Annotated in this window: 52 protein-coding genes (2 of these 52 cut by a window edge); 30 read left to right on the plus strand and 22 right to left on the minus strand. The window is 58.3% G+C overall.

All coding sequences use genetic code 11. The annotated features are described in order from the left end of the window. The 8 genes from RYC18_RS03175 to pdxJ form a co-directional block, all read left to right on the plus strand. Positions 1–1,278, plus strand: partial view of a DegQ family serine endoprotease gene (locus RYC18_RS03175; RefSeq protein ID WP_223216152.1) — the 3' portion only. It extends 147 nt beyond the left edge of the window; the window shows 1,278 of its 1,425 coding nt (coding positions 148–1,425); its start codon lies beyond the left edge, outside the window; the stop codon is at positions 1,276–1,278. Between the two features lie 171 nt (positions 1,279–1,449). Further along, positions 1,450–3,246: a translation elongation factor 4 gene (gene lepA / locus RYC18_RS03180; protein WP_010200891.1), complete on the plus strand. Its 1,797-nt coding sequence runs from the start codon at positions 1,450–1,452 to the stop codon at positions 3,244–3,246. A 9-nt stretch (positions 3,247–3,255) separates the two neighbouring features. Next, on the plus strand, positions 3,256–4,110 hold the full coding sequence (lepB, locus tag RYC18_RS03185) for a signal peptidase I (RefSeq protein WP_002554908.1): 855 nt from the start codon (positions 3,256–3,258) through the stop codon (positions 4,108–4,110). A 116-nt stretch (positions 4,111–4,226) separates the two neighbouring features. Then, positions 4,227–4,604 (plus strand): DUF4845 domain-containing protein, encoded by a 378-nt coding sequence (locus RYC18_RS03190; protein ID WP_002554907.1) that lies wholly within the window; start codon positions 4,227–4,229, stop codon positions 4,602–4,604. Continuing rightward, a complete protein-coding gene (gene rnc / locus RYC18_RS03195) occupies positions 4,601–5,290 on the plus strand; it encodes a ribonuclease III (protein WP_002554906.1) in 690 nt (229 codons plus the stop codon). The genes RYC18_RS03190 and rnc overlap by 4 nt, the downstream gene beginning before the upstream one ends. After that, positions 5,283–6,185 carry a GTPase Era gene (gene era, locus RYC18_RS03200; protein ID WP_003363707.1) on the plus strand — a complete coding sequence of 301 codons (903 nt, stop codon included), beginning with the start codon at positions 5,283–5,285 and terminating at the stop codon, positions 6,183–6,185. The genes rnc and era overlap by 8 nt, the downstream gene beginning before the upstream one ends. Before the next feature lie 59 nt (positions 6,186–6,244). Next, the gene (recO, locus tag RYC18_RS03205) at positions 6,245–6,928 is read left to right on the plus strand and encodes a DNA repair protein RecO (RefSeq protein ID WP_316883116.1); all 684 of its coding nucleotides are present in this window, start codon (positions 6,245–6,247) and stop codon (positions 6,926–6,928) included. 59 nt (positions 6,929–6,987) lie between these two features. Further along, complete coding sequence (gene pdxJ, locus RYC18_RS03210; protein WP_316883117.1) at positions 6,988–7,728, plus strand: pyridoxine 5'-phosphate synthase; 741 nt, start codon at positions 6,988–6,990, stop codon at positions 7,726–7,728. A 9-nt stretch (positions 7,729–7,737) separates the two neighbouring features. Here the strand turns inward: pdxJ and cmoB are convergent, their stop codons facing one another. The 4 genes from cmoB to lon form a co-directional block, all read right to left on the minus strand. After that, a complete protein-coding gene (gene cmoB / locus RYC18_RS03215) occupies positions 7,738–8,697 on the minus strand; it encodes a tRNA 5-methoxyuridine(34)/uridine 5-oxyacetic acid(34) synthase CmoB (protein ID WP_002554902.1) in 960 nt (319 codons plus the stop codon). After that, positions 8,694–9,437 carry a carboxy-S-adenosyl-L-methionine synthase CmoA gene (gene cmoA, locus RYC18_RS03220; RefSeq protein ID WP_005735111.1) on the minus strand — a complete coding sequence of 248 codons (744 nt, stop codon included), beginning with the start codon at positions 9,435–9,437 and terminating at the stop codon, positions 8,694–8,696. Before cmoA ends, cmoB begins: the two co-directional genes overlap by 4 nt. Positions 9,438–9,537: 100 nt before the next feature. Continuing rightward, positions 9,538–9,930: a protease inhibitor I42 family protein gene (locus RYC18_RS03225; RefSeq protein WP_002554900.1), complete on the minus strand. Its 393-nt coding sequence runs from the start codon at positions 9,928–9,930 to the stop codon at positions 9,538–9,540. A gap of 330 nt (positions 9,931–10,260) precedes the next feature. After that, complete coding sequence (lon, locus tag RYC18_RS03230) at positions 10,261–12,678, minus strand: endopeptidase La (RefSeq protein WP_122322935.1); 2,418 nt, start codon at positions 12,676–12,678, stop codon at positions 10,261–10,263. Between the two features lie 182 nt (positions 12,679–12,860). Between lon and RYC18_RS03235 the strand changes: the two genes are divergently transcribed. Genes RYC18_RS03235 through RYC18_RS03250 form a run of 4 tightly spaced genes read left to right on the plus strand, consistent with a single transcriptional unit; the run spans position 12,861 to position 17,193 of the window. Next, positions 12,861–13,535, plus strand: coding sequence for a methylamine utilization protein (locus tag RYC18_RS03235; protein ID WP_316883125.1), 675 nt, complete (start codon positions 12,861–12,863; stop codon positions 13,533–13,535). Next, positions 13,532–15,886, plus strand: a complete 2,355-nt coding sequence (locus RYC18_RS03240) for an EAL domain-containing protein (protein WP_316883126.1) — start codon at positions 13,532–13,534, stop codon at positions 15,884–15,886. The genes RYC18_RS03235 and RYC18_RS03240 overlap by 4 nt, the downstream gene beginning before the upstream one ends. Before the next feature lie 3 nt (positions 15,887–15,889). Continuing rightward, positions 15,890–16,765, plus strand: coding sequence for a DUF3034 family protein (locus RYC18_RS03245; protein ID WP_005779243.1), 876 nt, complete (start codon positions 15,890–15,892; stop codon positions 16,763–16,765). Then, a complete protein-coding gene (locus RYC18_RS03250) occupies positions 16,765–17,193 on the plus strand; it encodes a group I truncated hemoglobin (protein WP_004658235.1) in 429 nt (142 codons plus the stop codon). Before RYC18_RS03245 ends, RYC18_RS03250 begins: the two co-directional genes overlap by 1 nt. Before the next feature lie 304 nt (positions 17,194–17,497). Here the strand turns inward: RYC18_RS03250 and RYC18_RS03255 are convergent, their stop codons facing one another. Beyond that, on the minus strand, positions 17,498–18,490 hold the full coding sequence (locus RYC18_RS03255; protein ID WP_371217845.1) for a GntR family transcriptional regulator: 993 nt from the start codon (positions 18,488–18,490) through the stop codon (positions 17,498–17,500). Between the two features lie 347 nt (positions 18,491–18,837). On the opposite strand from RYC18_RS03255, the gene RYC18_RS03260 reads away from it, so the two are divergent. The 8 genes from RYC18_RS03260 to RYC18_RS03295 all read left to right on the plus strand — a co-directional run bounded on the left by RYC18_RS03260 (position 18,838) and on the right by RYC18_RS03295 (position 26,610). Further along, complete coding sequence (locus tag RYC18_RS03260; RefSeq protein WP_002554893.1) at positions 18,838–20,211, plus strand: amidase; 1,374 nt, start codon at positions 18,838–18,840, stop codon at positions 20,209–20,211. A 77-nt stretch (positions 20,212–20,288) separates the two neighbouring features. After that, on the plus strand, positions 20,289–21,170 hold the full coding sequence (locus RYC18_RS03265) for a polysaccharide deacetylase family protein (RefSeq protein ID WP_004658231.1): 882 nt from the start codon (positions 20,289–20,291) through the stop codon (positions 21,168–21,170). Positions 21,171–21,197: 27 nt separating this feature from the next. Next, the gene (locus tag RYC18_RS03270) at positions 21,198–22,538 is read left to right on the plus strand and encodes an MFS transporter (RefSeq protein WP_004664063.1); all 1,341 of its coding nucleotides are present in this window, start codon (positions 21,198–21,200) and stop codon (positions 22,536–22,538) included. Positions 22,539–22,548: 10 nt separating this feature from the next. After that, positions 22,549–23,310 (plus strand): SDR family NAD(P)-dependent oxidoreductase, encoded by a 762-nt coding sequence (locus RYC18_RS03275; protein WP_005779249.1) that lies wholly within the window; start codon positions 22,549–22,551, stop codon positions 23,308–23,310. 31 nt (positions 23,311–23,341) lie between these two features. Next, positions 23,342–24,091, plus strand: coding sequence for an SDR family NAD(P)-dependent oxidoreductase (locus RYC18_RS03280; protein ID WP_004664065.1), 750 nt, complete (start codon positions 23,342–23,344; stop codon positions 24,089–24,091). A 22-nt stretch (positions 24,092–24,113) separates the two neighbouring features. After that, entirely contained in the window at positions 24,114–24,413 is a 300-nt protein-coding gene (locus tag RYC18_RS03285) for a hypothetical protein (RefSeq protein ID WP_316883135.1), read from the plus strand. Beyond that, positions 24,410–25,417 (plus strand): GTP-binding protein, encoded by a 1,008-nt coding sequence (locus tag RYC18_RS03290; RefSeq protein ID WP_316883137.1) that lies wholly within the window; start codon positions 24,410–24,412, stop codon positions 25,415–25,417. The genes RYC18_RS03285 and RYC18_RS03290 overlap by 4 nt, the downstream gene beginning before the upstream one ends. Continuing rightward, the gene (locus RYC18_RS03295; RefSeq protein ID WP_316883139.1) at positions 25,414–26,610 is read left to right on the plus strand and encodes a PotD/PotF family extracellular solute-binding protein; all 1,197 of its coding nucleotides are present in this window, start codon (positions 25,414–25,416) and stop codon (positions 26,608–26,610) included. Before RYC18_RS03290 ends, RYC18_RS03295 begins: the two co-directional genes overlap by 4 nt. Positions 26,611–27,726: 1,116 nt before the next feature. On the opposite strand, the gene RYC18_RS03300 is transcribed toward RYC18_RS03295, so the two are convergent. Then, positions 27,727–30,144: a glucose/quinate/shikimate family membrane-bound PQQ-dependent dehydrogenase gene (locus tag RYC18_RS03300; protein WP_005779256.1), complete on the minus strand. Its 2,418-nt coding sequence runs from the start codon at positions 30,142–30,144 to the stop codon at positions 27,727–27,729. A 444-nt stretch (positions 30,145–30,588) separates the two neighbouring features. Between RYC18_RS03300 and RYC18_RS03305 the strand changes: the two genes are divergently transcribed. Further along, positions 30,589–30,816, plus strand: a complete 228-nt coding sequence (locus tag RYC18_RS03305; protein WP_004658220.1) for a VF530 family DNA-binding protein — start codon at positions 30,589–30,591, stop codon at positions 30,814–30,816. A 53-nt stretch (positions 30,817–30,869) separates the two neighbouring features. Then, positions 30,870–31,526: a Pr6Pr family membrane protein gene (locus tag RYC18_RS03310; protein ID WP_005746579.1), complete on the plus strand. Its 657-nt coding sequence runs from the start codon at positions 30,870–30,872 to the stop codon at positions 31,524–31,526. Positions 31,527–31,541: 15 nt separating this feature from the next. Here the strand turns inward: RYC18_RS03310 and RYC18_RS03315 are convergent, their stop codons facing one another. The 3 genes from RYC18_RS03315 to RYC18_RS03325 all read right to left on the minus strand — a co-directional run bounded on the left by RYC18_RS03315 (position 31,542) and on the right by RYC18_RS03325 (position 36,103). After that, complete coding sequence (locus tag RYC18_RS03315; RefSeq protein WP_005779257.1) at positions 31,542–32,309, minus strand: siderophore-interacting protein; 768 nt, start codon at positions 32,307–32,309, stop codon at positions 31,542–31,544. Then, positions 32,306–32,896: a PadR family transcriptional regulator gene (locus RYC18_RS03320; protein WP_316883154.1), complete on the minus strand. Its 591-nt coding sequence runs from the start codon at positions 32,894–32,896 to the stop codon at positions 32,306–32,308. Before RYC18_RS03320 ends, RYC18_RS03315 begins: the two co-directional genes overlap by 4 nt. 87 nt (positions 32,897–32,983) lie before the next feature. After that, the gene (locus RYC18_RS03325) at positions 32,984–36,103 is read right to left on the minus strand and encodes a transglycosylase domain-containing protein (RefSeq protein ID WP_005746575.1); all 3,120 of its coding nucleotides are present in this window, start codon (positions 36,101–36,103) and stop codon (positions 32,984–32,986) included. Positions 36,104–36,463: 360 nt separating this feature from the next. On the opposite strand from RYC18_RS03325, the gene RYC18_RS03330 reads away from it, so the two are divergent. Next, on the plus strand, positions 36,464–37,369 hold the full coding sequence (locus RYC18_RS03330; RefSeq protein WP_005746573.1) for a hypothetical protein: 906 nt from the start codon (positions 36,464–36,466) through the stop codon (positions 37,367–37,369). A gap of 50 nt (positions 37,370–37,419) precedes the next feature. Here RYC18_RS03330 and RYC18_RS03335 read toward each other — a convergent pair whose 3' ends face one another. Together RYC18_RS03335 and RYC18_RS03340 are read right to left on the minus strand one after the other, a co-directional pair. Further along, a complete protein-coding gene (locus RYC18_RS03335) occupies positions 37,420–38,109 on the minus strand; it encodes a hypothetical protein (RefSeq protein ID WP_005779263.1) in 690 nt (229 codons plus the stop codon). Positions 38,110–38,287: 178 nt separating this feature from the next. Further along, positions 38,288–39,001 carry a hypothetical protein gene (locus RYC18_RS03340; protein WP_005741120.1) on the minus strand — a complete coding sequence of 238 codons (714 nt, stop codon included), beginning with the start codon at positions 38,999–39,001 and terminating at the stop codon, positions 38,288–38,290. A gap of 204 nt (positions 39,002–39,205) precedes the next feature. On the opposite strand from RYC18_RS03340, the gene RYC18_RS03345 reads away from it, so the two are divergent. Beyond that, entirely contained in the window at positions 39,206–40,138 is a 933-nt protein-coding gene (locus tag RYC18_RS03345; RefSeq protein WP_316883160.1) for a hypothetical protein, read from the plus strand. Between the two features lie 65 nt (positions 40,139–40,203). Here the strand turns inward: RYC18_RS03345 and RYC18_RS03350 are convergent, their stop codons facing one another. Beyond that, positions 40,204–41,334 (minus strand): OpgC domain-containing protein, encoded by a 1,131-nt coding sequence (locus tag RYC18_RS03350; RefSeq protein WP_005741010.1) that lies wholly within the window; start codon positions 41,332–41,334, stop codon positions 40,204–40,206. Between the two features lie 294 nt (positions 41,335–41,628). Between RYC18_RS03350 and RYC18_RS03355 the strand changes: the two genes are divergently transcribed. The 3 genes from RYC18_RS03355 (at position 41,629) to RYC18_RS03365 (ending at position 43,560) form a co-directional block, all read left to right on the plus strand. Then, the gene (locus RYC18_RS03355; RefSeq protein WP_002554875.1) at positions 41,629–41,910 is read left to right on the plus strand and encodes a type B 50S ribosomal protein L31; all 282 of its coding nucleotides are present in this window, start codon (positions 41,629–41,631) and stop codon (positions 41,908–41,910) included. Between the two features lie 151 nt (positions 41,911–42,061). Next, complete coding sequence (gene ddlA, locus RYC18_RS03360; RefSeq protein ID WP_004658205.1) at positions 42,062–43,153, plus strand: D-alanine--D-alanine ligase; 1,092 nt, start codon at positions 42,062–42,064, stop codon at positions 43,151–43,153. Further along, positions 43,150–43,560, plus strand: a complete 411-nt coding sequence (locus RYC18_RS03365) for an NUDIX hydrolase (protein ID WP_005741011.1) — start codon at positions 43,150–43,152, stop codon at positions 43,558–43,560. The genes ddlA and RYC18_RS03365 overlap by 4 nt, the downstream gene beginning before the upstream one ends. 38 nt (positions 43,561–43,598) lie before the next feature. Here the strand turns inward: RYC18_RS03365 and metR are convergent, their stop codons facing one another. Then, the gene (gene metR / locus RYC18_RS03370) at positions 43,599–44,516 is read right to left on the minus strand and encodes a transcriptional regulator MetR (protein ID WP_002554872.1); all 918 of its coding nucleotides are present in this window, start codon (positions 44,514–44,516) and stop codon (positions 43,599–43,601) included. 106 nt (positions 44,517–44,622) lie between these two features. On the opposite strand from metR, the gene RYC18_RS03375 reads away from it, so the two are divergent. The 3 genes from RYC18_RS03375 to RYC18_RS03385 all read left to right on the plus strand — a co-directional run bounded on the left by RYC18_RS03375 (position 44,623) and on the right by RYC18_RS03385 (position 47,202). Continuing rightward, positions 44,623–45,357 carry a 5-methyltetrahydropteroyltriglutamate--homocysteine methyltransferase gene (locus RYC18_RS03375; RefSeq protein WP_316883177.1) on the plus strand — a complete coding sequence of 245 codons (735 nt, stop codon included), beginning with the start codon at positions 44,623–44,625 and terminating at the stop codon, positions 45,355–45,357. Positions 45,358–45,480: 123 nt separating this feature from the next. Continuing rightward, on the plus strand, positions 45,481–46,473 hold the full coding sequence (locus RYC18_RS03380; protein ID WP_080164866.1) for an alpha/beta fold hydrolase: 993 nt from the start codon (positions 45,481–45,483) through the stop codon (positions 46,471–46,473). 81 nt (positions 46,474–46,554) lie between these two features. Next, positions 46,555–47,202, plus strand: a complete 648-nt coding sequence (locus RYC18_RS03385) for a DsbA family oxidoreductase (protein WP_016982011.1) — start codon at positions 46,555–46,557, stop codon at positions 47,200–47,202. Between the two features lie 131 nt (positions 47,203–47,333). On the opposite strand, the gene RYC18_RS03390 is transcribed toward RYC18_RS03385, so the two are convergent. The 9 genes from RYC18_RS03390 to glpK all read right to left on the minus strand — a co-directional run. Continuing rightward, positions 47,334–48,662 (minus strand): sigma-54-dependent transcriptional regulator, encoded by a 1,329-nt coding sequence (locus RYC18_RS03390; RefSeq protein ID WP_016982012.1) that lies wholly within the window; start codon positions 48,660–48,662, stop codon positions 47,334–47,336. 10 nt (positions 48,663–48,672) lie between these two features. Next, entirely contained in the window at positions 48,673–50,604 is a 1,932-nt protein-coding gene (locus RYC18_RS03395; protein ID WP_011169333.1) for an ATP-binding protein, read from the minus strand. Positions 50,605–50,659: 55 nt separating this feature from the next. Then, positions 50,660–51,394: an amino acid ABC transporter ATP-binding protein gene (locus RYC18_RS03400; RefSeq protein ID WP_002554866.1), complete on the minus strand. Its 735-nt coding sequence runs from the start codon at positions 51,392–51,394 to the stop codon at positions 50,660–50,662. Beyond that, entirely contained in the window at positions 51,391–52,059 is a 669-nt protein-coding gene (locus tag RYC18_RS03405; RefSeq protein WP_170947361.1) for an amino acid ABC transporter permease, read from the minus strand. Before RYC18_RS03405 ends, RYC18_RS03400 begins: the two co-directional genes overlap by 4 nt. Then, positions 52,056–52,802: an amino acid ABC transporter permease gene (locus tag RYC18_RS03410; RefSeq protein ID WP_004658194.1), complete on the minus strand. Its 747-nt coding sequence runs from the start codon at positions 52,800–52,802 to the stop codon at positions 52,056–52,058. The genes RYC18_RS03405 and RYC18_RS03410 overlap by 4 nt, the downstream gene beginning before the upstream one ends. Before the next feature lie 130 nt (positions 52,803–52,932). Continuing rightward, the gene (locus RYC18_RS03415; protein ID WP_044294424.1) at positions 52,933–53,847 is read right to left on the minus strand and encodes a glutamate/aspartate ABC transporter substrate-binding protein; all 915 of its coding nucleotides are present in this window, start codon (positions 53,845–53,847) and stop codon (positions 52,933–52,935) included. Positions 53,848–54,195: 348 nt separating this feature from the next. Then, a complete protein-coding gene (glpD, locus tag RYC18_RS03420) occupies positions 54,196–55,734 on the minus strand; it encodes a glycerol-3-phosphate dehydrogenase (RefSeq protein ID WP_046832734.1) in 1,539 nt (512 codons plus the stop codon). Positions 55,735–56,174: 440 nt separating this feature from the next. Continuing rightward, entirely contained in the window at positions 56,175–56,930 is a 756-nt protein-coding gene (locus RYC18_RS03425) for a DeoR/GlpR family transcriptional regulator (RefSeq protein WP_003363617.1), read from the minus strand. 99 nt (positions 56,931–57,029) lie between these two features. Then, a protein-coding gene (glpK, locus tag RYC18_RS03430; protein ID WP_002554859.1) for a glycerol kinase GlpK crosses the window boundary here: on the minus strand, positions 57,030–57,671 show its end. It continues 864 nt past the right edge of the window; the window shows 642 of its 1,506 coding nt (coding positions 865–1,506); its start codon lies off the right edge, out of view; its stop codon occupies positions 57,030–57,032.

Below are 57,671 nucleotides of genomic sequence, written 5' to 3' on the forward strand. Positions count from 1 at the left end.
GATCGCGCCATAGCCAATCAGCAGATGCCTGACCTGGAAGGCTTGCCGCCCATGCTGCGCGAATTTCTCGAGCGCAGCATGCCGCCAGGGTCGCGTCCGCCGGGAGCCGGCAAGGGTGATCGTCAGCGCGAAGCCCAGTCACTGGGCTCGGGCTTTATCATTTCCCCCGATGGTTACATTCTGACCAATAATCATGTGATCGATGGTGCCGACGAGATTCTTGTGCGCCTTTCCGATCGCAGCGAGTTGAAAGCCAAGCTGATCGGTACCGACTCGCGCACCGACGTTGCGGTTCTGAAAATTGACGGCAAGGACCTCCCTACAGCGAAACTGGGCAACTCCAATACGCTCAAGGTGGGTGAGTGGGTGCTGGCGATCGGCTCGCCATTCGGCTTCGATCACTCCGTGACCAAAGGCATTGTCAGCGCCAAGGGTCGTAGTCTGCCAAACGACACGTATGTGCCGTTCATTCAGACTGACGTGGCCATCAACCCGGGTAACTCGGGTGGCCCGCTGTTCAACATGGCGGGTGAGGTAGTCGGGATCAACTCGCAGATATTTACCCGCTCCGGTGGTTTCATGGGGCTGTCGTTCGCGATTCCGATTGACGTCGCCATGGATGTGGCCAACCAGCTCAAGGCCAGCGGCAAAGTCAGCCGTGGCTGGTTGGGTGTGGTTATTCAGGAAGTGAACAAAGACCTTGCCGAATCGTTTGGTCTGGACAAGCCTGCCGGTGCGCTGGTTGCTCAGGTGCTTGAAGATGGCCCGGCTGCCAAGGGTGGCCTGCAGGTTGGCGACGTGATTCTGAGTGCCAACGGTCAGCCAATCATCATGTCGGCTGACCTGCCGCACTTGATAGGCAACCTCAAGGACGGCAGTAAGGCCGAACTTGAAGTGATTCGCGACGGCAAGCGTCAGAAGCTGACGGTCACTGTTGGCGCGCTGCCTGACGAAGGTCAGGAAATGGGCGATGTTGCTGGCACAGGCGCCGAACGCAGCAGCAACCGTCTGGGCGTGTCGGTGATCGAACTGACTGCCGAGCAGAAGAAATCCCTGGACCTCAAGGGCGGTGTGGCCATCAAGGAAGTCACAGGTGGTCCGGCTTCGCTGATTGGCCTGCAGCCGGGTGATGTGATCACTCATCTGAACAACCAGGCGATTACGTCCAGTAAGCAGTTCACTGAGGTGGCGAAAAGCCTGCCCAAGGATCGCTCTGTTTCGATGCGTGTTCTGCGTCAGGGCCGTGCGACCTTCATCACCTTCAAGCTGTCCGAGTAACAGGGCGGTTTGACCGGGAAGGGTGGCTGCGGCCACCCTTTTTTGTACCTGTTTGTTTACCTTGTGCCTATCCGGGTACCTGTAAGCGTGACGCCTCTTGCTTAGTTCAGGTACAATTCCCGGCTATTTTTCGGCGGGCAATCTGCCTGCAACCTTTTTGAGTGTTGATCCGTGAGTGATTTGAGTCATATCCGCAATTTCTCCATCATCGCCCACATTGACCATGGCAAGTCGACGCTGGCCGACCGCTTCATTCAAATGTGCGGCGGCCTGTCCGAGCGCGAAATGGAAGCCCAGGTGCTCGACTCCATGGATCTTGAGCGCGAGCGCGGGATCACCATCAAGGCCCATAGCGTTACCCTGTATTACAAGGCCAAAGACGGTATCACCTACCAGTTGAACTTCATTGACACCCCGGGGCACGTCGACTTCACCTATGAAGTCAGCCGTTCATTGGCCGCGTGCGAAGGTGCGTTGCTGGTGGTCGATGCAGGGCAGGGCGTCGAGGCTCAATCGGTCGCCAACTGCTACACCGCCATCGAGCAGGGCCTAGAGGTCATGCCGGTATTGAACAAGATGGACTTGCCGCAGGCCGATCCGGACCGCGTCAAGGAAGAGATCGAGAAGATCATCGGTATCGACGCCACCGATGCCGTGGCGTGCAGCGCCAAGAGCGGCATGGGCGTGGACGAGGTCCTCGAGCGTCTGGTAGCAACCATTCCCGCACCGACCGGCAACATCGAAGATCCGCTGCAAGCGTTGATCATCGACTCCTGGTTCGACAACTACCTGGGCGTCGTGTCTCTGGTGCGCGTGCGCCACGGTCGCGTCAAGAAAGGCGACAAGATCCTCGTCAAGTCCACCGGTAAGCTGCATCTGGTCGACAGCGTTGGCGTGTTCAACCCCAAGCACACGGCAACCGTTGATCTGAAAGCCGGCGAAGTGGGCTTTATCATTGCCGGTATCAAGGACATTCACGGCGCGCCGGTTGGTGACACCCTGACCCTGAGCACCACGCCCGATGTAGACGTGCTGCCCGGCTTCAAGCGTATCCAGCCTCAGGTATACGCCGGCCTGTTCCCGGTCAGCTCGGACGATTTCGAAGACTTCCGTGAAGCCCTGCAAAAGCTGACGCTGAATGACTCTTCGCTGCAATACCTGCCGGAAAGCTCCGATGCACTGGGCTTCGGCTTCCGTTGTGGCTTCCTCGGCATGCTCCACATGGAGATCATCCAGGAGCGTCTCGAGCGTGAATACAATCTCGACCTGATCACCACCGCGCCAACCGTAATCTTCGAGCTTTTGCTGAAGACCGGCGAAACGATTTATGTCGATAACCCGTCCAAACTGCCTGACCTGTCGTCCATCGAAGACATGCGCGAGCCTATCGTTCGCGCAAATATTCTTGTGCCGCAGGAGCACCTGGGCAACGTCATTACGTTGTGCATCGAAAAACGTGGCGTACAGCACGACATGCTGTTCCTCGGCACCCAGGTTCAGGTGAGCTACGATTTGCCGATGAACGAAGTGGTTCTGGACTTCTTCGATCGTCTCAAGTCTGTCAGCCGCGGTTATGCTTCCCTGGATTATCATTTTGATCGTTACCAGTCGGCCAACCTGGTCAAGCTCGACGTTCTGATCAACGCCGAGAAGGTCGATGCCCTGGCATTGATCGTTCACCGCGACAACGCTCATTACAAAGGGCGTGCGTTGACCGAGAAGATGAAAGAGCTGATCCCTCGACAAATGTTCGACGTGGCAATTCAGGCCGCCATTGGCGGTCAGATCGTGGCCCGGACAACCGTCAAGGCGCTTAGAAAGAACGTACTGGCCAAATGCTACGGCGGCGACGTCAGCCGCAAGCGTAAATTGCTGGAGAAGCAAAAGGCCGGTAAGAAACGCATGAAGCAGGTCGGTAACGTGGAAATTCCACAGGAAGCCTTCCTCGCAGTGCTCAGGTTGGAATAGTCAGGTCCTATGTCACTAAATTTTCCGCTGTTGTTGGTCATCGCTGTGTTCGTCTGTGGCGTGCTTGCACTGATTGATCTGGTCATCCTGGCGCCTCGTCGCCGGGCTGCCATTTCGAACTATCAGGGAAGCGTCGGCGAACCTGACATTGCTGTCGTAGAGCGCTTGAACAAAGAGCCTTTGCTGGTTGAGTACGGCAAATCGTTCTTTCCGGTGTTGTTTATCGTGCTGGTGCTCCGCTCGTTTCTGGTAGAGCCGTTCCAGATTCCTTCGGGCTCCATGAAGCCGACGCTGGATGTGGGTGATTTCATTCTGGTCAACAAGTTCGCTTATGGCATCCGCCTGCCGGTACTGGATCAGAAGGTCATCCAGCTCGGTGATCCGCAGCGTGGCGATGTGATGGTGTTCCGCTACCCAAGCGACCCAAGCGTCAACTACATCAAGCGTGTCGTCGGTCTGCCGGGTGATCGCATTCGCTATACCAGCGACAAGCGGTTGTTCATCAACGGTGAGCTGGTTGCCAAGAAGCTGATCGGCACCGAGCCCGGTACACTGGGCAGTGCAGAACTGTACGAAGAACAACTGGGCGCAGTCGAACATCAGATCCGTCAGGAAATGAGCCGATACCGCGCGCCGCCTGACAGTGAATGGACGGTGCCTGCTGCGCACTACTTCATGATGGGCGACAACCGCGACAACTCGAATGACAGCCGTTATTGGGATGATCCCAATATTCCCAAGGACGAACTGGGCATGGTCCCGGACAAGAACATCGTAGGCAAGGCGTTCGCCGTCTGGATGAGCTGGCCGGAGCCGAAATTGAGCCACTTCCCTAATTTTGCACGCGTAGGGTTGATCAAGTAATCGATGCGGCGCTGCCTGGAGCAGCGCCGTATGTCATTTGGGCTGACTGGAAACGCCTCTGAACCCTGAGTCGACCCGGTCGGGCAGGCAGTGAACTCTCGAGGTTGAAGTCGAACATGACGTTCTCTACTTCTCAAAAAGGTTTTTCGCTAGTGGGATGGCTGTTGGTGCTGGCGCTTGTCGCGTTCGCGACGAGCACGGCCTTCAAGCTGGTCCCGCATTACCTCGACTATATGACGATGAAGAAAATCATCGAAACGGTCGACACCAATCAGGCCCTGGACATTACCACGGTCGACGATTTCTACGGTTATGTCGGTAAGAACATGCAGGTCAACAGCATTCGGGATATAGATTTGAACAAGGCGTTGAAAGTGACGGTGGAGAACAATGCGTTCAAGGCTCATTTGAACTATGAGCAGCGTGAACCGTGGTTCCAGAACATCGATCTGGTGATGAAGTTCGACAAGCAATTCAGTGTGGGTAAACCGTGAGCGTATCCTTGAGCCGCCTTGAGCGTCAGCTCGGCTATACCTTCAAGGATCAGGAACTGATGGTCCTGGCCCTGACCCATCGCAGTTTTGCCGGTCGCAACAACGAGCGTCTGGAATTTCTCGGTGATGCCATTCTCAACTTCGTGGCGGGCGAGGCGTTGTTCGAACGCTTCCCTCAGGCCCGCGAAGGCCAGTTGTCGCGCTTGCGTGCGCGCCTGGTGAAGGGTGAAACCCTTGCATTGCTGGCCCGTGGTTTCGATCTGGGCGAGTACCTTCGCCTGGGGTCCGGCGAGCTGAAAAGCGGTGGTTTCCGTCGCGAGTCGATTCTCGCCGACGCCCTTGAAGCGCTGATCGGGGCGATCTACCTGGACGCTGGCATGGAGGCTGCGCGCGAGCGTGTTCTGGCCTGGCTGACAACCGAGTTCGACAGCCTGACGCTGGTAGACACCAACAAGGACCCCAAGACCCGACTGCAGGAATTTCTCCAGTCGCGGGCCTGCGAACTGCCGCGTTACGAGGTGGTGGATATCCAGGGTGAACCGCATTGCCGGACGTTTTTCGTCGAATGCGAGATCAACCTATTGAATGAAAAAAGCCGAGGACAGGGTGTCAGCCGCCGGATTGCCGAACAGGTAGCCGCAGCAGCAGCACTTATTGCCCTGGGCGTGGAGAACGGTCATGAATGATACAACCGCAACACGCTGTGGCTATGTTGCCATTGTCGGCCGTCCCAACGTAGGCAAGTCCACGCTGCTCAACCATATTCTGGGTCAAAAGCTGGCGATCACCTCGCGCAAGCCGCAGACCACGCGTCACAACATGCTCGGGATCAAGACCGAGGGTGCCGTGCAGGCGATCTATGTCGACACTCCCGGCATGCACAAGAATGGCGAGAAAGCGCTCAACCGCTACATGAACAAGACTGCTTCGGCTGCGTTGAAAGACGTCGACGTGGTGATCTTCGTCGTGGATCGCACCCGCTGGACCGACGAAGACCAGATGGTTCTGGAGCGTGTTCAGTACGTGCAAGGCCCGGTCATTCTGGCGATCAACAAAACCGATCGCATTGAAGACAAGAGCGATCTGATGCCGCACCTGGAGTGGCTGCAAGGCCAACTGCCGAATGCGTCCATCGTGCCTATCTCCGCGCAGCATGGCCACAACCTGGAAGCGCTGGAAAGCCTGATTGCCTCGCACCTGCCCGAAAATGATCACTTCTTCCCGGAAGATCAGATCACTGATCGCAGCAGCCGCTTTCTGGCTGCCGAGCTGGTTCGCGAGAAGATCATGCGTCAGTTGGGTGCCGAGCTTCCGTACCAGATCACTGTCGAGATCGAAGAGTTCAAGCAGCAGGGCCGCACCCTGCATATCCATGCGCTGATTCTCGTCGAGCGTGACGGGCAGAAGAAAATCATCATTGGCGACAAGGGCGACCGTATCAAGCGCATTGGCAGTGATGCGCGTCGCGACATGGAGCTGCTGTTCGACTCCAAAGTCATGCTTAACCTGTGGGTCAAGGTCAAAGGTGGCTGGTCCGATGACGAGCGCGCCCTTCGCTCGCTCGGCTACGGCGACCTCTAAGCTGCCCTTTCGCCTGACCCTCTGCGGTTGGGCGAACACTTCTCTTTCGAGCCAGCCTGATGAGCGCGCCCACCGGCCAACCTGCTTATGTGCTCCATAGCCGTGCGTATCGCGAAAACAGCGCGCTGGTCGATTTCCTCACGCCCCAAGGGCGGCTACGTGCAGTGCTACGCAGTGCCAAAGGCAAGGCAGGCTCGCTGGCACGTCCGTTCGTGCCGCTTGAAGTCGAGTTTCGAGGGCGTGGCGAACTCAAGAATGTCGGCCGCATGGAAAGCGCAGGCGTTGCTACCTGGATGACCGGCGAGGCGCTGTTCAGCGGCATGTACCTCAACGAACTGCTGATTCGCCTGTTGCCTGCCGAAGATCCGCATCCAGCCGTATTCGAACATTACGCCGCCACATTGCTGGCCCTCGCGCTGGGCCGTCCGCTGGAACCTTTGCTGCGTTCGTTCGAATGGCGGTTGCTGGATGATCTGGGCTACGGCTTTGCCATGGACGCCGACATCAACGGCGAGCCGCTGGCAATTGATGGCATGTACCGCCTGCAAGTGGATTCCGGGCTTGAGCGCGTTTACCTGCTTCAGCCCGGCCTGTTTCAAGGCGCAGAATTGCTGGCCATGTCCGAAGCGGACTGGAGCGTCCCCGGTGCGTTGTCTGCTGCCAAGCGTCTGATGCGTCAGGCGCTGGCTGTGCATCTGGGCGGCCGCCCACTTGTCAGTCGTGAACTGTTTCGCAAGCCTTGATCAGGCTTTATTCTCTACAGCCTGCTTCGACCAGCTCGCTCATTTTTCTGGAGACCACCGTGACCCAAAGCACTCGCATCCTTCTCGGCGTGAATATCGACCATGTAGCCACCTTGCGTCAGGCTCGTGGCACGCGCTATCCGGACCCGGTCAAGGCAGCACTGGACGCCGAAGAGGCAGGTGCCGACGGCATCACCGTTCACCTGCGTGAAGACCGTCGACATATTCAGGAACGTGACGTCTTGCTGCTCAAGGACGTGCTGCAGACCCGCATGAATTTCGAGATGGGCGTGACCGAAGAAATGCTCGCGTTTGCCGAGCGCATTCGTCCTGCGCATATCTGCCTGGTGCCGGAGACACGCCAGGAGCTGACTACCGAAGGCGGGCTGGACGTCGCGGGCCAGGAAGCGCGGATCAAGTCAGCGGTCGAGCGGCTGGCGAAAATCGGCAGCGAGGTCTCGTTGTTTATCGACGCCGATGAGCGCCAGATCGCCGCTTCAAAGCGCGTCGGTGCACCTGCCATTGAACTGCATACCGGTCGCTATGCCGATGCTCAGACCCCGACTGAAGTCGCCGAAGAACTGCAGCGGGTAGCCGACGGCGTAGCGTTTGGTCTCGCCCAGGGCCTGATCGTCAACGCCGGTCACGGCCTGCATTATCATAACGTCGAAGCAGTCGCAGCGATCAAGGGCATCAACGAACTGAACATCGGCCACGCGTTGGTGGCTCATGCTCTGTTCGTAGGGTTCAAAGCGGCGGTGGCAGAAATGAAAGCGCTGATCGTGGCGGCCGCTCGGTAGTCGTCCTGATCAAGGCTTGCGCCCCACAATCACAGCGCGCATCGGCGCTGGCAAGCCTTCGACGGTCTTGCTGTGATCGGCAGGGTCCAGATAGTCGCTCAGTGACTGGAAGCGCATCCATTCGGTGCTGCGCTGCTCCTCGATCGTCGTATGGCTGACGTCGACGCAGCGCACGTCGGTGAAACCGGCGCGGCGCATCCACAGTTCCAGCGCGGGCACCGACGGCAGGAACCAGACATTGCGCATCTGTGCGTAACGGTCCTCCGGCACCAGCACCTGATGAACATCGCCCGGCACTACCAGTGTTTCCATCACCAGCTCGCCGCCTTTTACCAGGCAGTCTTTCAAGGCCAGCAAATGGTCGATGGGCGATTTGCGGTGATACAGCACCCCCATTGAGAACACCGTATCGAAGCCTTCCAGGTTGGCTGGCAAGTCCTCAAGTGCGAAGGGCAGATGCCAGGCAGGAAGGTCAGGCAGGTAGCGCTGCATGGCCTGAAACTGGCAGAAGAACAGCCAGTTGGGGTCAACACCAATCACGCTGTCAGCCCCGGCACCGAGCATGCGCCACTGGTAATAGCCGTTGCCGCAACCAACATCCAGAACCCGTTTGCCCTTCAGGTCCAGATGCGGCGATACCCGTGACCACTTCCAGTCCGAGCGCCATTCGGTGTCGATATGTACGCCGAACACATTGAACGGCCCTTTGCGCCAAGGCGACAGGCCTAATAACGCCTTGCGCAGCACGGTTCGGGTTTCGCCGTTGCACTCGGCTTGCAGGGTAAAGCTATCGAGCAGATCGATTCGCTCGGGTTGCAGGTCTGGAAGCGCGTCCAGCGCACTTTGCCAGCGCTGCAAGTCACCATGACCCTTGGCCATTTTCGTATCAAGCTGGGCTTGCAAGCCGTTTGCCCAATCAGCCAGAGGTGTTCCCGCCAGACGGCGGACAAGAGGAGCGAGATCAATCATGGCAGGGCAATCAACGAGGTGAAGTTAAGGCATTGAAACCAGGGCACCACCTTGGAAAAACCGGCGGCGAGCAGACGTTGGCGATGTTCTTCCAGGCTGTCGGGCTTCATCACGTTTTCGATGGCACTGCGCTTCTGGGCAATTTCCAGATCGCTGTAGCCGTTGGCGCGCTTGAAAGCGATGTGCAGATCCGTCAGCAGCGCATGCTCCTGTTCGTCATCAAAACGCAGTTTCTCCGAAAGGATCAACGCGCCGCCTGGCACCAGCGCATCACGAATGCGCCCGAGCAATGTCAGACGCTGCTCGGGGGCAATGAATTGCAGGGTGAAGTTAAGCGCGACCACCGACGCGGGCTTGAACTCCAGCGCCAGAATGTCACCTTCGATGACCTGCACCGGCAACAGCTCCTGAAACATGGAGTTCTGCGCATTGAGGTACTCACGGCAGCGCTCGACCATCGCACTGGAGTTATCTATCGCAATGACTTCACAGCCTTCGCTGCGTACATGGCGACGCAAGGCTTGAGTCACGGCACCCAGCGAACTGCCAAGGTCGTAAAGTACGGTATCCGGCTGGGCGAACTGCGCGGCAAGTACGCCGAGGTTTTCGACAATCGTCGGATAGCCGGGCACCGAGCGTTTGATCATGTCCGGGAAGACCCGCACCACGTCTTCGTTGAAGGCGAAGTCAGGCACCTGGGCCAGTGGCTGGGCGAAAATGCGGTCGGTTTCTTTGCTCACGGCGGTTCCGGCGAAGGCTTTGAAAAGCGGGCATTCTAGCCAAGTTGTCGCCGTGATGCATGGTGCAGCGCGTGCCTTCGGACAAGCCGCGGGCAAACGGTCAGTTCACCGTGATTGCGCATTCGAAAGTCTGCTCCGGCGCCACTTCCGGAGCCCACGGCTGTTGGTAGGTCATCACCAGTCGTCCGGTGCCTGCGTCGGTTGCCTTGTAGCGCCAGACTGACTGCCCGCCGCTGCCGACCATCTCCTTGCTCTCGGCGTTGGCATACACCTCCGGCCCGAGGCTGCGCAGGATGTTCTGCGCCGGGTTTTGGGTCAGCCAGCGAAAGCCGGTTGTCGGGTTGCTGGGCAGGGTGAGGATCAGCGTCTGTCCGCTCTGGAGCGTCAGTGGGCAGTCGTTTTCAGCCTCAATGGACACGATGTTTTTCGGTGTTTGCGCGCACGCCGTCAGCAGCGCAAGGCTCAACGGTGCAAGGAAACGGGCAGGGGTCATGGCAAGTTCCGGTTTTGCGAGACGAGGCGCAAGGATAACCGATCAGGGTTTTAGGGGGGAGTACGGCAGGTATACCGCTCAGGATCGGAATCAGTTGATCAGATCAGATAGTCAAGGCCGTGGGAGCGGACTTGTCCGCGAAAGAGCCAGTATGATCGCCGAAAATACGTCGTCTGAAGCATCGTCTTCGCGGACAAGCCCGCTCCCACGCCCTGCGGGCAGAAGTCCCATTGTGGGTCAGATCATTCAGCGTTAAACACACGTCCGCTTTTGATTCTGCCCGAAGGGCGCGGGAGCGAGTCAGTGTGAGACGTGCCCCCGCATCAATCTTTAAAACAACACCTTCACCACATCTGCAAAGCGTTTGGCAAAGTGAACGGTGATACCTTCCTTGAGATAGTCCGGCAGTTCTTCGAAGTTGCCACGGTTAGGTTCCGGAAGGATCAGTTCGTGAATCTTCTGACGTCGCGCGGCAATGACTTTCTCGCGCACCCCGCCGATAGGCAATACGTGCCCGGTCAGGGTCAGTTCGCCGGTCATGGCCACGCCTTTTTTCGGCGGTTGGTTACGCGCCAGGGACAGCAGGGCGCTGGCCATGGTAACGCCCGCGCTAGGGCCATCTTTCGGGGTTGCACCTTCGGGAACGTGTACGTGTACAAACGCTTCATCGAAGAACTTCGCGTCGCCGCCAAACTTCGACAGGTTGGCGCTGACGTAGCTGTAGGCAATTTCAGCCGACTCTTTCATGACATCGCCCAGTTGCCCGGTCAGTTTGAAGCCGCGATTCAGGGTGTGAATGCGCGTTGCTTCAATCGGTAACGTCGCGCCGCCCATACTGGTCCAGGCCAGGCCTGTGATCACACCGGTGCCCGACAGCACCTGTTCGCTGCGAAACACCGGCATGCCCAATGACGCTTCAAGGTCTTTCGGGCCGATCTTGATCACCGAGTCAGGCGTATCCAGCAGTTTGACCACCGCTTTGCGCACCAGCTTGCCCAGTTGTTTTTCCAGATGCCGCACACCGGCTTCGCGAGCGTAGCCTTCGATGACGGCGCGCAGGGCGCTGTCGCTGATGCTCAGCTTGCTTTTGGCAACACCGGCTTTCTCCAATTGCTTTGGCCACAGGTGGCGTTTGGCAATCGCAAGCTTCTCTTCAGTGATATAGCCGGACAGGCGAATCACTTCCATGCGGTCAAGGAGCGGGCCGGGGATTGAGTCCAGGGTGTTGGCGGTGCACACGAACAGGACTTTGGAAAGGTCCAGACGCAGGTCCAGGTAGTGATCGAGGAATTCGACGTTCTGTTCCGGGTCCAGGGTTTCCAGCAGCGCAGACGCCGGGTCGCCCTGGTAGCTTTGGCCCATCTTGTCGATTTCATCGAGCATGATGACCGGGTTCATGACTTCTACATCCTTCAGCGCCTGCACCAGCTTGCCTGGCTGGGCGCCGATGTAGGTACGGCGGTGGCCCTTGATTTCGGCCTCGTCGCGCATGCCGCCCACGCTCAGTCGATAGAATGGTCGCCCCAGCGACTCGGCGATCGAGCGCCCGACGCTGGTCTTGCCGACACCCGGTGGGCCCACCAGCAGGACGATCGAGCCGCTGATCTCGCCTTTATAGGCACCCACTGCAAGAAACTCGAGAATGCGCGCCTTGATGTCATCCAGGCCGGCATGGTGTTGATCGAGCACTTTACGAGCGTGCTTGAGGTTCAGTTTGTCTTCGCCGTAGACACCCCACGGCAACGAACTGGTCCAGTCCAGATAATTACGCGTCACGGCATATTCCGGCGAGCCGGTTTCTAGCACCTTGAGCTTGCCTATTTCTTCGTCGAACTTCTTGCGCGCCTGCGGTGGCAGGGTCTTGCCTTCCAGTCGCTGTTCGAACTGTTCGATGTCGGCACTACGGTCGTCCTTGCTCAGCCCCAGCTCCTGCTGAATAACCTTGAGCTGCTCCTTGAGGAAGAACTGACGCTGATGCTCGCCGATCTTGCGATTGACCTCGGCAGAAATTTCCTTCTGCAGGCGGGCGACCTCGACTTCCTTGCGCAGCATCGGCAGGACTTTCTCCATGCGCCTGAGCATCGGCACACAGTCGAGTACCTCTTGCAGCTCGACGCCGGTGGCCGAAGTAAGGGCCGCGGCGAAGTCGGTGAGCGGCGAAGGATCATTGGGGCTGAAGCGGTTGAGGTAATTCTTCAGCTCTTCGCTGTACAGCGGGTTGAGCGGCAGCAGCTCTTTGATCGCGTTGATCAAAGCCATGCCGTAAGCCTTCACCTCGTCAGTCGGATCGTTGGGTTGCTGCGGGTATTCAACTTCCACCAGATACGGTGGGCGGTGATGCTTGAGCCAGGTACGAATGCGCACACGGCTCAAGCCTTGCGCCACAAACTGCAACCGGCCATTTTCGCGGCTGGCGTGGTGAACCTTGACCAGAGTGCCGTACTCGGGAAGCGCATCGGTCTTGAAGTGGCGCGGGTCTTCCTGAGGAGTGTCCATAAAGAACAACGCCAGTGAATGGTGCTCCGACTTACTGACCAGTTCCAGCGTTTCGGCCCACGGTTCTTCGTTGACGATAACCGGCAAGACCTGCGCCGGAAAGAACGGACGGTTGTGGATCGGGATGATGTAAACCTTGTCGGGCAGGTTCTGGCCGGGCAAGGCAAGCGAGGTGCTGTCGGAGCTCAGAGACACGTCGTGCTCGTCTGCGTCATCGGGCAAATCTGGCGAGTCTGTCTGCTGGTCGCTCATGGGGCACCTGAGAAGTTGAACATGCTTCTTAGATGGGGCAGCAGCCCTCAGGTTTCAATAGTCTTGGTCGATAGTCTGTAAAGCGGTTGCAAAACTGTCATTTATTAGTTGTTGGTCCAGTCCGTGCTGGCCAGCGCTGGCTTATTTCATTTACGGCGCTGCCGTTATGGGTTGAATCAGGTATGACCAACGTATTTATTTCGGCATTACTGGCTGGACTATGGATGTCATCGGCTGCGAATGCATCGGCTTCTACCTTTACCGCGCAGGTACTCGACAAGCAGGGCAAGCCCCTCGCAGATGCAGTAGTGACGCTCAAAGGCCCGGCTGATCCGTCGCCCGCAGTGCTCAAGGCTGCCATGGACCAGCGCGACCAGGAGTTTGCACCGCATGTGCTGGCGGTACACACCGGCACGCAGGTCAAGTTTCCCAACAGCGACAACATCCGCCATCAGGTTTATTCCTTTTCCCCGGCCAAGCGTTTCGAGTTGCGACTTTACGAGGGCACCCCCTCGGATCCACTGTTGTTCGACAAACCGGGTGTGGTGGTGCTGGGCTGCAACATCCATGACTGGATGGTCGGCTACATCTATGTCACGGACGAACCCTGGTTCGGCGTGACGGACAGCAATGGCCTGCTCAAACTCGATCAGGTGCCAGCCGGACACTACGCTGCCACGCTCTGGCATCCGCAAATTGAAGACATGCAGCCTGTATCGGGCGGTGAATTCGATGTGCCCGCATCGGGCCTCACCCAGCGTTTCAACCTCGCGGTCGAAGTGAAAGCCGAGGACAAACCCGGCAAGCCGGCCCCCGGCGGTTTCGGCGACGCTTTTCACAAGGCCGCACATGAATGAAATTTAAAGCCAGCTTTCAGGCGCGCATCGCCGGGGTTCTGATTGCCCTGTTGCTGATTGTCGTGGGCGCAGTCTTTCTCGCGGTCAAGGTTGCGACCGACGACGCGGTGCGCACTCAGGCCCAGGCGCAGCTGGAAGTGGGTAGCCGTGTGTTCGAGCGGCTGATTGATCTGCGCGGCAAGCGTCTGCGTGACGCCGTGCAACTGTTGGCGGCCGACTTCGGGTTTCGTGATGCTGTAGCGAGTGCCGATTCATCGACCATTCGATCGGTACTGCTCAATCATGGCAAACGCATCAACGCCAGCGATATGTTCCTGCTGGGCATGGATGGCGTGGTGGTTGCCAGTACCGAGACAGCGGTGCCGGAGGGGTCCAGGTTTGTCTATGACCAGGCGCTGCGCAACGCCAAGCTTGCTGGTCAGTCAGTGCTTATTATTCCGGGTGGCGGAATACCTCATTTGCTGGTGGAAAGTACCGTGCTTGCGCCGTTGCCGATAGGCCGCGTAGTGATGGGCTTCACCATCGACAGTGGCATTGCTGAAGAGCTGCGTTCTCTCAGTGGGCTGGAAGTGTCGTTTCTCACGGTGGAAAACGGCCAGTCCGGGGAACTGATCAGCACCCAGCCCAAAGCCTTGTACGCTGGTCTGATCGAGCTGATGCGCAGTTCCTCTGAAGGGCAGATGCTGCTGACCGAGCAAGCGAACCTCAACTTTCTCAGTCAAACGCTGATGCTGGCCAAAAGCAGCAATGGCGACGACGGTCAAGTGATCGCGCTGTTGCAGAGCCCGCTGGACAAGGCTTATCAAGCGTTTGCACCGCTGAATGAAAAGATTTTCTGGATTTCCATGATCGCATTGCTGGCGTCGCTGCTTGGTACGCTGGCGCTGGCCCGCAGCGTGTCGCTGCCGGTGCAGGAGTTGGCTATTGCGGCCAAACGTATTGGCGATGGCGACTATAAAACGCCGGTAACCCTGGTGCGCAGTGACGAATTGGGCATGCTCGCCGACGCGATCAACACCATGCAACAGGGCATCGCCGTGCGCGAAGGGCAGTTGGCTCACAACGCTCTGCACGACAACCTGACCGGCCTGCCCAATCGAGCGTTGGTGATGGAACGTCTTGGCAGTTTGATTGCGGCAAATCGCACGGTCGCCTTGCTGTACCTAGGCATCGAGAACCTGGCCACGATCAACGAAAGTGCGGGTGCCGAAGGCGTTGAGCAACTGTTACGCCAGTTGGGGCAGCGTTTGCAGGGCAATTTGCGGTCTGGCGACACGGTGGCACGGCTGAGTGCCAACGAGTTCTTGCTGTTGCTGGACAACACTGCCAGTGACGGCGCGGTGGGCATGGCCGACGCCGTGCAGCGTTTGCTCAGCGAGCCGCAACGTATCGACAACCATGATCTGATGCTTGAGTGCTGCATAGGCATCACGGTTTATCCGGAACACGGTGATTCGGCTCAGGAACTGGTCAACCGTGCGGCGATTGCACGCAAGGACGCAGCGTTCATTCCCGGTCGCCTGCAGATCTACCAGGACGGACGTGACCTCGCTCACCAGCGTCAGATATGTCTGATCCGCGACCTGCGCAAGGCTCCGCAGAATGGCGAACTGATGCTCCATTACCAACCCAAACTGGATATCCGTCAGGGCTATGTTCGTCAGGCGGAAGCCCTGCTGCGCTGGACTCACCCGCGCTTTGGCAATGTTTCGCCAGCCGAATTCATTGTGCTCGCCGAGCGCACCGGCAGTATCAACCTGCTGACTAACTGGGTTATCGAAGAGGCAATGCGTCAGTTGGCCGAATGGCGCCAGCGCGGTCTGGTGCTGCAGGTATCGGTCAACATTTCCGCCGACGACCTGCTGGGCGACGATCTGGCCGGTTATGTCATGAAACTGCTCAAGCAATACGCGGTGCCTGCCGAACAACTGGTATTTGAGATAACCGAGAGCGCGGTCATGAGCGAGCCGGAGAAAGCCCTGGTGGTTCTGCATCGTCTACGCGACTGCGGTATCAGCCTGTCGGTCGATGACTTCGGCACCGGTTACTCGTCACTGGCCCACTTGAAGCGTTTGCCAGTGCAGGAGTTGAAAATCGACCAGTCTTTCGTGCGCAACCTGGATGAAACCAGCGAAGACGCGGTGATCGTGCGGTCGACCATCGAAATGAGCCATAACCTCGGACTCAAGGTGGTGGCAGAGGGTGTCGAGTACCAACACAGTCTGGACCTGCTCCGGCGTTGGCATTGCGATACGGCCCAGGGTTACCTGATCAGTCGGCCGCTGACGGCGTCAGCATTTGAGGCATGGATTGCTACGTATCAGGCATCACCCAGTCTTATGGTGAATTAATCCATGTCCTACAAGACATCATTACTGTTGAGTTATCTTTTGGCGGGTGTGGCAGGGGTTGCCCCGACGCTCGCGCTGGGCGACAACGGCCGACTTATCGCCACAGGTGGCGCAACCAGTATTGAGGGCAGCGCCGGTGGCGGTATCACCCCATGGGCGGTGATCACCGGTTACAGCGAGCAAGGCGAGTGGGGGGCGACAGCCTTCGCCACGCACATCAATCTGCCGGACTACAACCTTGATGTGGCAGGCCTCGCCGTCGCCTATGGCAACCGCGTCGAGTTTTCCTATGCTCACCAACGTTTCGATATCAGCAACCTGCAGCACAGGCTCAGCCTGCCGGACGACAACCTCAGCCAGGACGTGTTCGGCGTCAAAGTGCGCCTGTTCGGCGACCTGATCTATGAAAGCCTGCCGCAGGTTTCCCTGGGCGTGCAGTACAAGCATCAGAACGATTTCCTGATCCCGAGTCTGGTGGGGGCCAAGCGTGATTCGGATGTCGAAGGGTATCTGACGGCCAGTCGGCTGTTCATGGGCGCGGCGTTTGGCTACAACGTCGTGGTCAACGGTGGCATGCGTTATAGCCGCGCCAACGAAACCGGTCTGCTCGGGTTTGGCGGGGACCGGCGTGACAGTCGCAGTCTGCTCAAGGAGGGCTCGGTAGCGGTGCTGTTCAATCCGCGCTGGGCGCTTGGCGTCGAATATCGCGAAAAGCCGGATAATCTTTCGTTTGCTGGCGAGAGCGACTGGGCAGATGTGTTTCTCGGTTATTTCCCCAACAAGCATCTGTCCGTTGTATTGGCCTACGCCCGTCTGGGCGAAATCGCCACGCTGGATAACCAGAACGGCACTTATCTGTCTGTGCAGGGGAGTTTCTGATGAGACGCTTGCTGATCTGTCTGATGCTGACGGTGCTGGCCGGTTGCGCCCAACAGCAACAGCCCCCCAAGGATGACAGTCTTTATCGAGACCTTGGCCAGCGTGCCGGCATCCAGCGCATCGTCGAAGGCATGCTCATGAACGTGGCCAGGGATGACCGGATTGTCGAGCGCTTCAAGAAAGTCGACATCGTGCGTCTGCGCGACAAACTGGTCGAGCAACTCTGTGTCGAAGCGGGCGGCCCGTGCCGTTACACCGGTGACAGCATGGCCGAGTCGCACAAGGGCCAGAACCTTACCCCCAGCGATTTCAACGCGCTGGTTGAAAACCTGATCGCAGCGATGGACACCGAGAACGTCCCGGTTCCGGTCCAGAACCGTTTGATCGCCCGGTTGGCGCCAATGCGTGGCGACGTGGTCGGTAAGTAATTCGTAGCCTTTAAGTGCAGTCTGACTATCGTGTCAATGCTCCGCGTCCAGGATCGGACGCAGAGCGTCCAGAACGGCGTTCCCACGCTGGAGCGTGCGGAACGATAATCTTCAGGGAGAGCACTTGCGCGAGAACACTATCGTGCCAATGCTCCGCGTTGGCATGCCGTTCGTGACGCTCCGCGTCACAAATCGACGCCGCGCCGCGTGTTCAGGATCGGACGCAGAGCGTCCAGAACAGCGTTGCCACGCTGGAGCGTGGTAACGATAGTCTCTGTCGCGTTAACTCCAACTTTGCCCCATCTCAACTCAATCGCGTCAGGTACCCCGGCACTTCCTGCTCCGGCAGTACCGATAGCACTTTCAGGCGCTGGAGCATGCGCTGCCGGGCGCGTTGCAGGTGCTCCTTGAGGTTCAAGGCCGCGGCGTCGAAAGCACCGTGCAGCAGCAACTCAATGATTAGCCGGTGCTCGGCCAGCATCGCTTCATCCGCGCCAATTTCCAGCAACCGGTAGAAAATCCGGTTGATGATCATTGGGCTCTGCGCCTGACTGATCAAAGTGGCGATCTTGCGGTTTTGCAGGCCGCCCAGACACTGCTGATGCAGGTCGTCCTCAAGGCGCTCTATTTCCTCCAGGCTGCACTGTTCGGCATTTTGCGCTTGAATGACTCTGGCCAGCATGGCCTCCAGAGTTTCGCGACTCAGCTGCGGCGCGGTCTGGCGCAGGGCTTCGGGCTCAAGGCAGGCGCGCAGTTCGTAGTCTTCGGTGATCTCCCGGGCCGTCAGCGGCCCTGCCAGCCACTGTGAGTAAGGCTCTTTTTCCACCAGGCCGCGATCACGCAAACGCATCAGCGCCTCGCGAACCACCGCGCGGCTGACGCCGTAGTGCTGCGCGGCGCTTTGTTCATCCAGCCGATAATGACCAAAGGCGATACAGGCCGACAGCGCCGCGCCGATCTCGTCATGAATACGTTCGCCGAGTGGGCGGGTGTCGACCAGCTCTTCGCTGCTGTCCAGCCCGAACTGCTTGTGGCTCAGGCTTAACCGCAACGGCTCGACTTCCCCGGCGTCAGGATTGACCAGGTAACCCCGGCCATCGAAACGGCTGATCAAGCCTTCTTCATGCAGCAGATTGAGCGCCTTGCGCACTGGCACCCGGCTGGTGCCGAACAGTTCTGCCAACGGTGCTTCAAGCAGCACCAGTCCATTGGCAGCCGCACCCGAGACGATTGCGTTACGCAACACCTCACGGATCGTGGCGTAACGCGACGCGGTGCGCGTGTCCTCTTCTGACATCGGTTTCATACACTTCTGGCGGTTGACGGACGATTCTCGCACAGAAGCGCCGTTGTCACCCTGGGCCACGTCCTGATGCTCGCTCATGGGGCCACCGTTACTTTTTTGCACTAAAATGTATCTTTTGTAAAAGATACATTATTTCTTTATGACGATCCTGTTCGTCCACGACGCCTTATCGCAACTGATTGATGCCTTTGCAGAAAGGTTTCTAGTACGGCGTTTCCAGCGCGAAAGGGCCGTCAGCTCTATCGGGTCAGGGCGTCGCGACATGCAGATTGGCATGGAACCTGCCTTTGTTAAATGTACATTTTATTAATAAGTACATTTTTGAGGGTGTGATGTCCATGACCGATACCGGGAGTCACAGCGTTACCGGTGATGCCTGCGCACTGGCCGAGGATTTTGCCCAGGGGCGCAGTGACCCTGTGCAGGCTCTGGACAAGGCGCTGCAACAGGCGGCACGCGCCGATCATGTGTTCATTTCCATGAGTATCGAACGGGCACGCAGGGAAGCCGAAGCGTCTGCGGCCCGCTGGCAGCAAGGGCAGCCATTGAGCCCCTTCGACGGCGTGCCCATCGCCTGGAAGGATCTTTTCGACGTGGCAGGCAGCGTCACAACCGCCGGTGCTGCGGTGCGCAACAACCTGTCGCCCGCGCTGCTGGATGCGCCGAGTGTCGGGCTGCTGGCACGGTCCGGGATGGTCAGCCTGGGCAAGACCAATCTCAGTGAATTCGCTTATTCAGGGCTGGGCCTGAACCCGCATTTCGGTACGCCGATCAACCCCAACAGCGACGGCTCGCCACGCATTCCTGGCGGTTCGTCTTCGGGTTCGGCAGTCGCCGTCGCCAACAGAACCGTACCGATCGCCATGGGCACCGATACCGCCGGTTCTATTCGTGTGCCGGCAGCGCTCAACGGTCTGGTGGGGTTTCGCAGCACCAGCCGCCGCTATAGCCGCGACGGCGTTTTCCCGCTGGCGCTGACGCTGGACAGCGTCGGGCCACTGACCCGCAGTGTGCGCGACGCTCTAGTGATCGATGATCTGCTCTGTGCGCGCAGCAAACCTTCATCGTTGATACCACGCAGCCTGGCCGGTCAACGTTTCCTGCTCGATCAGGCGGTGCTGGAAGACGAACGAGTCACGCCGGCCGTTCGCGACAACCTGTTGCGTGCTGTTGAAGCCTTGCGTGCAAGCGGTGCGCTGATCGAGGTCAAGCCTTGCCAGGCATTTCAGGCCACGTTGCTGTTAACCCAGCAACAGGGCTGGCTTGGTGCAGCCGAGGCATTCGCGCTGCATCAGCCGTTGCTCGACAGCGACGCAGCCAGCCAGCTCGACCCCAGAGTGCGCAAGCGCCTGGAGGCCGCACGGCATATGCCCGCCAGCCTGCTGGTCAATCTGTACGCCGCGCGCGAACGTTTGCAGGAGCAATTGACCCTCGAACTCGATGGCGCGCTGCTGATTACTCCAACTGTTGCTCATGTGGCGCCGCCGCTCGTGCCCCTGTTGAACGACGAAGAGCTGTTCATTCAAACCAACCTCGCCACGCTGCGCCTGACCATGCCGGGCAGCCTGCTGAACATGCCCGGCGTGTCGCTGCCCAGCGGCAGTGATGCCTCGGGCCTGCCCACCGCAGTGTTGCTTAGCGCTCCGGCGGGGGAAGACGCACGGTTGCTACGCGCAGCGCTGGCAGTGGAAGCACTGATCGCAGCCCCTTGAACAACCTGTGAATTTTGAAACCGGCCCGCGTGCGGTACATCGCGAAGCCGTTCTGATTAACCCGTGGGAGAACAAAGATGGCCAAAGAAATTCTGTGTGCGTTTGGTGTGGATGTAGATGCGGTAGCGGGTTGGTTGGGCTCCTATGGCGGCGAAGATTCGCCGGACGATATTTCTCGCGGCCTGTTCGCCGGTGAAGTCGGCGCTCCGCGTCTGCTCAAGCTGTTCGAGCGTTACGGTCTGCGCACCACCTGGTTCATTCCGGGGCACTCCATGGAGACCTTCCCCGAGCAGATGAAAGCCGTGGCGGATGCCGGGCATGAAATCGGTGTGCATGGTTACAGCCATGAAAACCCGATTGCGATGACCCCGGAGCAGGAAGAGATCGTCCTCGACAAGTCCATCGAACTGATCACGCAAATGACCGGCAAACGCCCGACCGGCTATGTCGCGCCATGGTGGGAGTTCAGCAACGTCACCAACGAGCTGCTGCTCAAGAAAGGCATCAAGTACGACCACAGCCTGATGCACAACGACTTCCACCCTTACTACGTTCGGGTGGGCGACAAGTGGACCAAAATCGATTACAGCCAGCATCCGGATACCTGGATGAAGCCGCTGGTACGTGGCGAAGAAACCGATCTGGTGGAAATTCCGGCCAACTGGTACCTGGACGATCTGCCGCCAATGATGTTCATCAAGAAGGCACCTAACAGCCACGGTTTCGTCAACCCTCGACATCTGGAGGAGATGTGGCGCGACCAGTTCGACTGGGTCTATCGCGAACACGAACACGCTGTATTCACCATGACCATTCACCCGGACGTGTCTGGTCGCCCGCAAGTGCTGCTGATGCTGGAGCGCTTGATCGAGCACATTCAAAGCCATGCAGGCGTCAAGTTCGTCACTTTCGACGAGATTGCAGACGACTTCGTGCGTCGTAACCCCCGTACCCGTTGATACATTGCCCTGTCCGAGGCGTCACTCATGTCCATTTACAACAAGCTCGACCTGACCGGCTGGAAACCTGAGCAATTGACTCCGGAGCAAGTACGGTTCGCCACATGGATTGCGTTTTTCGCGTGGGTGTTTGCGGTATATGACTTCATTCTGTTTGGCACGCTGTTACCGGAAATCGGTCGGCACTTCAGCTGGAGTGAGGTCGAACAGGCCGAAATCGCGACCTGGGTCGCGGTCGGCACCGCGGTGGTGGCACTGGCCATCGGTCCGCTGGTAGATCGCCTGGGACGGCGCGTGGGTATCATTTTCACCGTGAGCGGTTCGGCGATCTGCTCGGCGCTCACGGCCATCGGCGGATCATGGGGCAAGTCGCCGCTGATCCTGATTCGTTCGCTGGGCGGTCTGGGTTATGCCGAAGAAACGGTCAACGCGACCTACCTGAGCGAAATCTACGCGGCATCCGACGACCCGCGTCTGGCCAAGCGCCGTGGCTTCATCTACAGCCTGGTGCAGGGCGGCTGGCCGGTCGGCGCTTTGATCGCAGCAGGGCTGACCGCCGTGCTGCTGCCGATCATTGGCTGGCAGGGTTGCTTCGTGTTCGCGGCCATCCCGGCCATCGTCATCGCGATCCTGGCGCGCAAGCTCAAAGAGAGCCCGCAGTTCCAGATCCATCAACGTATTACTCAGTTGCGCAAGAAGGGCGACGTGAGCCAGGCACAGGCTGTGGCGCAAACCTACGGGGTCGATTACGACGAGCACAGCAAAGCGGGGATCGGTGCTGCCTTCCGCGGTTCTTCGTGCCGCGCCACGCTGGTGATCGGTGCTGCGATCCTGCTCAACTGGGCGGCGATTCAGGTGTTCAGTGTGCTGGGCACAACGGTGATCGTCAGCGTTCACCACATCTCGTTCGAGAACTCGCTGATCATTCTGGTGCTGTCCAACCTGGTGGGTTATTGCGGTTACCTGTGTCACGGCTGGATGGGTGACCGGATCGGTCGTCGTAACGTGATCGGTCTTGGCTGGATGCTGGGTGGTCTGGCGTTCGCCGGCATGCTCTACGGGCCTAGCAACATGGTGACGGTCGTTGGCTTGTACAGCCTTGGGCTGTTCTTTCTGATCGGCCCTTACTCGGCGGCCTTGTTCTTCATCAGCGAAAGCTTCCCGACCAGCATTCGTGCAACGGGCGGCGCAATCATCCACGCCATGGGCCCGCTCGGTGCAGTGGTCGCAGGCTTCGGTGCCACGTCGGTATTGAGTGCAGGCGGAGACTGGCAGACCTCGGCGCTGTATTTCGGCGCGCTGCCTTGCTTCCTGTCGGGTGCACTGATGTTTGCGGCCAGGCATGTGCGACCTGAAACGGTGAAATGAGGAGCAACACATGATTCGTAAAGTTGCAGTAGTAACCGGTGCCGCCAGCGGCATCGGCCAGGCGCTGGCAGTGGCTTTTGCCCGGCACGATGTGGCGGTGGCAGGCGGATTCTATCCGGCTGACCCGCATGATCCGAATGAAACCCGCAGGCTGGTGGAGGCGGCGGGTGGCGAATGCCTGATGCTGCCGCTGGATGTGACCAGCACCGAGTCGGTCGACGATCTGGCTGCGGCTGCGATCAAGGCCTATGGCCGAATCGATTACGCTGTGGCCAATGCCGGACTGTTGCGTCGTGCGCCGTTGCTGGAAATGACCGACGAGCGCTGGAACGAGATGCTCGACGTGGACCTGACCGGGGTGATGCGTACTTTCCGCGCCGCCGCCCGGCATATGGGCGAGGGCGGTTCGCTGGTGGCGATCTCATCGATTGCCGGTGGTGTCTACGGCTGGCAGGACCATTCCCATTACGCCGCCGCCAAGGCGGGTGTGCCAGGGCTGTGTCGCTCGCTGGCAGTGGAGCTGGCGCCCAAGGGCATCCGCTGCAATGCGGTGATTCCCGGTTTGATCGAAACGCCACAGTCGCTGGACAGCAAGAACTCGCTGGGCCCTGAGGGTCTGGCGCAGGCGGCCAAGGCCATTCCGCTGGGTAGAGTAGGCCGAGCGGACGAAGTCGCTGCGCTGGTACGTTTTCTGTGCAGCGACGAAGCCAGTTACCTGACCGGGCAAAGCATCGTGATCGACGGCGGCCTGACCGTGCGCTGGCCGGGGTAGATCGCGCAAATTCAACCAAGGAACCCGACCCATGCAACAGCTCAAACAAAAACGTGCGGTGATCACCGGTGCAGGCAGCGGCATTGGTGCTGCCATCGCGCTTGCCTACGCGAGTGAAGGTGCGCATCTGGTGCTGGGCGATCGTGATCCGGTCACTCTGGCCAAGGTTGCCGAACACTGCCGTCAGCTCGGCGCGCAGGTGCAGGAATGCGTGGCCGACGTCGGCAGCGTCGAGGGGGCGCAGGCCAGTGTCGATGCCTGTGTCGAGCATTTTGGCGGCATCGACATTCTGGTCAATAACGCCGGCATGCTGACCCAGGCACGTTGCGTCGACCTGAGCATCCAGATGTGGAACGACATGCTGCGCGTCGACCTGACCAGCGTATTTGTGGCCAGCCAGCGCGCCTTGCCGCACATGATTGCCCAGCGTTGGGGACGCATCATCAATGTTGCTTCGCAACTGGGCATCAAGGGCGGTGCCGAACTGACCCATTACGCCGCCGCCAAGGCCGGGGTGATCGGTTTCAGCAAATCCCTTGCGCTGGAAGTCGCCAAGGACAACGTGCTGGTCAATGCCATCGCTCCCGGCCCTATCGAAACACCGCTGGTCGCCGGGATCAGCAGCGCGTGGAAAACCGCCAAGGCTGCCGAGTTGCCGCTGGGGCGTTTCGGTCTGGCCGAGGAAGTTGCGCCGGTGGCGGTGCTCTTGGCCAGCGAGCCGGGTGGCAACCTGTTCGTCGGCCAGACGCTAGGTCCCAATTCCGGCGACGTCATGCCATGAGCAAACTGCTGGAGAACACCTGATGTGTGGATTGTGCGGGCTGTTGGGCGAAGATGTGCACTGGAGCGACCCACTGGCTGCCGACCTGCCCCGGCGGCGTGAGCGTTTGCGGCGTATCGCCGCGATCAACAAGGTGGTGGCTCCTTTTCGCTTTAAGGTCGACGACTTTCAGGGCGTTTCCTACCTTCTGCTGGGGGCCACCGGCAAGCAGGAACTGGCGACCGGCCTGGAGCAGCTCTGGGAGAAAGCCGAGTTACTGATTGGTCGCCCGCTCGACCCGCTGGATTCCCGTTTGCTCGACCATCTGCAGAGGTCATCATGAGCATTGCTCTCAATGTGATTACCGGCTTTCTCGGCAGCGGCAAGACCACGTTGCTCAAACGCCTGCTGGCCGATGAAGACATGGGCGAAACTGCGCTGTTGATCAACGAATTCGGCGATGTCGGTATCGATCATCTGCTGGTTGAAGAGGTTGCTCCGGATACCGTTCTGCTGCCCAGCGGTTGTGTCTGCTGCTCCGTCAGGGGGGAGCTGAAAGATGCGTTGCTCGGCCTTCTGGAGCGACGTAATCGTGGCGAGATTCCAGCGTTTCGCCGGGTGATCCTGGAGACCACCGGCCTTGCGGATCCCGCACCGATTCTCACCACGCTGAGCAATGACCCGCAACTGCGCGGGCGTTTTCATATCGGCCTGATCGTCACGTTGGTAGACGCCTGCCACGCAACACTGCAAGAGCGTCTGCATCCGGAGTGGCTGGCTCAGATCGCGGCGGCGGACCGGCTGTTGTTGAGCAAGACCGATCTGGTCGATCAGCCCGCACTGGATGCGCTTCGTCAGCACCTGCAAGCGCTGAATTTCTCTGCACCGCTGCGGGATACGGTGCAGATCCACAGTGGCGATCAACTGTTGCTGGGCGAGGGCATGCGCAGCGACGAACCGGCCGCTGAAGTGACGCGTTGGCAACTGCATCGGGTGCTGTCGACTTCCGCGCGGCATGGTGATGCGCAGGTCTGTTGCCTGACGTTCGAGCGGCCTCTGGACTGGGTCGGTTTCGGGGTGTGGCTGTCGATGCTGTTAAGATGCCACGGTGAACGAATCCTCCGTGTCAAAGGACTGCTCAACGTGAACGACAACCAGGCTCCCATCGTGATTCATGGTGTGCAGCATTGCCTGCATGCGCCGGTGCATCTTGCAGCCTGGCCAGGAGAGGATCGTACTTCCCGGCTGGTGTTCATCCTGCGCGGTCTTGATCCCGAGTTGCTGCGTCGTTCATTCGAAGTGTTTTCCAGCAGCTTCGCGCCATCACTCAGCGAGTCTGCGGCATGACCATTACCTTGCGTGTGCTGGGTACGTCCGTGACCTTGCTGGAGTCCTTGCGTGAGCGGGCCGAGCAGGAACTGGGCATCAAGCTGATCTATCAGATCCATGACGTGCAGACCGCGCAACGCATCGCGGTCATGCAGCCCGACAGCTACGACCTTTACGATCAGTGGTTTCATAACGTTGATTTCGTCTGGCCTGCGCGGGCCATTCAACCCATCGACACGCGGCGCATCGCGCTTTGGCACGAAATCAACGACCTGCCCAAACAGGGGCGACTAAGACCCACCGATCAACCGGGCAGCGGCAGTGTGCCCAGCGAACGTCTGTTCGTGCAGCACGATGGCTGCCTGGGCAGTGCGGTGACTGAGCGCATCAGTATGTTGCCGCTGACTCACAACGCCGACAGTTTTGCCTATCGCCCCGAGCGTTTGCCGGATGGGCTGAGTCCTGCTGACGAAAGTTGGGGCTGGTTGCTCGACCCTGTGTGGGGTGGGCGCATCGCCTTGCAGAGCGACGCTGCTATCGGCGCACTGGATGCCGCATTGGCTGTGCAGGGCGCTGGGATGGCGGCGTTCAAGGACATCGGCAACATGAGCATCGAAGAAATCGACGTGTTGGCCGACGTGCTGGTGCGTAAACAGCAGCAAGGGCATTTTGGCGCGTTCTGGTCAGACGACGAAGAAGCCGCCGAACTGATGCTCAGCCCGACCATCGACATTCAGAGCCTCTGGTCACCGACCCTGGTCAGGTTGCACCGCGCGGGTGTGAAGTACCGCGTGGCAGTGCCCAAAGAGGGTTATCGCGGCTGGTTCGGCGGGCTGTCTTTATCGCGCCACGCCAAAGGCCCGGTGCTGGATGCAGCCTACGCCTACCTGAACTGGTGGCTGTCCGGCTGGCCGGGCGCAGTGATGGCGCGGCAGGGGTATTACATCGGCAATCCGGCGCGCAGTCGTGATCATCTGAGTGCCGCAGAATGGGATTACTGGTACGCCGGTCTGCCCGCTCGCGAGCAACTGCTCGGCAGCGACGGCCTGCCACTGATCGACGCCGGAGAGATCCGCGACGGCGGTTCCTACGAGGAACGCATGGGCCACATTGCAGTGTGGAACTCGGTCATGAACGAACACAACTACCTGGTCCGCCGCTGGAACGATATCCTGCGCGCCAGTGGCAAAAGCAGCGCCAAAGCGCGTTAGGCACGCATTCAAAAGCGGACGCAGAGCGTCCAGAACGGCGTTCCCACGCTGGAGCGTGCGGAACGATAATCGTCAGAGCACCATCGTGCCAATGCTCCGCGTTGGCATGCAGTTCGTGACGCTCCGCGTCACAGGTCTGCGCCGCACCACATATTCAAGAGCGGACGCAGAGCGTCCAGAACGGCATTCCCACGCTGGAGCGTGCGGAACGATAATCGCCAGAGCACCATCGTGCCAATGCTCTGCGTTGGCATGCATTTCGTGACGCTCTGCGTCACAGGTCTGCGCCGCACCGCACATTCAAGAGCTGACGCAGAGCGTCCAGAATGGCATTCCCACGCTGGAGCGTGCGGAACGATAATCGTCAGAGCACCATCGTGCCAATGCTCTGCGTTGGCATGCAGTTCGTGACGCTCTGCGTCACAGGTCTGCGCCGCACCGCACATTCAAGAGAGGTCGCAGAGCGCCCAGAACGGCATTCCCACGCTGGAGCGTGCGGAACGATAATCGTCAGAACACCATCGTGCCAATGCTCCGCGTTGGCATGCACTTCGTGACGCTCTGCGTCACAGGTCTGCGCCGCACCACATATTCAAGAGCGGACGCAGAGCGTCCAGAACGGCATTCCCACGCTGGAGCGTGCGGAACGATAATCGTCAGAGCACCATCGTGCCAATGCTCCGCGTTGGCATGCAGTTCGTGACGCTCTGCGTCACAGGTCTGCGCCGCACCGCACATTCAAGAGCTGACGCAGAGCGTCCAGAATGGCATTCCCACGCTGGAGCGTGCGGAACGATAATCGTCAGAGCACCATCGTGCCAATGCTCTGCGTTGGCATGCATTTCGTGACGCTCTGCGTCACAGGTCTGCGCCGCACCGCACATTCAAGAGAGGTCGCAGAGCGCCCAGAACGGCATTCCCACGCTGGAGCGTGCGGAACGATAATCGTCAGAACACCATCGTGCCAATGCTCCGCGTTGGCATGCACTTCGTGACGCTCTGCGTCATAGATCTACAGCCTTGTCCGGTAGCAAATGCAGCCGAGACAAGGTTTCAGTAGCAACAAAAAAAGCGGCTACCTCTCGATAGCCGCTTTCCATTTACCGCACTAATGCATCACTTCGGCAGTTTGAATGCCATCACGTAGTCACCCTGTTTGGTGCCCAGTGAACCGTGACCGCCCGCCACGACCAGCACGTATTGCTGACCGTCCTTGCCGGTGTAGGTCATCGGTGTGGTTTGGGCGCCTGCTGGCAGGCGACCTTCCCACAGCTGTTTGCCATTACGTACATCGTAGGCGCGCAGGTATTGGTCAAGCGTACCGCTCAGGAAGGCCAGACCGCTCGCCGTTGTGATCGGGCCACCCAGGCTTGGAACGCCCATGGTCAGCGGGATCGGGATTGGCGAACTGTCACGCACGGTACCGTTCTTGTGCATCCAGATGGTTTTGTGGGTGGTCAGATCGACCGCCGCCACGTAACCCCACGCCGGTGCCTGGCACGGCAGGCCCATTGGCGACAGCAGTGCTTCCAGGATCACGCCATAAGGTGCGCCCTTGTTCGGCTGCACGCCTTCGGTTTCGCTCTTGCGGCCAGGGCCGCCTTCGACTTCGGCAGCAGGCACCAGCTTTGAACGGAACGCCATGTAGCTCGGGTTGACGAAGGCAATCTGACGAACCGGGTCGACGGAAATACCGCCCCAGTCGAACACACCGAAGTTACCCGGATAAACAATCGAACCCTGCAGCGATGGCGGCGTGAACGGGCCGTCGTAGCGCAGCGACTTGAAGTCGATCCGGCACATCATCTGGTCAAATGGCGTCACGCCCCACATGTCGCGCTCTTTAAGCGGCGGCGGCATGAAGTTCAGGTCGGACTTGGGCTGGGTCGGCGAGGTGTGATCGCCTGCAACAGCGCCTTGCGGAACCGGTATTTCGTTGATCGGCACAATGGGCTGACCGGTGCTGCGGTCCAGCACGTAGATGCTGCCCTGCTTGGTCGATGCCAATACCGCCGGCTTCACGCCATCAGCCGTTTTCATGTCCAGCAGGGTCGGTTGACCACCCACGTCCATGTCCCACAGGTCATGGTGGGTGAACTGGTAATTCCAACGTACGCGACCCGTCGCGATGTCCAGCGCAACCAGGCCCGCGCTGTATTTCTCGGAATCCGGCGTACGATCGCCGCCCCATTGGTCAGGCGTCTGGTTACCCATCGGCAGGTAGATCATGCCGAGCTTTTCATCGACGCTGAACATGGACCACATGTTCGGCGAGTTGCGCGTGTAGATCTTGCCTTCGGCAATTGGCGCAGTCTCTTCCGGATTGCCGCTGTCCCAGTTCCAGACCAGACGGCCAGTGTGCACGTCGTAGGCACGGATCACGCCGGACGGTTCATCCATGGAGACGTTATCGGTAACGTGGCCGCCGATGATCACCAGGTCTTTGGTCACTGCCGGTGGCGACGTGGAATAATAGCCGCCCGGAGCAAACGTACCCATGTTGGCAGTCAGGTCAACCGAACCCTTGTTGCCGAAGTCTTCACACATTTTGCCGGTATCGGCGTTCAGCGCGATCAGACGGGTGTCGGCAGTCGGCAGGAAGATTCTGCGTGGGCATGCATTTGAAGTGGCGCTGGCTGCGCCCGGTGCTGCCGGGCTTTGTGCCGGGGCGCTGGCTGCATAGGCTGCGTCGTCATGATAAGTGACGCCACGGCAGGTCATGTGCGCCCAGCCTTTGAAGTTTTTCGCATTCTGGGTGCTGAGTTTCGGGTCGAAGCGCCAGATTTCCTTGCCCGAATCCGGATCAAGTGCGATCACCTGGCTGTGCGGCGTACACACGTAGAGCATGCCGTTGACCTTGAGTGGTGTGTTCTCGGCAGTGGTTTCACCCGGGTCGTTCGGCCCAGGGATGTCGCCAGTGCGGAAGGTCCAGGCCGGTTCCAGTTTGTTGACGTTTTCCGGCGTGATCTGCGCCAGAGGCGAGTAGCGGTCACCGAATGCGGTACGGCCGTAGGACTGCCAGTCGCCGTCAGGCATGGCCGGAGCGGTGTTGGTGGTGCCGGCAGTTTCGCGGTCCAGCTGGCCTTCGATACGGCCAGGGTTGGTGAACTGGCTCGCCAGCGCGGTCAGACCGGCCAGCACGACAGCAACGCTCAGTGCGCCAGTGCCCATGCGCGCCGGGCCATTGCGCAGCAGTGGCTTGCGGAACCACGGCAGCAGCAGGACGATGCCCAGTGCGAACCACAGCGCTAGGCGTGGCACCAGTTGCCACCAATCGAGTCCGACTTCCCACAACGACCATACAGTGCTCGCGAACAGCAGCAGTGCATAAAGGCCCAGCGCAGCCGCGCGACCAGTGATCAGCAACACGCCGGTCACGGCGAAGCCGATACCGGCCAACAGGTAATACAACGAGCCATCCAGTTGCAGCAGTCGGGCACCACCGACCAGCAAGGCCAGCCCCATCAACAGGATCACCAGCCCGAGCAGGGTCGGCAACAGGCGATTTCTATTTGAAGCACCGTCAGTGCTCATAATGCGAATCTCCGCGAGAAGTAAGTAGTTGATATATTGTTTTCATGTACGCCGCCGACCCTGGCAGCATTCCTTGAGGCTGTTTATTGAAACGAATCACCGACGTTCGAATTCAACATCACACAGAACACGGTTGCCCATTCAGCGCGGCCCGGTCATTGATTCGTAGACCATTGCCGCCCGAATTCGTGCATAGGTGTTTATTCAACGGAGTCTCTTCAGAAAGGAAACCTGCAATCCTTAAACGCGCAATGATAGGACGCTAACGATTTTTCTAAAAGCGATAAACCTGACATGGATCATTGCAAGGTCGGCAACAGTGGCTCAAGTCGACTGTGTTTTATGAAAGCGCGGCGCTTACAATGGCAAACTTTTCGGGAAGACCTGCGCGCTCCAGGAAGCTGTTCAGGCTGCTATCCCTCTTCATCAGCTTCAAGGCTCATCATGACAACACCCAATTCCGATCCGCTGCACGGCGTCACGCTGGAGCAGATTCTCAGGGCTCTGGTCGAACATTACGAATGGTCCGGCCTGGCCGAGCGCATCGACATTCGCTGCTTCAAAAGCGATCCGAGCATCAAATCCAGTCTGACTTTTCTGCGCAAGACGCCCTGGGCGCGTGAAAAGGTTGAAGCGTTGTATGTGAAGTTGCATCGCGGCAAAGGCTGGTAACAGGCCCGCCAGAAAAGCCCGGCATGGACGCTGGAACTCAAGGATAACGATTGATGCACCGCGAACACTCAACTGCGCAGGGACAGCGCTACTACACCCTTGTTGCAGCCTGCCTCGGCTGGTCGGGGCTGGTCATCCAGCTGTACCTGATCTTCATTGGCCGTTATGCCGATCACGCCAGTCTGCTGGGCGGACTGGTGCGGTTTTTAAGTTTCTTTACCGTACTGACCAACACCCTGGCAGCCGTCGCGCTGAGTTGTGCCCTGACGTCGCGGCAGTCGGCAGGCCACCGTTTTTTCCGGCACCCGGTGGTATGCGGCGGCATTGCGGTGAGCATTGCGCTGGTGGGCATCGCTTACAATATTCTGTTGCGCCATCTGTGGCACCCGCAAGGCTGGCAGTGGGTGGCCGATGAGTTGCTGCACGACATAATGCCGCTGGCGTTCGTACTGTACTGGTGGCTGTACGTGCCCAAAGGCGTGTTGCGCTTGAGCCATGTGCCGCTGTGGGCGATCTATCCGGTCATCTACTTCGCCTACGTCCTGCTGCGTGGCCACATGCTTGGTGACTACCTGTATCCATTCATCGATGTCGGCACGATCGGTTTTCCAAAGGCATTCATCAACGCGCTCGGCGTGCTGCTCGGGTTCTTGCTGGTTGCACTGTTGCTGCTTGGGGTCGACAGATGGGCGGCTCGTCGCACGATGTGAGTCGCCCAGGCTTGCCTATTCTTCAGTGCCGTCCAGCTTCCAGTAGCCAGCGGCCTTGACGAAATCCTCTTGCAGGCCGAACTCATCGAGCAGCACGCGACGCAGCTTGCGTGACAGCGCGGATTCAGTCGCGACCCACGCGTACAGCTTGCCCTCGGGCATCTCCAGGCGACGCGTGACATCCACCAGATTCTGCTCACCGCGTACGATCCAGATCACGTCGACCTGTGCGGCGCTGTCGAACACCTGCTGTTCCTGCGGGTTGGCCACTTCGACCACCACCAGCGCTGCACGGTTGGCGGGCAGCGATTCCAGGCGTCGAGCGATGGCGGGAATCGCCGTTTCATCGCCGATCAGCAGGTAGCTGTCGAACATGTCCGGCACCACCATCGAACCCTTTGGCCCTGCGATGTGCAGAAATTGCCCCGGTTCAGCCTGAGCCGCCCAGGTGGCAGCCGGGCCTTCGCCATGCAGAACGAAGTCGATATCCAGCTCACCGCTGCTTTCGTCATAGCGACGCGGGGTGTAATCGCGCATCGGTGGACGTGGTGCGTCCTTGTCGCTGGTAGCGGTCAGGTCTTCCAGGGCTGCCTGTTCTTGCGCTGTCTGCGGGAAAAACAGTTTAACGTGGTCGTCTGTGCCCAGACTGATGAAGCCTGCCAGTTCCGGGCCCTGCAAGGTAATGCGGCGCATCAGCGGAGTCAGCTCTGTGACTCGCAACACCTTTAGTTTGCGACGCTTGATTTCATGCATGACGCGATGGATTGACTGGGGCGAATTCATACCGACTCCTCCGAGGTAGGTTGAGGCCCATCGACGACAGCCTTGGCCGTGCTGTTGAGCAGTTCGCTGACCCGCAGAATCTCTTCCGGGGTCCAGCGGCCGTGGTGCATCTGCAGCGCGTGGCGCAGGTTGTGCACCGCTTCGTGGATTTCCGGCGGACGATCGTGGCCGCGCAGTGAGCGCTTGCTGACATCGATGCGCATGCGCACACCTTCCAGCGCCACGGCCTGATCTTCCAGGGATTGGCGACCCGCATCGGTGATGGTGTAGAGCTTCTTGCCAGCCTGGGCATCGCCGACCACCATTTCGCTTTCTTCAAGAAACGTCAGGGTGGGGTAGATAACGCCGGGGCTGGGGCAGTACGCACCCTCGAACAGACCTTCGATCTTGCGGATCAGGTCATAGCCGTGTGCGGGCTGTTCGGCGATCAGTGCCAACAGCAGTAATTTCAGATCGCCAGGGGCGAAAACCCGAGGGCCACGTCCACCGCGTTCACGGCCTGGGCGTTTTTCAAAACCGTCGCGATCTTCACCTGGTTCACGAAGATGCGGCGGACGATGGTGGGGAGGGTGTTTATCTTCACGCATGTTTTTGATCTCTGGTTACAAGTTAGATATACCTTAAGATATATCTTATTGTAATCACAGAGCTGGCAGACGAGCGGTCATTGCCGGTCAAACACCCTTGGGCGGGTCGGCAAGCGGGGCATTGCACATCGCCTGTCCGTGGTTCTCCAGATAAGGCGTCAGGATCGGAGCCATACCTTTGAGTACCTGTACCGGCAATGCCGAGGTGAAGCGAAAGCCTTCGGCGGCGCGTCCCGGTACGAACGCGGTCAATGCGCCGAAGTGGTTGTCGCCGATATAAAACACAAAGGTCGCCGTGCGATTGATCGCCCTGGAACTGAGAATGCGTCCGCCTGCGCCGATGCTCTCGATCCTGTTATCACCCGTGCCAGTCTTGCCGCCCATCGCCAGCACGCTGCCGTCCTGCATCTTGAAGGTGCCTTGCACACGCTTGGCGGTGCCGCCATCCACCACCTGCGACAAGGCTTCGCGCATTGCCGCGGCAACTTCTGCTGGCAGCACGCGCTGGCCCAGCTCCGGGTTGATGGTCAGTTCGGTGTCGTAAGGTGTACCAGCTGCAAAATGCAGACTGTCGATACGCACGGGCGGCAAACGGATGCCGTCGTTCTGGATAATGCCGATCAGCTCGGCCAGCGCCGCCGGGCGATCACCCGAGCTGCCGATAGCTGTTGCCAGCGATGGCACCAGATGGTCGAACGGATAGCCCACGCGCTGCCAGCGCTGTTCGATATCCAGAAACGCTTCGACCTCCATCATGGTCCTTACGCGACTGTCGCGAGCGCTTTTGTGGCGACTCTTGAACAGCCAGCCGTAGACTTCCTGACGCTCGTAACGACTGGCGGCCACGGCGTCCTTGAATTGTGCTTCAGGTTGTTTGAGCAGGTAGCCCACCAGCCACAGTTCCAGCGGGTGGACGCGGGCGATGTAGCCTTGATCGGGCAAGTCGTAAGTGCCCGGCCCATAGCCCTTGTACAAGTCGGCAAGACGCTTGTCGGTCAGCTTCGAGGTTGCTTTCGGCTCATCCAGATGCGCACGGATGAACGCGTTGAACGTCGCTTGATCAGCCCCAGGCAGCAAGTAGCGATGTACGGCAGCCAAGCGGATGGCCGTGGGATGGATACCGTCCAGAAAAGTATCGAGGCGTTCCTGAGTGGTCTTTTCCTTGTAGCGTTTCCAGAAGCGCAGCAGGAAAACCGTGCCCTCGCGGTCGGCAAACTGCGTGAGGTATTCCTGACGGCGCGGGTTGTCGTCATCCTTGAGCAACTCGGCGCTGTTGTTGGGCGCCTGATACGTGCTGTAGCGCACCACATCGCGCATCAGGCGAATGAACGGCAGGTTGATCGACTCACGCAGCGACTCGCGCAGGGTGGGAATCCGCTCGTTGTCTTCGCGCCTGAAGTTATTGAAACGGTGCATGCCGCCACCGGTGAAGAACGCCTCTGCCGGGCTGGCCGAATAGGTGCGATCCAGCGCGGCCGAGAGCATTTTCGCCAGATCACGGTCCTTGTTCATCAGCAGGTAATCCACTGCCCAGCGAGTCAGCCGGTCAGGTTCTTCGACAGGCACCTTGCGCAGTTGCGCGGTACTCAGATTCCCATACCGCCCGTGCAGCTCGGCGATGATCTCCAGGTAAGTGGTCAGCACACGCATCTTCGCGGTCGAACCCAGTTCCAGCTTGCTGCCTTCGTTGATGTCGAACGGCTGATCAGTGCTGTCGGTCTGCACCCTGACCCGCGAGCCATCCACGCCGCGTTCGAACAGCGTGAAGCTATAGCGTACCTGGGTGGTACTGGCCGGGGTCAGCAGCCGCTCTCCCATCAAACCGGTTTTTGCAGCGAACTCAGGGTTGGCCAGGTCACGCAGGTACTGGCTGACGCTGCGCTGCAATTCGCCATGCAGGGTACTGGTGGCCGACAGATCAAGACGGTCCAGGTCGTAAAGCGGGCGATTGAGCAGGTTCGACAAACGAGTGCGCGCGACACTGATGCCTTTATTGGTTTCGATAGGCTGAATGGTCGGCTGCTGCGCCCAGTCGCGGTAGGTGACCTGGGCTGCCAACGCGGCATCGGCCAGCGGTTGATCAATGACATTGGCTTGGGCCAGCAGACGTAGATGGCTGTCGGTCAGGTCCGCCAGTTCCAGGCGGCCCTTGGCCAGATAGTGCGACGGACGACGCTGGGCAATGACCAGTGACAGCACTTCGCGCAGGGCGAGCGCCTTATCGGCCAGCCGCTGTTTGTCTGTGGGGCTGGAGGCCAGTAAGTCATTGGTTTTGGCAAAATCCGCACCGAACCACACCCGCAACCCTTCGGCCAGCCCATGCACTTCACCGTGCCCCGGCACCGCGGACAACGGCACACTGTTCAGATAATCACGCACCACCCGCTGGCGTACCGCGAGGGTCTCGGTGCCCGGTTGATAGGCGCGAACGCTGGCGGAAATCATCTGCCGCAACTTCTCGGAACCCGACAGCGTCAGCCCGTCGGGTGAATGGCGATATTTTTCCAATTGAGTGGCAAGCGTACTGCCGCCAGCCGACTGGCCGGGGAGGGCGAACATCTTCGCCAGTTGCGACCACGCGGCCTTCACGAAGCGTGGCCAGTCCACTGCCGGGTTGGCCAAGGGTTGCTGCGGGTCCAGCAAGTCGCGGTTTTCGATAAACAGCAGGCTGTTCACCAGCAGTGGCGGAATAGCGGTAAAGGTCGGATAAAACTGCTGCGGGTATCTGAACTCATACAACGGTTCGTTTCGGCAATCAGTGATCGACAGGCCAGCCTGGGTCTTTTCCTCGTAAGGCACGAAGAAGCCATGCTGAACGTAGCGCATCAGCTCTGGTGAGAAACGGGTCTGGCGAGTAATCACATAATCGCGCTTGAGCAGACGCTGCAGGAACTCATCCAGCGACGAATAGCCCAGGCGCCTGTCGAACGGCCCGTCACCGGGATACACCACGTCATGGCTCGGCCCAGGCTGCATCGAATAACTCAGGCTCGCGGCAAAGCGGCTGAACTCCCGCGCCTGCAGCCTTGAACTGCGGCTCTCCACCGTTATTGCAACACCCAGCGCAATGCAGGCCAGCACCACAATCACCCAAAACACCCGCCACCCGTATCGCTTGCGACGCGGACGCTTTGGCGCGCGTGGGTCATCCTGGCGGTCAGCTGACAGCGCTTCATGCTTGCTATCGGAATGCCGAAATACGCCCATAGTCGATTGTCCGGTCATCCTTTCAACGCACCTGACCCAAGCTTAGACGCTGGATGGGAATGTGGGGGGAATTGTGTGGTGGTTTTCGAGATTGGCTGAGACGATGCCTGGACTGGCATGGCTTGTATGCATTTTCGTCTAAGCACAGGGTTTGACTGAAAAAATATCAGTCATAGATAAGCGCCTGAAAAGCATTCTTTATAAATCAAGGCGTTGGACTTATAAAATATTATTGGTTATTTGTAGGACGTTTCCGATAATTGTTTCCAACGCTTGATCTCGAATTAAACAGGTGATTACGTCCGGTTTTGTCAGTGGCAATGATGCCCTGATTAGCTAATCCCTATCGAGATCAACAAAATGAAAAACAAGAAAAACAAGGCAGGTCGTGCGTTTGTGTCTGGATTGCTCTTGGCAATGTCTTATCACGCCATGGGTCAAGTAGAAGGAGCTCCTGTCGTCAGTCAACAACCAATGTTGCAGGAACAGGCTGTACAAAACCCAAGCCATTCGAATCCTGTGGTGCTGTCGGACAAGATTCATCAGATCAGTCATATTCTGGAGAATACTTCGGCAGTTCATCAGTATAATTTCACCGCTGCGCGCGGCCAGAACGTACTGATTACAACGCCGGATTCGGATTACGACCAGAAATGGAGGTTGGAGTATCAGGTTGATGGCGGCCGGTGGCAGCCCAAGCGTCATTCATCGGCGCAGAGAATCGAAGGGCTTAATCCTGGTTCACAAGTCAATATACGTATTGTCGCGACTGACGGTGCCAGGTTTGATACCACTGATTACAGCGTGGTGTTTGGCTCGTTTCCTCATATGCGTTATGACTTGCACCACGAAGAGGGCTTCAGGTTGATTCCGTATGGTTTCACCAAACCCGCTTTTCTGGCGACTCAAGCGCTCACAGAGGCAATGCTCGAGGTTACGTTTACCGACAGCAAGGCTTTTCCGCTGGAGGGCGGTGTATTTGATTTCGAGCTCAGTATCAAACATCACCAGGCTAACGGACAATACACCTCGGACAGTTCGGGGAAAATAATACAGCGGGTAACGTTTAAACGCTGCGAGGGCGGCTTGCTCGCTGATAATTTCACTCACCTGAGTGAAAACGGGCGAGAAACCTGGAGTACTCGCTACGAGCCAAAAAAGTATTGGGCTAATAATAGGCTCGCTGAGCAATTGGCGGATAAACCTCATGTGTACAATTTGGGGCTGATTTGCAATCGCTGGCTGATCAACTGGTCAAGGAGCTGACTTAAAAAACGCTCTGTCTGCCGTAGGCGCTACAGAGCGTTTTCTGACCATCAGGCCCTTGTATCGATCAAGTGTGTCGAACCTTTTTCTGCTTTTTCTTTGATCTGACTTATCCAGATTTCACTAGGGTCATCTTTTTTGCTGAGTGCTATTTTTCCAAGATCAATGATGTTTTGAAAATTTAGCAGGTCAAGTTTATAGGTTCCTTTGAATGTGTCTGTGTCATGGTCAGCCAGCGTCATGAGGATTTTGGCATGCGTGATCGCAGCATCCTTGAGGTGGGTTTTTTGGTTGATGGCATCTGATAAATACTTGATTTCATTGATGCCTAACTTATCGTCCAAGTCTATTATTTTAAGCTCGGCATCATCGCCTATCGTATAGCTGAAATTTTTACCCGTCAGGTCGGGGCGCAAATCTATAAGCTCCGCTCTGAACTCTTGGTAGAAACAGGATTGTAATTCCGACATGAGCAATGCATCCACATTAAGGTGCTCTAGATAAAGCTCTTTTGTCATTGGGCGAATGACTTTTTTAGTCGGGTCTCTCTCGTCGGGATGATTGGAGGTGAATTGCAGCCACGGCTCTTCCTCACGCGTGTAGAAAGCATTTGCAAACTCTTCTTTTTTACTCAGTGCCGGTTTATCCTCAGGCGATCGTGTGAGGGGTTCTGTTTGGAGGGGGTTCAAGGGACGTGATGGAGGAAGTAAAAAGTCGGAAGTAATAGTGCTAATGTACATTTTCTGCTCCTTGCTGAATAATTGTATCGTTCTTGTTATCGGTAAATGAACGAGATTCTTGGGCTGATAAAGCTGTGGGATAAATCCTGCTTACAGGCTTTGTGTGATTTGCGTCACGAAACAATGGCATGCCACTGGCTATTTCGAGCGAAATATCAACGGCCTGTATTTGCATTCATCAAACGTGCACATCAACCAGAGGTTTTGGTTCTTCCTCACGCTTCGGCGCATAGCGCTCGATCTGGTAAATAATCGTGTCCATGAAATTGCCAATATGGTTGCGGCTGAAGATCTGTCCGTAGTCGATGACTTTGCTGTAACTCTCCAGATTGAGGGTGTGCTGGTTACCGAATTTTTCCGTGTAATGGTCGAGTAGCGTCATCACAATTTTTGCGTGCGCACGCAGATCCTCTTTCAGTTGTTGACGTTCGTTCAGCTTCTCGGTCAGGTACGTGAACTCCGCCGGCGTGAGTACCTCGTCCGGGTCGGTCACCTGAATGTCCTGATTAAAGCCCAGCGTGAAGCCGAAATGCTTTTTTGACAGCTCTGTATTGAGGTAAAAAAGCTGCTGCTTGAAATCGTGGAAGTTGTCGTACATACGGCATATGGTTTGGTCAAAATCCTTAATGTGGTTTTCCAGATACCTGGCTCGGATATCTTTTGCTTCCTTTTCAGACATGTTCTCTAAAATAGCGCGTCCTGCCGCCGAATTTTTGTAGCTGGAAAACCAAGGTGTCTCTTCGGTCGTATAGAATTCAGCGTTCGGGTCACGCGGTTTTTTTTGTTCTGGCTCTGTAGGGAGCTTGTTCAAAGGGGGCGAGGCTATCTCGTTTTTTTTATCAAACAGGGTTTGCCATTCTTGTGCGGAGATGTAGTTAGGGCCGATATTCATTGTGCACCTGATTTTCTGTAGTCAATTTACTAACGGCACGAACAGGGAAAACTTGCGCTGAGAAGAGTGTAGGAATATTCCCAGGTTGCTGGGGTGGCAATTGTTTTGTAGGAAGTTTCTTTGTTTTTCGTTTTGCTATTGACCTTGAGATTGGATTTCTATTACGTCCTATTTTAGTTGTTTTATTAATATTAGGAGCGTCACATGAATAATCTCAAGGCAGCAAAGATTTTGGCATTTTCGTTGTTGGCATGCGCTTTACACCCGCAAGCGATAGCACACGAAGTGGGGCGGAATATTTTAAATGGGCAGGCAAGTGAGGCGGAAGTTTTAGAGGGATCTGGCGAGGTTAGAACGGAAGAGGCAGTAGAACCTAAATTTACTGAGCTGCCTGACAAATTTAATATTATCAAGGATTCATTGGTAAGCGCAGCGGACAGCCACTATTACGGCTTCACAGCATTGCGCGGGCAAAAGGTGTTGATTCAAGGGCATCTGTCCGGATCTGCTCAGTTGGAAATTCACGATGGCGCTAAATGGAATATGCTCGCCAGTGGTCAGAAAATGGTGCTCTCTTCTTTGACTCTTGGGCAGGATGTAATTGTTCGGGTGTCTCATAACGAGTCCAGTGCTTTTGTACAAGGTTCTACCTATGGCCTGATACTGGGTTCATTTCTAAAGGTCACCTATGCTCGCCTGCGAGATCAGCCATATGGTATGTCAAGAATACCTCCGGATGCGTCTACCCTGGGGCCGTTATCTGCTCAAGGAATAAGTAACGTTGTTCTGGAGATTGATATGACTGATTCGACAGGGACGCCCCTGGAAGGGGGCATTGCGTCATACTCAATTGATCTGCCGAAGTCCGATAAGTCTCGTCCCACTGGCCTTGTGAAGACTGACGCATCCGGTAAAGTCCGCACAGTGGTAGATATTGGCCGCTGCGTCGGTGGTAACGATGCAGATGTTTTTGCAGAGAAAGACAGATGGACACATATTTGGCGCACCCAATATTTTGAAGGTGGTTGGGTGGTGGATAATCCGTATGCTTTAAATACTGGCCTTGACACACCTCATCCTGATAAAGGGCAAGTCGGACATATCTGTCATCAGAGACTGATCAAAAGTACCCCGTAAGTAAATGTGTAAAGAAGACTGGCAAATGCGTTTTGCCAGTCTTTGTATTTGCAATGCTCCTTCCTTTACACCGCTATGGCGGCCTTATATCTCCCCAGCCGCTTATTCAATTCCAACCCATTGGCCATCAACATCATCAAGCCCAGCCCGACAATCGCGGTAGTCACCTGCATAGGCCATGTATCACCTGCCAGTGCGTTTGCCATGTCTGCCAGTGGCGCGAGCAATACGCCCAGGCAGAATACTTCCAGCGAATAACGGCCCATGCGGCAGGTCTGGCGGGCGGGCCAGTTTTCGAGCCAGGCGCTTGAGGTCGGCAGCAGTCGGGCGACGACGTAGACCAGTGCAAGGAAGTGCAGCAGGCGCGCGGGTGCTAGGTCGGTCTTGCTGATGGGGTACAGGGCGTCGAGGTGCAGGGTCGAGACGATTGCAGTGTGCAGGCCGGGCCATTTTTCGCTGAAGGTCAGCATCCCGGCGATCAACACGTAGATGGCGGCCATCAGGAACAGCGGTTGTTGGCGCAACGGAGAGTGTACGGCGGGTGTGGCTGTTTCGCTGCGCAATGCACAGGCACCGCCGAGAATGAACAGCAACTGCCAGGCCACCGGATTGAAATACCACACGCCACCGCCTTCATAGGCACGCAGGTTCCAGCCGAACAACGGCACCATCAGGTACAGGGCAATCGACAGGCCGACCGCCAGTTCCAGTTTGCGCAGCATCAATGGCAAGGTCAGCGGCAAGGTCAGCAACAGCACGATATACAGCGGCAACGGGTCGGTCAGGTTGGGCTTGAAACGCAGCAACAGTTCATCGGCCAATGCCTGTTGCGGGTTGCCGACGAAGTATTCAAGGCCCATCTGCTGGACCATGTCGCGCGTCTCGACATGATTGTTGGCGACGAAGACGATGCCCATCAGCAGGGTCAGCAGAAAGATATGCACCACATACAGCACCCAGGTGCGGCGCAGGATCCGCACGCCAGCCACCAGCATGCCGTCGCGCCGGGCGATGCGTCCATAGGCCAGGATCGATGCGTAACCGGCAAGAAAGACAAAGATTTCCGCTGCGTCGCTGAAGCCGAAGTTGCGTACGGTCAACTGCGCGAGCGGGTTGTCCGGCACGTGATCCCAGAATATGAAGATCAGCGCCAGGCCGCGAAAGAAGTCGATTCGATGATCGCGTCCGTTAGTCATAACGGTGGACTCTTGAAAGTGCTAATGAGTAAAGATCGGCCACAGAGGCTCAGGTTCCAGGCCAGCGACCAGTGACGTTCGGCGGCGCGGCAGGGTGCCGTTAATTCGGCCCGATTGCAAAAGCACGCTATTACAGAATGTCTCTGGCGCGCTGGTTCTGGCGGTTTCAGGACGACAGTTGCTGCACGCGCGCGTTCGATCAAGCTCGCCAATGATAGCAATCAACAGCAATCATTCTCATCTTCTGTTATGTTACTGTATAACGATTGCAGTCAACTCACTGGAGAGCTAATCATGAAACCCGACATCCATCCCGCTTACCGTACTGTGCTGTTCCACGATACCGCTGCCGACGTCTACTTCCTGATCGGCTCGACCGTAGACACAGACCGTACGCAGCAGCACACCGACGGCAACACCTATCCTTATGTCGCGCTAGACGTGTCCAGCGCCTCGCACCCGATGTATACCGGGCAGCAGCGCAAGACCACCAACGAGGGCCGGATCGCGGGTTTCAACAAGCGTTTCGCCACCTTCGGCTCTGGCGGCAAGAAAGAAACCGCAGCGGCTCAATGAGCTGTCTGACCTCCCGGTGATGGGCATTTCGCATGGATTGCCCACCACCGGGTTTTTTTTGCCTGAATTCCAGGCGTATGGCCAATCATCTGCTGGACTAACAGCCAACATTGCTTTTATCTTCGCGGCCTGAAAAACAGGAGTAACCGCTTTGAAAAAGTCAGTCGCCATCGTTTTCGGTGGGCAATCCAGCGAGCATGAGGTTTCGTTGCAGTCGGCACGCAACGTGATCAATGCGATTGATCGTGAACGCTATACGCTGACCCTGATCGGCGTCGACAAGCTGGGCCGCTGGTTGCGCTTCGACGAGGCCGACTACCTGCTCAATGCCAATGATCCTGCGCGGATCAAATTGAGTGCATCCGGCAAGCAGTTGTCGCTGTTGCCTGGCAGCACTGGTGGCCAGTTTGTCGAGGTCGAGACAGGCAAGCCACTGGCGGCCATTGACGTGGTATTTCCGCTGATCCACGGCGCGTTTGGTGAGGACGGTGCGTTGCAAGGCGTGCTGCGCATGCTGGCCGTTCCGTTTGTCGGCGCTGACGTACTCGCCTCGGCGGCGTGCATGGACAAAGACGTGACCAAGCGTCTGCTGCGCGATGCAGGCATTGCTGTCGCGCCGTTCATGGTGCTCAGCCGTGGGGAAACCCTGTCGTTCGCCGATGCAGCCACGCAGTTGGGCCTGCCGATGTTCGTCAAGCCGGCCAATCAAGGCTCGTCGGTGGGCGTCAGCAAAGTGTCTGACGAGGCTGGCTTCGTGGCTGCGCTGGCATTGGGTTTCGAGTTTGACCACAAGCTGCTGATCGAGCAGGGCATCGTCGGCCGGGAAGTGGAGTGCGCCGTACTGGGTAACTTCGATGCGCAGGTCAGTGTCTGTGGCGAAGTGATTGCCAACGACGAGTTCTACGCCTACGACACCAAGTACCTGAATGGTGATCAGGCGCGCATCGCGATACCCGCCGAGTTTCCTGCCGATCTGAGTGATCAGGTGCGTGAAGTCGCGTTGCAGGCTTACAAGGTGCTGGGTTGCGCAGGGCTTTCGCGGGTCGATTTCTTCGTTACCGACACGCGTGACATCATCATCAATGAGGTCAACACGCTGCCTGGCTTCACTTCCATCAGCATGTACCCCAAGCTCTGGCAGGCCAGCGGTCTGACCTACGCCGAACTGATCCATCGCCTGATCGTGCTGGCCCTTGAGCGCGCTGATCAGGCGCGTTTGCTGAAAACGGAAATCTTTGCATGAAGATAATCCGCATCGCGGCGGCGCTGCTGATCGGCACAGACGGCCGGACCCTGCTGGTGCGCAAGCGCGGCACTCAGGCATTCATGCAACCGGGCGGCAAGATCGAACCTGGCGAACCGGCACCGCGGGCGCTGGCCAGGGAGCTTGAAGAAGAACTCGGGCTGATCATCGATCCGCAGCAGGCGCTGTTTCTCGGCGAGTTCGTTGCACCGGCTGCCAATGAGCCAGGTTTTGAGGTGTGTTGTCAGCTTTACGAGGTCAGATCTGATGCCCAGGTTCTGCCCGCCGCCGAGATCGAAGAAGTACTCTGGGTCGGCACAGACAGTCTTGCGGATGTGCATCTGGCTCCGCTGACACGCGACCTGATCCTGCCGTTGTACCGCCAGCGGCAAACCCGAGCGAACTGAACCCGTGTCGTCCTGTGCCTTGGCGCAGGACGATACTGTCAGCGAACCACGCTCACCCCGTCCAGCGTTGAAAACGAGGTGTCCTTGGCGGTCAGCAGGAAATCGCGCATGTACGGTGCGTCGAGCATGTCGGCGCGAATACCGGCATACAGCGTTGCGAACAGCCCTTTCTCACCCAGGCGCTTGGCCTTCACATAGCCGCGTGAGCTGTATTCATGCAGCGCCCAGTGCGGCATGCCACAGACCCCGCGTCCGCTGGCGACCAGTTGCATCATCATGACCGTCAATTCCGAGGTTCGTACCTGTGCAGGCTCGATATCGGCGGGCTCCAGAAAACGGGTAAAGATGTCCAGTCGGTCGCGCTCCACCGGGTAGGTGATCAGCGTTTCGCTGAGCAGGTCTTCTGGAACAATGTACGGCCGGCCCGCCAGCGCGTGTTGATTGGCCACCGCCAGCATCGCTTCATAGGTGAACAGTGGCACGTAGGTGATGCCGGGCAATTCCAGCGGGTCGGACGTCACCACCAGGTCCAGGTCACCACGCGCCAGCGCGGGCAATGGTGCAAACGAGAAGCCGGAAGACAGGTCCAGTTCGACCTCGGGCCAGGCATCGCGGAACTGGTCGATGGTCGGCATCAGCCATTGAAAACAGCTGTGGCATTCGATTGCCATGTGCAGCCGTCCCGCCGTGCCACCCGCCAGTCGAGCGATGTCGCGCTCGGCACTGCGCAGTTGCGGCAGCATGGAGTCGGCCAGTTGCAGCAGGCGCAAACCGGCGCTGGTAAAGCGCACCGGTTTGGTCTTGCGCACAAACAGCGGCATGCCCATGCGCTCTTCCAGTTCCTTGAACTGATGGGACAGGGCCGACTGCGTCAAATGCAGGCGCTCGGCTGCTTCCACAAGGCTGTCGGCCTCGCGCAGGGCATGCAGGGTTTTGAGGTGGCGTATTTCAAGCACGTTCAGTGCTCCATGAGCAGTATTTGTGATCAACACGAAAAAAATGAGTTTGTCTCATGTTGTGTCAGCTGTCGACAATAGGCCCATCTTTTATGGAGGACGCATCGTGGCCCTGACTCAACACCCTGACTATTTTCACATTGGCGCAGACCGTGAATTGCGGCACGCTCTGCAGGCTTTCTGGAAACAGGATCAGGGTGTTGCGACAACTGATGCCGAACTGCGCAACTGGCTGATGGCGCGTTACCCGCAGCAGGTGCCACACCTGAAACGCGACCAGCGTTTTCAGCCCGCTTGGGCCCCTCTGCTGGCGAGCGTCGCCGAAGCGTGCGAGCAAGGCCGCAAGCCCGCATTGATCGGTCCTCTGACACTGCTCTGGCTAAGTGACGTTCAGGGTGACCAGGTAGATCGCCTCGACCTGCTGGAGCATCTGCTGCCGGTGTATGGCGAGATCTTCGGGCGTCTGGCGGCGCGCGGTGTCGAGTGGATTCAGATCGACGAACCGATCCTGGCGCTCGACCTGCCGCTGGCATGGAGCAACGCCTTCGAACGTGCCTATCACATTCTTCAGTATTCGCCGTTGAAGAAGCTCATTGGCCTTTATCACGGTGACCTGCGGCCCAACCTGGGTGTCGCGGCCTTGTTGCCGGTTGCAGGGTTGCATCTGGACAGCGTGACCGAACCGGAGCTGCTGGCTCCGGTGTTTGATCGTCTGCCGGTTTACAAGGTCCTGTCCTTGGGCGAGTGCGACACGCATTCGGGCTGGCACCAGGAGTCCCTCCTCGAAGCGCGCGCCCGTTTTGGGGAAAACCTGATGGTGGCGGATCAGTTCGCCGCGTAACGCAACACCCGATTAACGACCACTCAGCGCCATTCATCAAACTGTCACGCAAGTGTGGCAGCGCGCTTGGCGAAACATCATCAGACTCGCGGCCTACTGGGGATCTGTTTTTTGGTGTTTTTCATGCGGGTTTTAATTTTTCTGGCCGCGCTTCTGTGCGGCTTGCCGTCTTTTGCGGCCGATCGTTGTGATGTCGATGTTCCTGTACAGCATGCTGACCTTAAAGAGGTACGAATTGCCTATCAAAGCATCGGCAGTGAATCCGACCCTGCCTTGCTGTTGGTAATGGGCCTTGGCGGGCAGTTGATTCATTGGCCGGACGAGGTTGTGGTTGCGCTGTGTCAGCAGGGCTACCGGGTGATTCGCTACGACAATCGCGACGTCGGTCTGTCTACTTGGGTGCAACAGCCAGCCGAGGCCAACCTGACCTTTGAAGTGCTGCGCTACAAGCTGGGCCTGCCGGTCTCTGCGCCGTATTCGCTGACCGATATGGCCGATGATGCCTTGGGCCTGATGGACGCCTTGCAGATTCGCCAGTTTCACGTTCTTGGCGCGAGCATGGGCGGCATGATTGCCCAGCACCTGGCCGATCTGGCCCCGTCGCGGGTCGAAAGCCTGACGCTGATCATGACCAGCTCCGGTGCGCAGGGCTTGCCTATGCCCAGTGCGGCGTTGATGCAACTGCTGGCGCGGCGCGGCGCACCCAACCGGGAAATGGCCATCGAGCAGCAGGCCGATCTGCTTGCAGCGCTGGGCAGCCCGCAGGTCAAGGATGATCGCCAGCAATTGCTGCATCAGGCTGCGGTGTCCTACGACCGGGCCTTCAATCCCGAGGGCGTCAAGCGTCAGATCATGGCGATTCTGGCCGAGCCGAGCCGGGTGGAGTTGCTGAACCGTCTGCGCCTGCCGGTTCTGGTGGTGCATGGCACGGCTGATCCATTGTTGCCGGTCATGCATGGTGTGCACGTGGCCGCGCATATTCAGGGCAGCCAGTTGCGCCTGATTCCGGGGCTGGCGCACCGTTTTCAGGAAGCCTTCAAGGCACCGTTGCTCGGGGCGGTGCTGCCGTACCTGAAAGCCCAGCATGAAGACGGTCGCAGCCTTGCCCAACTGTAAACCCTGCCCGGTTGTCAGGCACTGACAGAGGTGTATCGTATGGCCCTTGCTTATTGAATCTGCTGACTGAAAAGGGCCGACATGACGACTGCACTGAAGATCGATTTCATCTCCGATGTTTCCTGCCCCTGGTGTGTCATCGGCCTGCGCGCGCTGGATCAGGCGCTGGAGGCGCTGGGTGATGAAGTGCAAGCGCACATCCACTTCCAGCCTTTCGAGTTGAACCCGAACATGCCTGCCGAAGGGCAGGACATCAAAGAGCACATCTCCGAAAAATATGGCTCTACGCCAGAACAGATCGAAGGTATTCACGAGACAATTCGTGAGCGCGGTGCCGAGCTGGGCTTCACCTTTGCCAAGGGCGAGCGACGTATCTACAACACGTTCGATGCTCATCGCCTGTTGCACTGGGCCGAACAACAAGGCAAGCAGTACGCATTGAAGCAGGCGCTGTTCGAAGCCTATTTCAGTGACCTGAAAGACCCGTCCAGCCACCAGACTCTGGCAGACGTAGCGCAGAAGGTCGGCCTGGACCGTTTGCGTGCTCAGGCCATCCTCGACAGCGGCGAGTACACCGCAGAGGTCCGCGAAGCCGAGCAACTCTGGACATCCCGCGGTATCACCTCCGTGCCGACCATGGTCTTCAACGACCAGTACGCGGTATCGGGCGGGCAGCCGGTTGAAGTGTTCGTCAGCGCGATCCGGCAGATGCTCAGCGAGTCGAAGTAACGCACTGTCTGTGCAGGATCGGTGTCGTGCGGACGCCTATCGTTCCGCACGCTCCAGCGTGGGAATGCAGTGGGTGACGCTCTGCGTCACAGATCTGCGCGATACCGCACACTCAAGATTGGACACAGTGCTCAAAGCCCGTATTTCTTGACCTTGTCGAACAAGGTGGTCTTGGCCATGCCCAGTTCCTGACTGGCCTGGCTGAGGTTGCCGCCGCTGCGTTGCAGGGCCTCGCTGAGCAGGGATCGTTCGAAGGCCTCAACCGCTTCGGCAAACCCCAGGCTTTGATTTTCACTGACCGTGCCTGCCTGTTTGAACGCCGGCAGACCCAAGGCAAACCGCTCGGCTACGTTGCGCAGTTCCCTCACGTTACCCGGCCAGTCGTGGCTCATCAGGCTTGAACTGGTCTGTCTGTCCAGCGTCGGCGGCTCACGGTCGAAGCGCAATGACGACAACTGCAGGAAGTGTTCGAACAGTTGCAGAATGTCTTCGCGGCGCTCACGCAATGGCGGCAGGTCCAGCGTGACGACGTTCAGACGGTAATACAGGTCGCTGCGGAACTGACTGGTCTTGCTCAGTGCATTGAGGTCGGATTTGGTCGCCGCAATGACCCGGCAATCCACTGCAACACTTTGGTTCGAACCAAGCCGCTCCAGAGTTCGTTCCTGAAGGACGCGCAACAGTTTGATCTGCAGGTTGACCGGCATGCTTTCCACTTCATCGAGAAACAGCGTGCCATTGTGGGCGTGTTCGATCTTGCCGATGCGCCGCTTGCCCGCGCCGGTAAATGCATTGGCTTCGTGACCGAAAATTTCCGACTCGAACAGGCTTTCTGCCAGCCCGCCGCAATTGAGTGCCACGAACTGACTGTCCTTGCGTCGGCTGAAGTCGTGCAGGCAGCGCGCGACGAGCTCCTTGCCGGTGCCGGTCTCGCCTTCGATCAGCACATTGGCCGACGTATCGGCGACGTTGGTAATCAATGCGCGCAGGTTTTGCATGGCGGGGGAGCGGCCGATGATCCGGCCTTCCAGCGAATCGCGTTCGGCCAGTTGCTTGCGCAGGGCCCAGACTTCCCGGGCCAGCCCGCGCTGCTCCAGCGCGCGCCGGGTGACGTCGACCAGGCGCTCGGGAGAAAAGGGTTTCTCCATGAAATCGTAAGCACCATCGCGCATTGCGTTGACGGCCATGGTGATGTCGCCGTGGCCGGTGATCAGCACCACCGGCAGGCTGCTGTCACGCGCCTTGAGGCGGCTCAATAATTCCAGCCCGTCGATACCCGGCAAACGAATGTCGCTGATGACGATACCGGCAAAATTGTCACCGATGCGCTTGAGGGCGTCTTCGGCGCTGGATACGCCTTCGCTGGCAATGTCTTCCAGCGCCAGCGCCTGCTGGCAGCCGAGCAACACATGCGGGTCGTCTTCGACGATCAGCACTGTCAGGTCGCTGTTGATGCTCATGGGTGTCGTCTCATGTCAGTCCACCTGGGCCGGGGCCGCTCGGGCGATTGTCGGTCGGGGCATCGGGGACAAATGGCAGGCTCAGGACAAATGTTGTGCCGCCGTCACCTGGGTGCTCTGCGCTCAGGCTGCCCCCGGCTGCAGCGGCGAGGCTCGCCGACAGGGTCAGGCCCAGTCCCAGGCCTTGTTCGCCGGGTTTGGTGGTGAAGAAAGGTTCGAACAGGTGCTTGCGGGTTTCGGTATCGATGCCGTGCCCGTTATCACGTACCCGCAAGCGATAACGCCCGTCTTCAATTGACCCGGTGAGCCACAATTCGGGCGCTGGCTGGTTGAACATGGCGTCCAGCGCATTGCCGATCAGATTGACCAGGATCTGTTCCAGGCGGGTCTGGTCGATGCTCAGAGTGGCGTCGACGAAGTCTCGGTGTAACGTCAGGCCAGACTGCTCCAGGCGTACGCCCAGCAACTGCGCAGCCGCCTCGACGGCCTTGCTCAGTTGCGCCTGGCCCTGATCGTCGCCGCGTCGGGCGAATGCGCGCAGGCTGGCGGTAATGCGGCCCATGCGGTCGACCAGATCATTGATGGTGCGCAGGTTGGCACTGGCGGTGTCCAGCGCGCCTCGCTCAAGAAAACGCACGGTATTGCCGGACAAGGTGCGCAATGCCGCCAGAGGCTGGTTCAATTCATGAGCGATGCTGGTCGACATCTGGCCGATGGCTGCCAGCTTGCCAGCTTGCACCAACTCGTCTTGGGCTCTGCGCAGGGTGTCTTCAGCCTGTCTTCGTTCGCGAATCTGCGCCTTGAGGCGTTCGTTGCTGGCTCGCAGGTGTTCGGTGCGCTCGGCGATCTTTCGTTCCAGCTCATTGTTCGCAGCCTGCAGCGCCTCTCTGGCCGCCAGTCGGGTCGAGATCACCTTGCGCCGCTCGTTCCAGGCAATCAGCAGAAAGGTCACCAGCGCGCAGGCCACAGCTACCAGCATGCCCTGATTGGCCGCTTCACGGCGCAGGTCTTCCAGTGGCGTAAGCAGCGTCAGGTGCCAGGCGGTATCGCTCAGCGGACGGCTCTGTGCCAGATAACTGACCTGCTTGTGCTCCCGATCGACGCTGACGTTGGCCGGGAAAACAAGCTTTTCGACGCCTTCGGAGAGGGTTTCCCGCTCCAGTGGCACCAGTTCGTTAAGCGGCCACCAGTAATATTGCAGGCTGCGGGCCAGGCGTTCCTTGACCTGCGGGGTGAGCGGTCGTACTGACTTCAGGCGCCGAGCCGGGTCGCTCGAGAGGATGATGATGCCGTTCTCGTCGCTGACAAACGCCTCCAGGCGAGCACGCTGCCAGCGTTCTTCCAGTGCTTCAAGGCGTACTTTGATCACGGCGACGCCGATGATCCGGCCTTTGTCTTCCAGCCCGTGGGCCAGGTAGTAGCCCGATTCGCCCGTGGTGGTGCCGATGCCGTAAAAACGGCCAGGCAGGCCGCGCACAGCGTCCTGAAAATAGGCACGGAAGGACAGGTCTTCACCCTGATAGCTGTCGGAATCACGCCAATTGCTGGTGGCCAGCACTCGGCCGGTGGTGTCCATCACATAAATGGCGCGGCTGCCGCTGCGTCGGTTCATCCCTTCCAGATAACGGTTGACCTGCTGCTGAAGCTCGGGACTTGGCTTGTTGAGCAACTGCGACACGCTGGATTCAAGCTCCAGCACGCTGGGTAAATAGGTGTATTTGCTGATTTCGCTCTCGACCGTGCGGGCATGTAGCTCCAGCTGGCGCTCACCGGTCTCGCGCAGGCTCTTGATACCGCTGTGTTCGCTTATCAGGTAGGCGATATAGCCCAGTCCGATCATCAGCATGAGGATCAGCGGCGGTAAAAACAGTTGGCGTATCAGACGAGGTTTCACGGCGAGTGATGGCGGCGCGGCGCGATACAGAGTGGGGTCGCATTTCATCACAGTCGTCCTGAACCGAACAGCTGCCCGCGAATGCGCGGGCAGCCGGCATTACCTAGTGCTGGAGAATCTTGGCGAGAAATTGCTGAGCGCGTTCCGAACGTGCGCTGACGTCACCGAAAAACTCTTCTTTTTCGCAGTCTTCGACAATCTGTCCCTTGTCCATGAAAATCACCCGATTGGCGACCTTGCGAGCGAAGCCCATTTCGTGGGTCACGCACATCATGGTCATGCCTTCGTGCGCCAGTTGTACCATCACGTCGAGCACTTCGTTGACCATTTCGGGGTCCAGCGCAGACGTCGGTTCGTCAAACAGCATGACCACCGGGTCCATCGCCAGGGCGCGAGCGATGGCAACACGCTGTTGCTGACCACCGGAAAGCTGCCCGGGATGCTTGTGCGCATGCTCGGAGAGACCGACGCGGTCCAGCAATTTCAGGCCTTTTTCGGTCGCTTCGGCCTTGCTGCGACCCAGTACCTTGATCTGCGCGATGGTCAGGTTTTCGACAATGCTCAGGTGCGGGAACAGTTCGAAGTGCTGAAACACCATGCCGACCCGCGAGCGCAGTTTTGGCAGGTTGGTCTTCGAGTCGGAAATCGATGTGCCGTCGACGACAATGTCGCCTTTTTGAAACGGTTCCAGCGCATTCACGCATTTGATCAGGGTCGACTTGCCGGAACCGGAGGGCCCGCACACCACAACCACTTCACCTTTGCTGACCTCGGTGCTGCAATCGGTCAGCACCTGGAAGTCGCCATACCATTTGTTGACGTTTTTGATGGAAATCATACGGCAAACCTTTTTTGCAGACGCTTCACCAGCAGCGAGGCGGCAAAGCTGATCGTGAAATACACCAGACCGGCAATGATCAGGAACTCGTTGGCGCGCCCGATGATGTCGCCACTGGAGCGCGATGCATTGAGAAAGTCCACAAGGCCCACGGTGTACACCAGAGAGGTGTCCTGGAACAGAATGATGCTCTGTTGCAGCAACAGCGGCGTCATCTTGCGAAACGCCTGGGGCAGGATGATCAGTCGCATCATCTGCGAGTAATTCATGCCCAGCGCCTGGGCTGCGCCCATCTGTCCTTTGGAAATCGACTGCACGCCGGCACGGACGATTTCGCAAAAGTACGCGGCTTCGAACATCATGAAGGCCACGACACAGGAAGCGAAGGCCCCGATGGGCGTGTCTTCACCGGTAATCCAGCGCAACACGAATGGCACTGCGAGGTAGAACCAGGTGATCACCAGCAGCAGCGGGATCGAACGGAAGTAGTTCACGTAAGCGCCAGCCACATTGGCCAGCAGCTTGTTTGATGACAGGCGCATCAACGCCAGCAAAGTGCCAAGCACCAGGCCGCCGACAACACCCATTGCCATCAGCTTGAGGGTCATGACCATGCCGTTCCACAGGCCGGGAATGGCCGGAACGATTCCAGTGAAGTCCATTATTTGCCCCCCAGCGAGATGAGTCCGGGTACAGCGACTTTCTTCTCGATCATGCGCATCAGCAGCATCAGGCTCATGTTCAGCGTGAAGTAGATGAGGGTGGCGAGCGTAAAGGCTTCAAACAGGTTGGCGGAAAACTCGGCGGTCTGTTTGGTCTGCGCGAGCAGCTCCATCAGGCCGATCAGCGACGCTACCGACGAGTTCTTGAACACGTTCAGGAATTCGGAAGTGAGCGGCGGAATGATGATCCGGTAAGCCTGTGGCAACAGCACGTTCCAGTAGATCTGCGGCAGCTTGAAGCCCATTGCACGCGCGGCCGATTCCTGGCCCTTTGGCAGTGCTTCAATGCCGGTACGCACCTGTTCGCAGACCCGTGCAGCGGTAAACAGACCCAGGCAGACCACCACGCTCAGGAACGCTGAGGTAGTCGGGTTGAGGTCCTGCTTGTACCACTCCTGCAGGTTTTCCGGCAGCAGGTCGGGCACCAGAAAGTACCAGATGAACAGCTGCACCAGTAGTGGCACATTACGGAAAATTTCCACGTATACCGTGGCAATACCCGATACCAGACGGCTTGGTACGGTGCGCATGACGCCCAGTACCGAACCCAGTATCAGGGCAATAATCCAGGCAACGACAGCAATGGCGATGGTCCAGCCCAGGCCGGATATGAACCAGTCCAGATAGGTCTCGCTGCCGACGCCGGTGGACTTGAAGAACACGCCCCAGTCCCAGTTGTAATTCATCAGGGTCTCCCCCTATTTTTCTATTTATATCGAGATGCACGCACTGTCGGACTTCGAGAGTGAGGAGCCGGTCCCGAACAGGTTTTGCCTGCTCGGGATGCGATCAGTTCAGGCTGGCTGAACCGGTTGCTCAGGCTTTCTTGTCTTCTGCGGCCTTGTCGGTCGGGTTCTGAATCAGTTCCTTGAGCTTGTCGCTCATCGGGAAATTCAGATTCAGCCCTTTAGGCGGCACGGGGGACATGAACCACTTGCTGTAGATGGCGTTGATGTCGCCAGACTTGTAGGTGGCAATAATGGCGTCATCCACTGCCTTCTTGAACGGGGCATCGCCCTTGCGGACCATGCAGCCGTAGATTTCGTAGGATTGCGCAGTACCGGTCACTGCCCAGTCATCCGGCTTCTTGGCCTTGGCCATCTCGCCGGCCAGCAGCGCGTCGTCCATCATGAATGCGACCGCACGGCCAGACTCAAGCATCTGGAAGGATTCGCCGTGGTCCTTGGCCGAGATCACGTTCATGCCCATCTGCTTGTCGGCGTTCATCGCCTTGAGGATGCGCTCGGACGTTGTGCCCGCGGTGGTCACGACGTTCTTGCCTTTCAGGTCATCGAAGTCCTTGTAGCTGGAGTCTTTTTTCGACAGCAGGCGCGTGCCGACTTCGAAGATGCCGATGGAGAAGTCGACCTGCTGCTGACGCTCGACATTGTTGGTGGTCGAACCACATTCAACGTCGACGGTGCCGTTCTGAACCAGCGGAATACGGGTCTGAGACGTTACCAGGTTGTACTTGACCTTGAGGTCAGGCATGTCGAGGTCTTTCTTGATGGCTTCGACGATTTTCAGCTGGATGTCATGCGAGTAGCCCATCGGTACGCCAGAAGCGTCTGCGATGTAGGAAAACGGAATGGACGCGTCACGGTGGCCCAGCGTGATGGTGCCGGATTCCTTGATTTTCTTCAGGGTGCCGGTAAGTTCGGCGGCGAAAACCGGGGTGCTGATCAGAGCGGCAGTGATTGCTACGCCCAACAGATGGGGAACGATGCGCATTGATGAATCCTTGATTTCATTTTTTATTGATGGGGCCGCAATGGGAGGCAGCCCGCTTCTTGGCGAATGCTTCAACGGCGTCCAGATCCAGACACACGCCCTGTCGAAACGCTCGGTTCAGAGTGTAGAGCATGAGTCGTGCCAAGCAGCTTGAATCAATCAAGGCTATGAATTTAAAGGATTTTATTCGTGGTTGAATGCGACGCCCGGAATCGAAGCGTCCGGGAAGCCGAATCAGGCAGAGCGAAATGTTCGGAAAACCGAATGCAGCCGGGTATTCAGGGGAGGGCGGTGCAGAGGAACAAACCTGTTCGCCGCGCGATGGACGAACAGGTGGTATGCGAGCTATCAGGCAGCCTCGATAGCGCCCTTGTTGCGCACAACAGTTTCCAGGTAGCTGCGCACAGCGGCCTGTTCTTCAGGCGTAGTGAACAGGCCAAGCTTGGTTCGGCGCCACAGGATGTCTTCGATGCTGGTAGCCCATTCCTGGTCGCACAGGTAATCGACCTCTCGGGTGTACAGACCTGCACCCAGATGCTGGCCGAGGTCTTCCAGACCTTGCGCGCCTTCCAGCAAGCGCCAGCTGCGGCTGCCGTAGGTAATCGCCCAGCGTTTGGCGATAGGCGCGGGCAGCCAACTGAAGCGACGGGTCATTTCTGCTGCCAAGGCTTCTGGCGTGGTCATGTCTTCGCCGCCTGGCAGTGCTGCCTTGGCCGTCCAGCTCGGTTTCATCTGCTTGAAGAACGGTGCCAATTGCGTCATCGCCGATTCGGCCAGTTTGCGGTAGGTGGTCAGCTTGCCGCCGAACACCGACAGAATTGGTGCCTCGTCCGCGCCGCCTGACAACGAAAGCGTGTAATCACGGGTAATGGCAGACGGATTATCGGACTCGTCGTTGCACAGCGGGCGCACGCCAGAGAATGTGTGGAGCACGTCTGCGCGACTCAACTGTTTCTTGAAGTGGTCGTTGGCCACTTTCAGCACGTAATCCATCTCGCCTTCGGTGATGTCCACCTTGTTCGGATCGCCCTGATACTCACGGTCGGTGGTGCCGACGATGGTGAAGTGCTCCAGGTACGGAATCGTGAACACGATGCGCTTGTCTTCGTTCTGCAGAATGAACGCGTGCTCACCCTCGTACAGTTTCGGCACGATCAGGTGGCTGCCTTGAATCAGGCGGATGCCGTAAGCCGAATCGAGCTTGAGGTCTTCACGGATGAACTTGGCCACCCACGGGCCTGCCGCATTGACCAATGCCTTGGCGTGGATCGAGAACAGGCTGCCGTCGCTGCGCTCAAGATGCAGATGCCACATGCCCTTGATACGGCGGGCGCTGACACAGCGAGTCTGAGTATGAATGTGCGCGCCGTTTTCACGCGCTGCCATGGCGTTGAGCACCACCAGACGAGCGTCATCGACCCAGCAATCGGAGTATTCGAAGCCACGGGTGATGCTCGAGTTGAGCGGGCTGTCCGCACCAAAACGAATGGTTTTCGAAGCGGGCAGCTTTTCGCGCTTGCCGAGGTTGTCATACAGGAACATGCCGGCACGAATCATCCACGCTGGACGCAGGTGCGGGCGGTGCGGCAAGACAAAACGCATGGGTTTAACGATGTGCGGCGCCTTGGCAAGCAACACTTCGCGCTCTGCGAGTGCCTCGCGGACCAGGCGGAATTCGTAGTGCTCAAGATAGCGCAGGCCGCCATGAATCAGCTTGCTGCTGGCCGAGGACGTGTGGCTGGCCAGGTCGTCCTTTTCGCAAAGAAAAACCGACAGGTCGCGACCGGAGGCATCCGCCGCAATACCGACACCATTGATGCCACCGCCAATAACGGCGATGTCGTAAACCTCGGAGAGGGGTTGGGTTGGCACGGTAGTGTGGGGCATTGGTGGCCTCCTGGACAATTCGTGAGCAAAGCTCGAAAGGCGAATCTGAACATTAATGTTCACTTTCGAAAATAATAGCTCAATAAAATTGCCCTTGCCAGCAAGTATCGATTGAAAATACTGATGGTGGAGTCAGGAAAAGAACAAAAATGAACATTGTAGGGCGGGATGTTATGCGCGGGATGATCGTATTTTCTGATGCTTTTCGTTCTGCACATGCCAGCCTAGACACCTCTCGTGTCTCAGGCTCCAGCGGGAATGCAGATCGCGACGCTCTGGCCGCACGAGGACGCAGAGCGTCCAGAAAGGCATGCGACGCGGAGCGTCGCACGATATTCGGCGCTCTGCGTCACACATCTGCGCCGCGCCTCATATTCAGGATAGGGCGCAGAGTATCCAGAACGGCATGTGTAATCGCGGAAACCACTCGTTCCTGACAATCACACTACTTCCAGACGAATTTTGTGCTGATTCAGCAACTGCTGCAGCGCGGGCACAGGTGGCTGATCGGTTACCAGGCAGTCGATGAGGGTGATTGGCCCCAAGCGGACCATCGCATTGCGCCCGAACTTGCTGGAGTCAGCCGCCAGCAGCACTTTGCGTGCGTTGGCGATGATCGCCTGGGAAACCCGTACTTCCTGATAATCGAAATCCAGCAGGCTGCCGTCTTCATCGATACCGCTGATGCCGACCAGGGCGAAGTCCACCTTGAACTGGGTAATGAAGTCGATACTGCCCTGGCCTACGACGCCGCCGTCACGACGCACATTGCCGCCAGCTATCAAGACCTCGAAATCATCCTTGGTACTTAGGATCGATGCCACATGCAGGTTATTGGTGATGATCTTCAGGTTGTTGTGGTTGAGCAGGGCGCGGGCGATGGATTCGGTGGTGGTGCCGATATTGATGAACAACGAGGCGTTGTCCGGGATCTGCGCGGCGATGGCCTCGGCTATCCGTTGTTTTTCGTCGCGCATCTGATCCGCACGCATGGCGTAGGCGGTGTTTTCGATGCTGGAGTCATAGGCCGCGCCGCCGTGGTAGCGACGCAGCAGATTCATTTCCGCCAGTTGATTGATATCACGGCGGATGGTTTGTGGGGTCACGACGAACAGCGTCGCCATTTCCTCAATGCTGACGTAACCACGGTCACGGACCAGTTCGAGGATCTGTTGTTGGCGGGGAGGCAGGTTCATTGTTTTTCCTTGAGCGCCCTCTGCAAATGGCGCCCATCATGCCGCAGGCAAGTGTGACCTGTCAGCCGGAATCCTGTCCCCTCCGCACAACAGCGGGTATCACTCTTCGTTTTCGTGCGGTTCCCAGTCACGGGTCCGCGCGACAGCTTTTTGCCAGCCCGCGTAGAGTTTCTCGCGGTGGGCCTCTTCGCAGGAAGGTTCGAACACGCGCTCGATCACCGCCTTGTTGCGCAACTCGTCCAGGCTGCTCCAGAACCCGATCGCCAGACCGGCCAGGAACGCGGCGCCCAAGGCTGTTGTTTCACGCATTTGCGGGCGTTCAACGTGGGTGCCGAGAATGTCCGCCTGGAACTGCATCAGGAAGTTGTTGGCCACGGCACCGCCGTCCACGCGCAGTGACTTGAGGCGTTCGCCGGAGTCCTGCTGCATCGCATCAAGTACGTCGCGGGTTTGATAGGCGATGGATTCCAGCGCTGCACGGATGATGTGATCAACCTTCACGCCACGGGTCAGGCCGAACAGTGCGCCTCGTGCATACGGGTCCCAGTAGGGCGCACCCAGACCGGTGAACGCCGGCACCAGATACACGCCGTTGCTGTCCTTGACCTTGCTGGCAAAGTATTCGGTGTCCAGCGCGTCGTTGATGAGTTTGAGTTCGTCGCGCAGCCACTGCACGGTCGAGCCACCGTTGAACACGGCGCCTTCCAATGCGTAAGCCACTTCACCGCGAGGCCCGCAGCC

Origin of the sequence: Pseudomonas syringae group sp. 247E2 (genome assembly GCF_032587795.1) — a bacterium.
GTDB lineage: Bacteria > Pseudomonadota > Gammaproteobacteria > Pseudomonadales > Pseudomonadaceae > Aquipseudomonas > Aquipseudomonas amygdali.

Excerpts from the sequence above, each read along its gene's own strand:
- lepB (WP_002554908.1), top strand. The coding sequence starts at position 3,256 with ATGTCACTAAATTTTCCGCTGTTGTTGGTCATCGCTGTGTTCGTCTGT.
- RYC18_RS03190 (WP_002554907.1), top strand. The coding sequence starts at position 4,227 with ATGACGTTCTCTACTTCTCAAAAAGGTTTTTCGCTAGTGGGATGGCTG.
- era (WP_003363707.1), top strand. The coding sequence starts at position 5,283 with ATGAATGATACAACCGCAACACGCTGTGGCTATGTTGCCATTGTCGGC.
- recO (WP_316883116.1), top strand. The coding sequence starts at position 6,245 with ATGAGCGCGCCCACCGGCCAACCTGCTTATGTGCTCCATAGCCGTGCG.
- cmoB (WP_002554902.1), bottom strand. The coding sequence starts at position 8,697 with ATGATTGATCTCGCTCCTCTTGTCCGCCGTCTGGCGGGAACACCTCTG.
- RYC18_RS03225 (WP_002554900.1), bottom strand. The coding sequence starts at position 9,930 with ATGACCCCTGCCCGTTTCCTTGCACCGTTGAGCCTTGCGCTGCTGACG.
- lon (WP_122322935.1), bottom strand. The coding sequence starts at position 12,678 with ATGAGCGACCAGCAGACAGACTCGCCAGATTTGCCCGATGACGCAGAC.
- RYC18_RS03235 (WP_316883125.1), top strand. The coding sequence starts at position 12,861 with ATGACCAACGTATTTATTTCGGCATTACTGGCTGGACTATGGATGTCA.
- RYC18_RS03240 (WP_316883126.1), top strand. The coding sequence starts at position 13,532 with ATGAAATTTAAAGCCAGCTTTCAGGCGCGCATCGCCGGGGTTCTGATT.
- RYC18_RS03245 (WP_005779243.1), top strand. The coding sequence starts at position 15,890 with ATGTCCTACAAGACATCATTACTGTTGAGTTATCTTTTGGCGGGTGTG.
- RYC18_RS03250 (WP_004658235.1), top strand. The coding sequence starts at position 16,765 with ATGAGACGCTTGCTGATCTGTCTGATGCTGACGGTGCTGGCCGGTTGC.
- RYC18_RS03255 (WP_371217845.1), bottom strand. The coding sequence starts at position 18,490 with ATGTCAGAAGAGGACACGCGCACCGCGTCGCGTTACGCCACGATCCGT.
- RYC18_RS03260 (WP_002554893.1), top strand. The coding sequence starts at position 18,838 with ATGACCGATACCGGGAGTCACAGCGTTACCGGTGATGCCTGCGCACTG.
- RYC18_RS03265 (WP_004658231.1), top strand. The coding sequence starts at position 20,289 with ATGGCCAAAGAAATTCTGTGTGCGTTTGGTGTGGATGTAGATGCGGTA.
- RYC18_RS03270 (WP_004664063.1), top strand. The coding sequence starts at position 21,198 with ATGTCCATTTACAACAAGCTCGACCTGACCGGCTGGAAACCTGAGCAA.
- RYC18_RS03275 (WP_005779249.1), top strand. The coding sequence starts at position 22,549 with ATGATTCGTAAAGTTGCAGTAGTAACCGGTGCCGCCAGCGGCATCGGC.
- RYC18_RS03280 (WP_004664065.1), top strand. The coding sequence starts at position 23,342 with ATGCAACAGCTCAAACAAAAACGTGCGGTGATCACCGGTGCAGGCAGC.
- RYC18_RS03285 (WP_316883135.1), top strand. The coding sequence starts at position 24,114 with ATGTGTGGATTGTGCGGGCTGTTGGGCGAAGATGTGCACTGGAGCGAC.
- RYC18_RS03290 (WP_316883137.1), top strand. The coding sequence starts at position 24,410 with ATGAGCATTGCTCTCAATGTGATTACCGGCTTTCTCGGCAGCGGCAAG.
- RYC18_RS03295 (WP_316883139.1), top strand. The coding sequence starts at position 25,414 with ATGACCATTACCTTGCGTGTGCTGGGTACGTCCGTGACCTTGCTGGAG.
- RYC18_RS03300 (WP_005779256.1), bottom strand. The coding sequence starts at position 30,144 with ATGAGCACTGACGGTGCTTCAAATAGAAATCGCCTGTTGCCGACCCTG.
- RYC18_RS03305 (WP_004658220.1), top strand. The coding sequence starts at position 30,589 with ATGACAACACCCAATTCCGATCCGCTGCACGGCGTCACGCTGGAGCAG.
- RYC18_RS03310 (WP_005746579.1), top strand. The coding sequence starts at position 30,870 with ATGCACCGCGAACACTCAACTGCGCAGGGACAGCGCTACTACACCCTT.
- RYC18_RS03315 (WP_005779257.1), bottom strand. The coding sequence starts at position 32,309 with ATGAATTCGCCCCAGTCAATCCATCGCGTCATGCATGAAATCAAGCGT.
- RYC18_RS03320 (WP_316883154.1), bottom strand. The coding sequence starts at position 32,896 with ATGCGTGAAGATAAACACCCTCCCCACCATCGTCCGCCGCATCTTCGT.
- RYC18_RS03325 (WP_005746575.1), bottom strand. The coding sequence starts at position 36,103 with ATGGGCGTATTTCGGCATTCCGATAGCAAGCATGAAGCGCTGTCAGCT.
- RYC18_RS03330 (WP_005746573.1), top strand. The coding sequence starts at position 36,464 with ATGAAAAACAAGAAAAACAAGGCAGGTCGTGCGTTTGTGTCTGGATTG.
- RYC18_RS03335 (WP_005779263.1), bottom strand. The coding sequence starts at position 38,109 with ATGTACATTAGCACTATTACTTCCGACTTTTTACTTCCTCCATCACGT.
- RYC18_RS03340 (WP_005741120.1), bottom strand. The coding sequence starts at position 39,001 with ATGAATATCGGCCCTAACTACATCTCCGCACAAGAATGGCAAACCCTG.
- RYC18_RS03345 (WP_316883160.1), top strand. The coding sequence starts at position 39,206 with ATGAATAATCTCAAGGCAGCAAAGATTTTGGCATTTTCGTTGTTGGCA.
- RYC18_RS03350 (WP_005741010.1), bottom strand. The coding sequence starts at position 41,334 with ATGACTAACGGACGCGATCATCGAATCGACTTCTTTCGCGGCCTGGCG.
- RYC18_RS03355 (WP_002554875.1), top strand. The coding sequence starts at position 41,629 with ATGAAACCCGACATCCATCCCGCTTACCGTACTGTGCTGTTCCACGAT.
- RYC18_RS03365 (WP_005741011.1), top strand. The coding sequence starts at position 43,150 with ATGAAGATAATCCGCATCGCGGCGGCGCTGCTGATCGGCACAGACGGC.
- RYC18_RS03380 (WP_080164866.1), top strand. The coding sequence starts at position 45,481 with ATGCGGGTTTTAATTTTTCTGGCCGCGCTTCTGTGCGGCTTGCCGTCT.
- RYC18_RS03385 (WP_016982011.1), top strand. The coding sequence starts at position 46,555 with ATGACGACTGCACTGAAGATCGATTTCATCTCCGATGTTTCCTGCCCC.
- RYC18_RS03390 (WP_016982012.1), bottom strand. The coding sequence starts at position 48,662 with ATGAGCATCAACAGCGACCTGACAGTGCTGATCGTCGAAGACGACCCG.
- RYC18_RS03395 (WP_011169333.1), bottom strand. The coding sequence starts at position 50,604 with ATGAAATGCGACCCCACTCTGTATCGCGCCGCGCCGCCATCACTCGCC.
- RYC18_RS03400 (WP_002554866.1), bottom strand. The coding sequence starts at position 51,394 with ATGATTTCCATCAAAAACGTCAACAAATGGTATGGCGACTTCCAGGTG.
- RYC18_RS03410 (WP_004658194.1), bottom strand. The coding sequence starts at position 52,802 with ATGAATTACAACTGGGACTGGGGCGTGTTCTTCAAGTCCACCGGCGTC.
- RYC18_RS03415 (WP_044294424.1), bottom strand. The coding sequence starts at position 53,847 with ATGCGCATCGTTCCCCATCTGTTGGGCGTAGCAATCACTGCCGCTCTG.
- glpD (WP_046832734.1), bottom strand. The coding sequence starts at position 55,734 with ATGCCCCACACTACCGTGCCAACCCAACCCCTCTCCGAGGTTTACGAC.
- RYC18_RS03425 (WP_003363617.1), bottom strand. The coding sequence starts at position 56,930 with ATGAACCTGCCTCCCCGCCAACAACAGATCCTCGAACTGGTCCGTGAC.